At 45.1% G+C, this 57,178-nt stretch carries 60 protein-coding genes, 2 tRNA genes, 2 rRNA genes and 1 pseudogene; 3 read left to right on the top strand and 62 right to left on the bottom strand.

The features are described 5' to 3' along the window. The 48 genes and pseudogenes from ACINLD_RS21360 to metG all read right to left on the bottom strand — a co-directional run. Positions 1 to 80 (bottom strand): 16S ribosomal RNA (locus tag ACINLD_RS21360); the annotation flags it as partial. Positions 81 to 383: 303 nt separating this feature from the next. Further along, entirely contained in the window at positions 384 to 1,883 is a 1,500-nt protein-coding gene (lysS, locus tag ACINLD_RS21355; RefSeq protein WP_026589793.1) for a lysine--tRNA ligase, read from the bottom strand. An 82-nt stretch (positions 1,884 to 1,965) separates the two neighbouring features. Beyond that, entirely contained in the window at positions 1,966 to 2,967 is a 1,002-nt protein-coding gene (dusB, locus tag ACINLD_RS21350; RefSeq protein ID WP_026589794.1) for a tRNA dihydrouridine synthase DusB, read from the bottom strand. A gap of 16 nt (positions 2,968 to 2,983) precedes the next feature. Beyond that, positions 2,984 to 3,193 carry a helix-turn-helix domain-containing protein gene (locus tag ACINLD_RS21345; protein WP_035428856.1) on the bottom strand — a complete coding sequence of 70 codons (210 nt, stop codon included), beginning with the start codon at positions 3,191 to 3,193 and terminating at the stop codon, positions 2,984 to 2,986. Then, positions 3,145 to 3,645 carry a 2-amino-4-hydroxy-6-hydroxymethyldihydropteridine diphosphokinase gene (gene folK, locus ACINLD_RS21340; protein WP_026589795.1) on the bottom strand — a complete coding sequence of 167 codons (501 nt, stop codon included), beginning with the start codon at positions 3,643 to 3,645 and terminating at the stop codon, positions 3,145 to 3,147. Before folK ends, ACINLD_RS21345 begins: the two co-directional genes overlap by 49 nt. Beyond that, positions 3,642 to 4,004 carry a dihydroneopterin aldolase gene (gene folB, locus ACINLD_RS21335; RefSeq protein WP_026589796.1) on the bottom strand — a complete coding sequence of 121 codons (363 nt, stop codon included), beginning with the start codon at positions 4,002 to 4,004 and terminating at the stop codon, positions 3,642 to 3,644. Before folB ends, folK begins: the two co-directional genes overlap by 4 nt. Further along, a complete protein-coding gene (folP, locus tag ACINLD_RS21330) occupies positions 3,997 to 4,854 on the bottom strand; it encodes a dihydropteroate synthase (protein ID WP_026589797.1) in 858 nt (285 codons plus the stop codon). The genes folB and folP overlap by 8 nt, the downstream gene beginning before the upstream one ends. Positions 4,855 to 4,872: 18 nt before the next feature. Beyond that, a complete protein-coding gene (gene pabC, locus ACINLD_RS21325) occupies positions 4,873 to 5,727 on the bottom strand; it encodes an aminodeoxychorismate lyase (protein WP_410207175.1) in 855 nt (284 codons plus the stop codon). Continuing rightward, complete coding sequence (gene pabA / locus ACINLD_RS21320) at positions 5,724 to 6,308, bottom strand: aminodeoxychorismate/anthranilate synthase component II (RefSeq protein WP_026589799.1); 585 nt, start codon at positions 6,306 to 6,308, stop codon at positions 5,724 to 5,726. The genes pabC and pabA overlap by 4 nt, the downstream gene beginning before the upstream one ends. 4 nt (positions 6,309 to 6,312) lie before the next feature. Then, entirely contained in the window at positions 6,313 to 7,737 is a 1,425-nt protein-coding gene (locus ACINLD_RS21315; protein WP_410207174.1) for an anthranilate synthase component I family protein, read from the bottom strand. A 179-nt stretch (positions 7,738 to 7,916) separates the two neighbouring features. Further along, the gene (gene cysK, locus ACINLD_RS21310) at positions 7,917 to 8,840 is read right to left on the bottom strand and encodes a cysteine synthase A (RefSeq protein WP_026589801.1); all 924 of its coding nucleotides are present in this window, start codon (positions 8,838 to 8,840) and stop codon (positions 7,917 to 7,919) included. Between the two features lie 68 nt (positions 8,841 to 8,908). Further along, positions 8,909 to 9,805, bottom strand: coding sequence for a peptidyl-prolyl cis-trans isomerase (locus ACINLD_RS21305; protein ID WP_026589802.1), 897 nt, complete (start codon positions 9,803 to 9,805; stop codon positions 8,909 to 8,911). A gap of 54 nt (positions 9,806 to 9,859) precedes the next feature. Beyond that, a complete protein-coding gene (hslO, locus tag ACINLD_RS21300; RefSeq protein WP_026589803.1) occupies positions 9,860 to 10,729 on the bottom strand; it encodes an Hsp33 family molecular chaperone HslO in 870 nt (289 codons plus the stop codon). Positions 10,730 to 10,739: 10 nt separating this feature from the next. Next, a complete protein-coding gene (locus tag ACINLD_RS21295) occupies positions 10,740 to 11,516 on the bottom strand; it encodes a type III pantothenate kinase (protein ID WP_026589804.1) in 777 nt (258 codons plus the stop codon). A 209-nt stretch (positions 11,517 to 11,725) separates the two neighbouring features. After that, positions 11,726 to 13,648 carry an ATP-dependent zinc metalloprotease FtsH gene (ftsH, locus tag ACINLD_RS21290; protein ID WP_409445303.1) on the bottom strand — a complete coding sequence of 641 codons (1,923 nt, stop codon included), beginning with the start codon at positions 13,646 to 13,648 and terminating at the stop codon, positions 11,726 to 11,728. Between the two features lie 85 nt (positions 13,649 to 13,733). Beyond that, positions 13,734 to 14,273, bottom strand: coding sequence for a hypoxanthine phosphoribosyltransferase (hpt, locus tag ACINLD_RS21285; RefSeq protein ID WP_026589806.1), 540 nt, complete (start codon positions 14,271 to 14,273; stop codon positions 13,734 to 13,736). Then, complete coding sequence (gene tilS, locus ACINLD_RS21280) at positions 14,257 to 15,687, bottom strand: tRNA lysidine(34) synthetase TilS (RefSeq protein ID WP_077735246.1); 1,431 nt, start codon at positions 15,685 to 15,687, stop codon at positions 14,257 to 14,259. Before tilS ends, hpt begins: the two co-directional genes overlap by 17 nt. A 102-nt stretch (positions 15,688 to 15,789) precedes the next feature. Then, a complete protein-coding gene (locus ACINLD_RS21275) occupies positions 15,790 to 16,830 on the bottom strand; it encodes a serine/threonine protein kinase (RefSeq protein WP_409445304.1) in 1,041 nt (346 codons plus the stop codon). After that, positions 16,796 to 17,533 carry a VWA domain-containing protein gene (locus ACINLD_RS21270; RefSeq protein WP_026589808.1) on the bottom strand — a complete coding sequence of 246 codons (738 nt, stop codon included), beginning with the start codon at positions 17,531 to 17,533 and terminating at the stop codon, positions 16,796 to 16,798. The genes ACINLD_RS21275 and ACINLD_RS21270 overlap by 35 nt, the downstream gene beginning before the upstream one ends. A gap of 69 nt (positions 17,534 to 17,602) precedes the next feature. Beyond that, a complete protein-coding gene (spoIIE, locus tag ACINLD_RS21265; RefSeq protein ID WP_026589809.1) occupies positions 17,603 to 20,092 on the bottom strand; it encodes a stage II sporulation protein E in 2,490 nt (829 codons plus the stop codon). A 209-nt stretch (positions 20,093 to 20,301) separates the two neighbouring features. Further along, positions 20,302 to 20,373: transfer RNA gene (locus ACINLD_RS21260), tRNA-Glu, on the bottom strand. Between the two features lie 9 nt (positions 20,374 to 20,382). Then, a tRNA-Met gene (locus ACINLD_RS21255) sits at positions 20,383 to 20,456 on the bottom strand. A 154-nt stretch (positions 20,457 to 20,610) separates the two neighbouring features. Then, positions 20,611 to 20,997, bottom strand: a complete 387-nt coding sequence (locus tag ACINLD_RS21250) for a S1 domain-containing RNA-binding protein (protein ID WP_026589810.1) — start codon at positions 20,995 to 20,997, stop codon at positions 20,611 to 20,613. A gap of 79 nt (positions 20,998 to 21,076) precedes the next feature. Then, positions 21,077 to 21,454 carry an FtsB family cell division protein gene (locus ACINLD_RS21245; protein ID WP_026589811.1) on the bottom strand — a complete coding sequence of 126 codons (378 nt, stop codon included), beginning with the start codon at positions 21,452 to 21,454 and terminating at the stop codon, positions 21,077 to 21,079. Positions 21,455 to 21,471: 17 nt separating this feature from the next. Then, positions 21,472 to 22,098: a spore cortex biosynthesis protein YabQ gene (gene yabQ, locus ACINLD_RS21240; protein WP_410207173.1), complete on the bottom strand. Its 627-nt coding sequence runs from the start codon at positions 22,096 to 22,098 to the stop codon at positions 21,472 to 21,474. Further along, positions 22,095 to 22,403 (bottom strand): sporulation protein YabP, encoded by a 309-nt coding sequence (gene yabP / locus ACINLD_RS21235; protein WP_026589813.1) that lies wholly within the window; start codon positions 22,401 to 22,403, stop codon positions 22,095 to 22,097. Before yabP ends, yabQ begins: the two co-directional genes overlap by 4 nt. A 75-nt stretch (positions 22,404 to 22,478) precedes the next feature. Beyond that, a complete protein-coding gene (locus ACINLD_RS21230) occupies positions 22,479 to 22,742 on the bottom strand; it encodes an RNA-binding S4 domain-containing protein (RefSeq protein ID WP_077735247.1) in 264 nt (87 codons plus the stop codon). A 3-nt stretch (positions 22,743 to 22,745) separates the two neighbouring features. Further along, positions 22,746 to 24,218 (bottom strand): nucleoside triphosphate pyrophosphohydrolase, encoded by a 1,473-nt coding sequence (mazG, locus tag ACINLD_RS21225; protein WP_410207172.1) that lies wholly within the window; start codon positions 24,216 to 24,218, stop codon positions 22,746 to 22,748. Further along, complete coding sequence (locus ACINLD_RS21220; protein WP_410207171.1) at positions 24,208 to 25,806, bottom strand: oligosaccharide flippase family protein; 1,599 nt, start codon at positions 25,804 to 25,806, stop codon at positions 24,208 to 24,210. Before ACINLD_RS21220 ends, mazG begins: the two co-directional genes overlap by 11 nt. 204 nt (positions 25,807 to 26,010) lie before the next feature. Beyond that, positions 26,011 to 26,547: a stage V sporulation protein T gene (spoVT, locus tag ACINLD_RS21215; protein WP_026589817.1), complete on the bottom strand. Its 537-nt coding sequence runs from the start codon at positions 26,545 to 26,547 to the stop codon at positions 26,011 to 26,013. Between the two features lie 134 nt (positions 26,548 to 26,681). Beyond that, positions 26,682 to 30,215 carry a transcription-repair coupling factor gene (mfd, locus tag ACINLD_RS21210; RefSeq protein ID WP_077735250.1) on the bottom strand — a complete coding sequence of 1,178 codons (3,534 nt, stop codon included), beginning with the start codon at positions 30,213 to 30,215 and terminating at the stop codon, positions 26,682 to 26,684. 65 nt (positions 30,216 to 30,280) lie between these two features. Continuing rightward, the gene (locus tag ACINLD_RS21205) at positions 30,281 to 30,511 is read right to left on the bottom strand and encodes an anti-sigma-F factor Fin family protein (protein WP_026589819.1); all 231 of its coding nucleotides are present in this window, start codon (positions 30,509 to 30,511) and stop codon (positions 30,281 to 30,283) included. Positions 30,512 to 30,568: 57 nt separating this feature from the next. Beyond that, positions 30,569 to 31,135, bottom strand: coding sequence for an aminoacyl-tRNA hydrolase (gene pth / locus ACINLD_RS21200; RefSeq protein WP_026589820.1), 567 nt, complete (start codon positions 31,133 to 31,135; stop codon positions 30,569 to 30,571). Positions 31,136 to 31,251: 116 nt separating this feature from the next. Further along, positions 31,252 to 31,878, bottom strand: coding sequence for a 50S ribosomal protein L25/general stress protein Ctc (locus ACINLD_RS21195; RefSeq protein ID WP_077735251.1), 627 nt, complete (start codon positions 31,876 to 31,878; stop codon positions 31,252 to 31,254). Between the two features lie 80 nt (positions 31,879 to 31,958). Beyond that, positions 31,959 to 32,909: a ribose-phosphate diphosphokinase gene (locus ACINLD_RS21190; protein ID WP_026589822.1), complete on the bottom strand. Its 951-nt coding sequence runs from the start codon at positions 32,907 to 32,909 to the stop codon at positions 31,959 to 31,961. 20 nt (positions 32,910 to 32,929) lie between these two features. Then, positions 32,930 to 34,300, bottom strand: a complete 1,371-nt coding sequence (gene glmU / locus ACINLD_RS21185; protein WP_077735252.1) for a bifunctional UDP-N-acetylglucosamine diphosphorylase/glucosamine-1-phosphate N-acetyltransferase GlmU — start codon at positions 34,298 to 34,300, stop codon at positions 32,930 to 32,932. A 295-nt stretch (positions 34,301 to 34,595) separates the two neighbouring features. After that, positions 34,596 to 34,889 carry a septation regulator SpoVG gene (spoVG, locus tag ACINLD_RS21180; RefSeq protein ID WP_003178198.1) on the bottom strand — a complete coding sequence of 98 codons (294 nt, stop codon included), beginning with the start codon at positions 34,887 to 34,889 and terminating at the stop codon, positions 34,596 to 34,598. 180 nt (positions 34,890 to 35,069) lie between these two features. Continuing rightward, entirely contained in the window at positions 35,070 to 35,447 is a 378-nt protein-coding gene (gene ridA / locus ACINLD_RS21175; RefSeq protein WP_026589824.1) for a 2-iminobutanoate/2-iminopropanoate deaminase, read from the bottom strand. Then, a pseudogene (purR, locus tag ACINLD_RS21170) lies at positions 35,446 to 36,299 on the bottom strand (pur operon repressor); the annotation flags it as partial. The gene ridA and the pseudogene purR, both read right to left, overlap by 2 nt. A gap of 56 nt (positions 36,300 to 36,355) precedes the next feature. After that, on the bottom strand, positions 36,356 to 37,225 hold the full coding sequence (ispE, locus tag ACINLD_RS21165; RefSeq protein ID WP_026589826.1) for a 4-(cytidine 5'-diphospho)-2-C-methyl-D-erythritol kinase: 870 nt from the start codon (positions 37,223 to 37,225) through the stop codon (positions 36,356 to 36,358). A 186-nt stretch (positions 37,226 to 37,411) separates the two neighbouring features. Further along, complete coding sequence (locus ACINLD_RS21160) at positions 37,412 to 37,597, bottom strand: small, acid-soluble spore protein, alpha/beta type (RefSeq protein ID WP_026589827.1); 186 nt, start codon at positions 37,595 to 37,597, stop codon at positions 37,412 to 37,414. A 148-nt stretch (positions 37,598 to 37,745) separates the two neighbouring features. Continuing rightward, positions 37,746 to 38,006 (bottom strand): biofilm formation stimulator Veg, encoded by a 261-nt coding sequence (gene veg, locus ACINLD_RS21155; protein WP_003178187.1) that lies wholly within the window; start codon positions 38,004 to 38,006, stop codon positions 37,746 to 37,748. Between the two features lie 324 nt (positions 38,007 to 38,330). Further along, positions 38,331 to 39,206, bottom strand: coding sequence for a sporulation peptidase YabG (yabG, locus tag ACINLD_RS21150; protein ID WP_026589828.1), 876 nt, complete (start codon positions 39,204 to 39,206; stop codon positions 38,331 to 38,333). 150 nt (positions 39,207 to 39,356) lie between these two features. Then, positions 39,357 to 40,235, bottom strand: coding sequence for a 16S rRNA (adenine(1518)-N(6)/adenine(1519)-N(6))-dimethyltransferase RsmA (gene rsmA / locus ACINLD_RS21145; RefSeq protein ID WP_077735253.1), 879 nt, complete (start codon positions 40,233 to 40,235; stop codon positions 39,357 to 39,359). Next, positions 40,228 to 40,788, bottom strand: a complete 561-nt coding sequence (gene rnmV, locus ACINLD_RS21140) for a ribonuclease M5 (protein ID WP_077735254.1) — start codon at positions 40,786 to 40,788, stop codon at positions 40,228 to 40,230. The genes rsmA and rnmV overlap by 8 nt, the downstream gene beginning before the upstream one ends. Before the next feature lie 164 nt (positions 40,789 to 40,952). Then, complete coding sequence (locus ACINLD_RS21135) at positions 40,953 to 42,281, bottom strand: G5 and 3D domain-containing protein (protein WP_035428862.1); 1,329 nt, start codon at positions 42,279 to 42,281, stop codon at positions 40,953 to 40,955. A 120-nt stretch (positions 42,282 to 42,401) separates the two neighbouring features. Beyond that, entirely contained in the window at positions 42,402 to 43,169 is a 768-nt protein-coding gene (locus tag ACINLD_RS21130) for a TatD family hydrolase (RefSeq protein WP_077735255.1), read from the bottom strand. Between the two features lie 93 nt (positions 43,170 to 43,262). Further along, the gene (gene metG, locus ACINLD_RS21125) at positions 43,263 to 45,251 is read right to left on the bottom strand and encodes a methionine--tRNA ligase (protein WP_077735256.1); all 1,989 of its coding nucleotides are present in this window, start codon (positions 45,249 to 45,251) and stop codon (positions 43,263 to 43,265) included. Between the two features lie 506 nt (positions 45,252 to 45,757). Here metG and ACINLD_RS21120 point away from each other — a divergent pair. Continuing rightward, entirely contained in the window at positions 45,758 to 46,048 is a 291-nt protein-coding gene (locus ACINLD_RS21120; RefSeq protein WP_085959887.1) for an AbrB/MazE/SpoVT family DNA-binding domain-containing protein, read from the top strand. Positions 46,049 to 46,097: 49 nt separating this feature from the next. Here the strand turns inward: ACINLD_RS21120 and rsmI are convergent, their stop codons facing one another. From rsmI to ACINLD_RS21055, 13 genes are all read right to left on the bottom strand, one after another. Further along, positions 46,098 to 46,973 carry a 16S rRNA (cytidine(1402)-2'-O)-methyltransferase gene (gene rsmI / locus ACINLD_RS21115; RefSeq protein ID WP_026589834.1) on the bottom strand — a complete coding sequence of 292 codons (876 nt, stop codon included), beginning with the start codon at positions 46,971 to 46,973 and terminating at the stop codon, positions 46,098 to 46,100. After that, positions 46,897 to 47,247 carry a GIY-YIG nuclease family protein gene (locus ACINLD_RS21110; protein ID WP_051290501.1) on the bottom strand — a complete coding sequence of 117 codons (351 nt, stop codon included), beginning with the start codon at positions 47,245 to 47,247 and terminating at the stop codon, positions 46,897 to 46,899. The genes rsmI and ACINLD_RS21110 overlap by 77 nt, the downstream gene beginning before the upstream one ends. After that, positions 47,234 to 47,977 (bottom strand): tRNA1(Val) (adenine(37)-N6)-methyltransferase, encoded by a 744-nt coding sequence (locus tag ACINLD_RS21105; protein WP_026589835.1) that lies wholly within the window; start codon positions 47,975 to 47,977, stop codon positions 47,234 to 47,236. The genes ACINLD_RS21110 and ACINLD_RS21105 overlap by 14 nt, the downstream gene beginning before the upstream one ends. A 56-nt stretch (positions 47,978 to 48,033) precedes the next feature. Next, positions 48,034 to 48,396, bottom strand: coding sequence for a DNA replication initiation control protein YabA (gene yabA, locus ACINLD_RS21100; RefSeq protein ID WP_409445311.1), 363 nt, complete (start codon positions 48,394 to 48,396; stop codon positions 48,034 to 48,036). 14 nt (positions 48,397 to 48,410) lie between these two features. After that, on the bottom strand, positions 48,411 to 49,238 hold the full coding sequence (locus ACINLD_RS21095; protein ID WP_026589837.1) for a stage 0 sporulation family protein: 828 nt from the start codon (positions 49,236 to 49,238) through the stop codon (positions 48,411 to 48,413). Positions 49,239 to 49,240: 2 nt separating this feature from the next. Further along, on the bottom strand, positions 49,241 to 50,230 hold the full coding sequence (holB, locus tag ACINLD_RS21090) for a DNA polymerase III subunit delta' (RefSeq protein ID WP_077735258.1): 990 nt from the start codon (positions 50,228 to 50,230) through the stop codon (positions 49,241 to 49,243). 11 nt (positions 50,231 to 50,241) lie between these two features. Further along, positions 50,242 to 50,682, bottom strand: a complete 441-nt coding sequence (locus ACINLD_RS21085; protein WP_077735259.1) for a YaaR family protein — start codon at positions 50,680 to 50,682, stop codon at positions 50,242 to 50,244. An 11-nt stretch (positions 50,683 to 50,693) separates the two neighbouring features. After that, positions 50,694 to 51,023 carry a cyclic-di-AMP receptor gene (locus ACINLD_RS21080; protein ID WP_026589840.1) on the bottom strand — a complete coding sequence of 110 codons (330 nt, stop codon included), beginning with the start codon at positions 51,021 to 51,023 and terminating at the stop codon, positions 50,694 to 50,696. A gap of 74 nt (positions 51,024 to 51,097) precedes the next feature. Next, entirely contained in the window at positions 51,098 to 51,733 is a 636-nt protein-coding gene (tmk, locus tag ACINLD_RS21075; RefSeq protein ID WP_026589841.1) for a dTMP kinase, read from the bottom strand. A gap of 2 nt (positions 51,734 to 51,735) precedes the next feature. Further along, positions 51,736 to 53,172: an aminotransferase class I/II-fold pyridoxal phosphate-dependent enzyme gene (locus ACINLD_RS21070; protein WP_409445312.1), complete on the bottom strand. Its 1,437-nt coding sequence runs from the start codon at positions 53,170 to 53,172 to the stop codon at positions 51,736 to 51,738. A gap of 134 nt (positions 53,173 to 53,306) precedes the next feature. Next, positions 53,307 to 54,425, bottom strand: coding sequence for a toxic anion resistance protein (locus tag ACINLD_RS21065; protein WP_277692206.1), 1,119 nt, complete (start codon positions 54,423 to 54,425; stop codon positions 53,307 to 53,309). A 14-nt stretch (positions 54,426 to 54,439) separates the two neighbouring features. After that, complete coding sequence (locus ACINLD_RS21060; protein WP_409445313.1) at positions 54,440 to 55,057, bottom strand: 5-bromo-4-chloroindolyl phosphate hydrolysis family protein; 618 nt, start codon at positions 55,055 to 55,057, stop codon at positions 54,440 to 54,442. 181 nt (positions 55,058 to 55,238) lie between these two features. After that, on the bottom strand, positions 55,239 to 55,397 hold the full coding sequence (locus ACINLD_RS21055) for a sigma factor G inhibitor Gin (RefSeq protein WP_409446681.1): 159 nt from the start codon (positions 55,395 to 55,397) through the stop codon (positions 55,239 to 55,241). On the opposite strand from ACINLD_RS21055, the gene ACINLD_RS21050 reads away from it, so the two are divergent. Both ACINLD_RS21050 and ACINLD_RS21045 read left to right on the top strand, forming a co-directional pair. Further along, the gene (locus tag ACINLD_RS21050; RefSeq protein WP_372708716.1) at positions 55,365 to 55,469 is read left to right on the top strand and encodes a hypothetical protein; all 105 of its coding nucleotides are present in this window, start codon (positions 55,365 to 55,367) and stop codon (positions 55,467 to 55,469) included. The two genes, ACINLD_RS21055 and ACINLD_RS21050, sit on opposite strands and share 33 nt — an antisense overlap. 184 nt (positions 55,470 to 55,653) lie before the next feature. Continuing rightward, positions 55,654 to 57,039, top strand: a complete 1,386-nt coding sequence (locus ACINLD_RS21045) for an amino acid permease (protein WP_035428869.1) — start codon at positions 55,654 to 55,656, stop codon at positions 57,037 to 57,039. Between the two features lie 36 nt (positions 57,040 to 57,075). Here the strand turns inward: ACINLD_RS21045 and rrf are convergent. After that, positions 57,076 to 57,178: ribosomal RNA gene (gene rrf, locus ACINLD_RS21040) — 5S ribosomal RNA — on the bottom strand; the annotation flags it as partial.

Genomic DNA, 57,178 nt, shown 5'->3' with positions numbered 1-57,178 from the left:
CTCCCGTCGGTCCGCTCGACTTGCATGTATTAGGCACGCCGCCAGCGTTCGTCCTGAGCCAGGATCAAACTCTCCATGAAAAGTTTGATAATGACTACGCACACTCGCATGTGCGATTTATTTAAAAATGAATTAACAGGTACGTTTTGTCTTGTTTAGTTTTCAAAGATCATTATTAAAGCGACTTTTATATTATATCCAATTCTCAACATGAAGTCAAGAACTTTTTTAAAGTAGCTTTTTTTGTTTTTGCCACCGCTTTTTGCGGCAACGAATAATAATATACCACCGTATTTATGTTTGTGCAATACTTTTTTGAGAAAAAATAAAATTTGTTTTTAAATAAGGATCAGCCGTTTCATTTCCGGCTGATCCTTGAAGTTTTAACGATGTCTCATTTGCGGGAATAGTAAAACATCCCTGATTGACGGCGAATTCGTCAAAAGCATAATAAGCCGGTCAATACCAATTCCTAAACCGCCGGTAGGAGGCATCCCGTATTCTAATGCTTCAACAAAGTCCTCATCCATCATATGAGCTTCATCATTTCCTTCTTCACGTTCTTTTAATTGCGCCTCAAAGCGTTCTCTCTGATCAATAGGATCATTAAGTTCGGTGAAGGCATTCGCATGCTCTCGACCCACAATAAACAGCTCAAAACGGTCCGTAAAGCGGGGATCCTCAGGATTTTTCTTAGCAAGCGGCGAAATTTCTACCGGATGACCATAGATAAAGGTTGGCTGAATCAGGGTTTCTTCGATTTTTTGTTCGAAGAACTCGTTAATGATGTGCCCCACAGACATATTTTCAGTAATTTCAACACTATGATCTTTAGCAAAAGCTCTGGCCTCTTCCAGTGAGACCTCTTTCCAGAAATCCACTCCGGTCGCTTCTTTAACGGCATCTACCATATGAAGCCTTTTCCACTCAGGTTTGAGATCGACTTGATGATCACCATATTGAACAGTAGTAGTGCCAAGCACTTCTTCAGCGATGTGAGCGATGAGATTTTCCGTTAAGCTCATGATATCTTTGTAATCGGCATAAGCTTCATAAAGCTCGATCATTGTGAATTCGGGGTTGTGGCGGGTGGATACTCCTTCATTCCGGAATACACGTCCGATTTCATAAACTTTTTCAAGTCCGCCGACGATCAGCCTTTTCAAATGAAGTTCAATCGCGATTCTCATATAAAGCGGCATATCGAGCGCATTATGGTGTGTGATAAACGGACGGGCGGATGCACCTCCTGGAATGGCATGCATCGTAGGTGTTTCTACCTCCAGGTATCCGTGGTCATCTAAGTATCTTCTCATTGATTGAATGATCTTACTTCTTGTAATAAACGTATTTTTGCTGTCCGGATTGACAATCAAGTCCAAATAACGCTGGCGGTAGCGCTGTTCAATGTCTTTTAAGCCGTGATATTTATCAGGAAGCGGACGAAGAGCTTTTGTTAAAAGATCAAAAGATGTTGCTTTGACAGACAATTCACCCACATTGGTTTTAAACATAACACCAGTAACACCGATAATATCCCCGAGGTCAGAGCCTTTAAACAGCTCGTATTGTTCTTCTCCGACACTGTCTTTTCTAACGTAAATCTGGATTTGGCCTTTCAAATCCTGAATGTGGGCAAATCCAGCTTTCCCTTTGCCTCGTTTTGTCATCATCCGGCCTGCAATCGTTACTTCGATTGCTTTCTCTTCTAATTCTTCCTTAGAGTACTCATTGTACAAATCAATTAGTTCCGCTGATTGATGAGTGCGTTCAAAACGCTGACCGAAAGGGTCCTTTCCGCTTTCGCGCAATTGACTCATTTTATCGCGTCTGACTTGCAACTGATCGTTTAATTCTTCATGGTTATGCTCTTCATGACTCATCATATATCACTCCGTTATTTTTAGTCTTTCAGGAAAAGCAGAAAAACTGCCAGTTAAAACTGGCAGTGAGCAGAGGTCGGATTTATCCTACTTTAGCATCCTGAAGCTCTTTTGCCTCGGCTTCAATCGTAAACGCATCCAGCAGCTGCACGAGCTCATCTCTCGTTTCGCAATGGTTGATTTCATTCCGGACCTTTGCGTTTCCTCTTATACCTTTTAAATACCAGGCCGCGTGCTTTCTCATTTCACGAACTGCCACATTTTCACCTTTTAGTTTGATTAAACGGTCAAGATGAAGCTTGCAGACGGAAATTTTCTCACGCACTTTCGGCTCATCTTTTAATTCGCCTGTTTCCAGGTATTGAACCGTGCGGTAAATCATCCACGGATTACCCAAAGCAGCACGGCCGATCATGACGCCGTCCACTCCTGTTTCATCAAGCATGCGCTTCGCGTCTTGAGGTGTTTTGACGTCTCCGTTTCCGATAACAGGTATTGATACAGACTGCTTTACTTCTTTGATGATGTCCCAGTTCGCCGTTCCTTCATACATTTGCACGCGGGTCCGCCCGTGAAGAGCCACGGCTTTTCCGCCGGCCCGTTCAACAGCTCTTGCATTCTCAACAGCAAAAATGTGATCATCATCCCAGCCCATTCTCATTTTAACGGTAACCGGTTTATCAACCGCATCCACTACAGCAGAAACCATCTCATAAATTTTATTCGGATCAAGCAGCCATTTGGCCCCCGCATCACATTTTGTAATCTTTGGCACCGGACATCCCATGTTAATGTCAATAATATCAGCTGTTGTGTTTTGATCAACGAATTTCGCCGCTTCGACGAGCGTTTCTTTTTCACCGCCGAAAATTTGCAGGCTGAGCGGTTTTTCCCGTTCATCGATATAAAGCATTCCCATTGTTTTCGCATTGTTATAAAGGATCGCTTTATCGCTGACCATTTCTGCGCACACCAAACCCGCACCGAATTCTTTAACGGTCAGGCGGAAGGCGGAGTTGCATACCCCTGCCATCGGCGCAAGGACAACCCTGTTTTTCAATTCGATATCACCGATCTTAAACATTTTACGTCCTCCTTTCTTATTCTTCTGATGGAGACAATTCCTCCACTGATATATTTAAAGTATTGGCTACATCCCTGAGCATGCTCTCCGACGGCATTCGATTTCCCCGTTCTATTTCACCCAGTACAGAAACGGACATACCCAATGCTTTGGCAAAGCCCTCTTGAGTATAACCTTTCAACTTTCTGTACGCACGAATTCGTCTACCCCAGATTTCTGCTTCCATACCCTTACACCTTCTTGATTTTTCGCATGATTGACAGATTCCTCAAAGTCCGGATAAATCTCCAATAGCGGGACGAGTACAAACAAACGTTCATGCATTCTCGGATGAGGAACAATGAGTTGCTCTGTCTCAATATTTTCACGATTATACAGCAAAATGTCAAGGTCTGCCGTTCTCGGACCCCACCTGATGTCCCGCGTCCGGCCGAGTTCATTTTCAATGCGCTGCGTCAAATCAAGCAGTGCAAAAGGCGAAAGAGATGTTTTGACAGCCGCAACCATATTTAAAAATGGATCCTGATCTGTATATCCGACCGGATCTGTCTCATAAATTGAAGAGATGCTTGTAACCGTGACAGACGGATGCTGATGCAGGAGAGCAACGGCTTTTTTTAAATATTCTTCCCGCCGGCCGATATTCGAGCCCAACGCTATATATGCCGTATGTTTCATTTCCGCTTTCTCGTCATTTCTATGGCTACGGATTTGTAATGTCCGGGTATCGGCGGATCTGGTTTGATCACCTTGACAGTGCATTCCTGAACCGCTTCAAATTGACCGAGGACTTTCTCGGCTATCGTTTCTGCAAGGGTTTCGACAAGGTTGACCGGCTCTCCTTCCACAACCTCTTTACAGAGCTTGTACAGCTCTGCATAGTTAATGGTCGCATCAATATCATCGGTCTTTCCTGCTACGCTCAAGTCTAATCCTGCCGTCAAATCAACGCGGAAACGCTGGCCGAGTTTGTTCTCCTCTTGAAAAACCCCGTGGTATCCGTAAAATTCCATTCCCTCTATATATACTTTATCGATGATAAACGCCTCCCTTATCGATCATCGCATCCATCATTTTCGCCATTCTAGCAATCGGCTTGACGTCATGGACTCTGACAATGTCGCATCCTTTTTGAATGCCGAGGCATACTGTCGCGCCTGTCCCTTCCGCCCGTTCCTCAGGCGGCAAATCCAGGACGCGTCCGATAAACCTTTTGCGCGAGGTGCCCAGTAAAAGCGGGTAGCCCAGACTCTTGAATCTCTCCAGCTCATTCATGACCATAAGATTGTCATGATATGTTTTGGCAAAACCGATACCGGGATCAAGGATGATGTGATGGTCTTGCACTCCGGCGGACTTCGCAATGTCTACACATTCCATCAGATCGGACATCATGTCTGGTATTAAATCTGTATAATTTCGTTCATGTCGATTGTGCATCAAGATAACCGGCACATCATGCCGAGAGGCGACAGCAGCCATTTCGGGATCGGCTTTGGCGCCCCATACATCATTGATAATCGAAGCTCCGGCTTTTAGCGCTTCATCGGCTACCCCAGCCTTATATGTGTCAACCGATATCGGTGCATCGATTTCCTGTACAAGCTTTTCAATTACAGGAATGACTCTTGCAAGCTCCTCATCAAGGGAAACCTTCTCGGCTCCGGGCCTTGTCGATTCTCCCCCGATATCAAGGATATGGGCGCCGTCTTCTATCATCTGTTTCGCATGGACCACTGCGCGGTCTATACTGTTGTATTTCCCTCCGTCGGAAAACGAGTCAGGCGTGACATTTAAAATGCCCATAATTAATGTTTTATCTTCATATGACAACGTGTATTGTTTTGCTTTCAGCCGCTTTGAACGGACTGTTGTTTGCAGCGCCATATCCCTCACCCTTTAGATTCAATTATCGTCTTTTGCTGTTCTATCGTTAGTGTACACCTTTTGCAGTTTCTTTGTCAGACTTCCACCCTTTCCCGGGAATGCAGTGGCGCCGATTTGGCGGAACGGCACAATCTCCTGAACGGAATTGGTCATCCATGCTTCCTCAGCAGCGAGAAGATGATCCAACGGATATTCCCCCTGTCTGACCTTCATTCCCATACTGTCGAGCCGCTCCAGCACATATCGCCGCGTCACACCGTCTAAAATTCCGGTCTTCAGTGAAGGTGTATACACACATCCGTCTTTTTGCCAAAAAAGGTTGGAAACAATGCCCTCGGCTACATCTCCGCTCGCGGTAAGAAAAATCCCTTCTTTTCCCGGATCACTTCCGAGTTCTCTTTTTCCATACAGGTTGTTTAAAAAGTGGTGGGATTTCAGCCGGAAAGGCCCCTCAGGCGTGTTTCGGCGAACCTGCAAAATGATTCCTTCCTTTTCCTCCGGTACGGATGCCGGATCAAAAGGGTTCATCATCACCATGATGCAGGGATTTTTGTATGAATCGGGAAAAAGCCCTGATCCCCCGGGACCGGCTGATATATTGAGCCTGATCCTCGCATTGCCATTTGGCGGCTGATTCAATTCGAGCAGCTTGTCCAGCACACTGAGGACATCGCTCTCTGTCAGCGCCGTCTCTATTTTCAGTTCATTCAATGCTGTCTGAAGCCTTTCCATGTGCCATTCCAAAAGAAACGGCTTCCCTTTATAGAGGCGAAATGTTTCAAAAACGCCGATTCCATATAAAAAACCATGGTCAAAAGGAGAAAGTCTCGCTTCCTCCTCTTTCACATAATGACCGTTCATGTAAATGATCATGCGTTCACTTTCTTTCGGTAAGTCTCAATAAAATTATTGAGCATCTCTTTTCCGCAGGAGGTCATAATAGACTCCGGATGAAACTGCACACCTTCGATCGGCAGCTCTTTATGCCTGATGGCCATAATCTCTCCTTCATCAGTCCAAGCGGATGTGGTAAAGCAGCTCGGCAAGGTTTCAGGTTTAACGATCAGCGAATGATACCGGGTAGCCGTCAGCGGACTTTCCAAGCCTTTAAAAACGGTTAAACCATCGTGGGAAATCTCTGATGTCTTCCCATGCATCAACCGTTCCGCTCTGACGACATCGCCGCCGAAAACCTGGGCGATGGATTGATGTCCGAGGCAGACTCCGAAAATGGGAATCTTCCCTGCAAAATGACGGATCGCTTCAAGGCTGATTCCGGCCTCATCAGGGCTGCACGGCCCCGGCGAAATCATCAGAAAATCCGGGGACAATTCTTCAATGCCCGCCAGTGTCACTTCATCATTGCGCTTGACGATCAATTCTTCGCCGAGCTCTCCTAAATATTGCACCAAATTGTACGTAAACGAGTCATAATTGTCGATCATCAAAATCATTTTCTCAGCTCTCCTCTGCTCTTTTTTTCTCTTCTTCACTCAACTGCAGCGCCTTTTTCATCGCAATGGCCTTTTTAAATGATTCCTTATATTCATGCTTAGGGTTTGAATCAATGACGATTCCCGCTCCCGACTGCATGAACGCATGGCCTGCTTTGACATAAATCGTTCGGATGACGATATTAAAGTGCATATCTTGATTATATCCGAACCATCCTATAGAACCAGTATAAAGCCCTCGCCTTGTCGGCTCAAGCTCTTCAATGATTTCCATTGTTCTTACCTTCGGAGCCCCTGTAATCGTTCCGCCGGGAAACACCGCGTGGATGACATCAACCGCATCGCATTCTTCTTTGATTTCACCGCACACATTTGAAACAATGTGCATGACATGGGAATATTTTTCAATCACCATGAATTCATCGACGCGAACGGAGCCGTATTTTGACACCCTGCCAAGGTCATTCCGCTCTAAATCCACAAGCATCACGTGCTCGGCCCGCTCTTTTTCATTCATGATCAGTTCATTCGCGAGCGCTTCATCCTCCGCTTCATCCGCCCCGCGGGATCTTGTCCCTGCAATCGGCCTTGTTTCCAGCAGGGTTCCTTTCTTTTTAATCAGCAGTTCAGGCGATCCGCAAATCACCTGGAAATCCGGGGTTTCCAAGTATGCCATGTAAGGAGAGGGATTCACTTTTCTCAGCATTTTATAAACGTCAAACGGCGCCGCCGACAGCCGCTCTGACTGCCGCAGGGAAAGATTCACCTGGAACACGTCACCGCTTGCGATGTATTGCTTTATTTTTTCAACCGCCTGTGAAAAGCCCTCTTCGGTAAATGAAGGTGCAAACGAAGCCCCTTTATTGTCCGCCGGTTCTTCAGCTGCTGCGGGTTCCGCATCGCGTGACATCCACATCTGTTCAAGCTGATTCAGTTGATCTTCCGTAGAGGAAAGCTCTTCTCCGTTTTTGTGCGTGATCAGCCAAAGCTCTTCCTTTGCATGGTCATAGACGGCCAGATCATCAAACACGAGAAAGAATAAGTCAGGCGTTTGCAGATCATCGATAGACAGATGTTTAAATTTTTCAATATAGCGGGCATAGTCATAGCTTAAAAAGCCGACAGCCCCTCCCTGAAAATCAGGAAAATCTGCAACCGTCTCCGTTTTCAATTCCTGAAACCATCGGGTAAACTGTAAAAACGGATCTCCTTCTTTAAATATCGTTTCCCCTTTATATTGAATGGTCGTGATCCCGACTTTCCCTTTCGCGATGGCGACAGGATCAAGACCGGCTATACTGTAGTCGCCGCCTCTGGCGCTTTCCAGGAGCACATGGTGTTTTTTTCCTTTCGAAAGACATTCATACCTTTTAAAAAAACGTTCCTGGGAATATGGGTATATTCTGGCTACAGGCCTTCGTTGTGTCATCGTATCATTCCTAACCGTTATTCTATTGTCCTTATTGTAATGCAAATCTTTTTTTAAAGAAAAGAGAATTTCATTTCCAATACATAAAAAGCCCTTGAGCATTTTACTCAAGGACACCGACCTCCTTTTATAAAGCAAAAGGCCGCCGACATCGTCGACAGCCCAACACTTTTTTAAACCTATTCAAATTGATAAAGAGGTGTGCTTAAGTATCTCTCACCATTACTTGGGAGTACGGCAAGCACTTTTTTGCCTTTTCCGAGCTTTTTAGCAACTTGAATGGCAGCGAAGATCGCCGCTCCTGAAGAAATTCCGCCCAGGATTCCTTCTTCTCTTGCAGCTTTACGGGCAAATTCAAAGGCTTCTTCATTTTTCACCGTAATAATTTCATCGTAAACATCAGTATTCAAAATTTGAGGTACGAACCCGGCTCCGATTCCTTGAATTTTATGCGGCCCTGGTTTTCCTCCTGAAAGAACCGGAGAATCTGTCGGTTCCACAGCAAAAATTTTGATCGACGGATTTTTTTCTTTCAGAACCTCGCCGGCTCCTGTAATGGTTCCGCCGGTTCCGATACCGGCGACGAACGCATCAAGTCCATCTCCAAATTGTTCAGCGATTTCCTGGCCTGTCGTGCGGCGATGCACTTCCGCATTTGCAGGGTTGTTAAATTGCTGAGGCATAAAATAGCCGTTTTCTTTAGCCAGTTCTTCCGCTTTTTTAATCGCACCTTTCATTCCTTCAGCGCCCGGTGTCAGCACAAGCTCCGCTCCATAAGCGCGAAGAAGGTTGCGGCGCTCGGAACTCATTGTATCAGGCATCACAAGGATGGCTTTGATGCCTTTTGCAGCAGCGACCATGGCAAGGCCGATTCCTGTATTTCCGCTTGTCGGCTCAATCAGTGTATCTCCTTCTTTCAGAAGGCCTTTTTCTTCGGCGTCTTCGATCATCGCAAGCGCAATCCGGTCTTTAACACTGCTGCCGGGATTCATATACTCAAGCTTTACATATACATCAGCACTGTCTTCATCAACAAGACGATTTAATTTAACAACAGGTGTGTTTCCGATTAAGTCATAAACAGAGTTTGCAACGCGAACCATATGAACACCTCAATTTCCGAGTAATTTTATTGGGATTATAACTAATTTATCAATATCAAAAAATTTTGTCAATCTTTATTTTTATCACCATAAAACCACGATACGTTTGCATCTTTCCAGAGGGTTTTAACTGAGGCTTTGTCGCCAATCTGATCCATTGCGATCTGTCTGCGGATTTGATTCTTGACTTCGCTGTAAGTGAAAGACCGGCCGTTCAGCTTTTCTTTCAGCTGAATAACGGAATAGCCCTGGCTCGTTTGAATCGGTTCATCGACCCACTCGTTTTCTTTTAAATGTTTGGCTGCTTGCAAATATTCTGCCGGGATGTTTTCATTCTGCTCATTGACAAAGCCGAGGTCTCCGCCATAAGGCGCCGTATATCGGTCTGTCGAGTGTTCGGCAGCGGCCGCTTCAAAGCTTGATCCGCCCTTCAGTTCCTTTAACACTTGTTCAGCTTCATCTTTATCTTTTACAACGATATGCTTCAAGCGGTAAGAATCATCGAATTTATACAGGTCTTTATTTTTCTGATAGAAAGACTTTAATTCGCTTTCCGGGATCACAATGTCTTTGGTGAGGAGCTCTTCAAGAAGTATATTGTGCTTGATCTGTTCTCTCCACTCTTTTTCCGTCGTATGTTCGTCTTCATAGAAAGAATTATAAACGGCTTTGATCAAAAGAAACTCCCTGTCGATTTCATCATCAGAGATTTTGATGTTATTTTTTTCAGCCAGCTGGTTGACGACACGCTCATTGATCATATCTTCCAAAGTAGCCTTTCCGAAGCGGTCCTCCATCTCACTCAGCCATTCCTCCCGGGTAATGCCGCTCTTTCCAATGTTGGCAATCACCTCCTGGGCTGATGAAGTGGAAGCGGTCTGCGACTTTGTGAGAACATATGCAATCACAATACAGTTGACAAAAATTGCGCCAATGATAATCGGCCACAGCGTTCTTGATTTCAATATCGTTTCTCCCCTTTTCCCATTGTAAAAGACCCGCTACATGAATAGCGGGCATTAAATTTCATCTCGAAGCGCTTCAAGCTCTTCTTTTGTAAACAGATACGTTTCATTGCAAAAATGGCATTGCGCCTCGGCTTTTCCATCTTCATCAATCATGGCTTGAATCTCTTGTTTGCCAAGACCGATAATTCCTCTTGCGAAACGCTCTTTTGAACAATTGCAGGTAAAGCGGACTGGAACGGTTTCCAGCACTTCCGCTTCTTCCCCCAGAACCGTTCTCAATACTTCCTCAGGGGTCAGCCCTTTTTGAATCAGCTTGGAAATCGGTTCCACCTGGGATAAGTTAGTCTCCAGCTTTGTGATGGTTTCATCATCAGTCCCGGGCAGCAGCTGTATGATGAAGCCGCCGGCTGCCAAAATCGTATTGTCCGGATTGACGAGCACACCAACGCCCACCGAGGAAGGGACTTGTTCAGAAGAGACAAGATAATATGTAAAATCATCGCCGATTTCTCCGGAAACGATTTCGACTTGACCGGTAAACAAGTCGCGCAAACCAAGATCCTTTACAACGCTGAGCGTTCCCGACGTTCCCACAGCTCTTCTGACATCAAGCTTTCCATGCTCATTTAAATCAAAATGGACATGAGGGTTGGACACATAGCCCCGAACGTCTCCCTTTGCATTTCCATCGGCGACAATAGCCCCGATCGGTCCGCCGCCTTCAATTTTAACGGTCAGCTTGTCTTCGCCTTTCAGCATAGCGCCCAGCATCACGGCCGCCGTCATCGTTCTTCCTAAAGCGGCGGAAGCGGTCGGCCAGGTATTGTGGCGTCTTTGTGCTTCATGAATCGTTTCTGTCGTTCTTGCTGCATATGCCCTGACTTTGCCGTCATATGCAATCGCTTTTACTAAATAGTCCATCGTCATCCTCCTATACACTTTCAACGCGATTCCGCTCGTATATCAGCTCAAGTCCCTTTAATGTGAGAAACGGATCGACAACATCTATACAATCGGACTCATCCGCAATCAAAGAAGCCAGACCGCCTGTCGCAATGACTTTCGGATTTTGTTTCGACTGCCATTTCATCCGTTTGACAATGCCTTCAACTTGTCCGACATACCCGTAAAGAATGCCGGATTGCATGGCGCTGACCGTGCTTTTACCGACAATGTTGTCCGGCCTTGCGATTTCAATTCTAGGAAGCTTTGCAGCTCTTGAGTAAAGGGCTTCTGTCGAGATCGTGATGCCCGGCGCGATCGCTCCGCCCATGTATTCTTTGCGTTCGTTGATATAACAGTATGTTGTAGCGGTTCCAAAATCAACGACAATCAGCGGACTTCCATAAAGATGAATCGCCGCCACTGCATTAACGATACGGTCAGCTCCGACTTCTTTCGGATTATCGTATTTAATATTCAATCCTGTCTTCATACCGGGCCCGACGATCTGCGGCTCGATCTGAAAGTATTTTGTACACATTCTTTCAAGGGAAAACATGATCGGCGGTACAACTGATGAAATGATAATTCCTTCGATCTGGTCAAACATCAGTCCAACATAATCAAATAAAGACCTGAGGAGCATGCCGAATTCATCTTCTGTTTTGTGGCGGCTTGTTTCAATCCGCCAGTGATATTCTAACTCCCCGTCGTGATATATGCCTAGAACGGTGTTTGTATTTCCCACATCTATAACGAGTAACATTCTGATCACCACTTTTGACTAGTTTCTCTTACTTGGTCATAAAACATTCTACCATCATACAATACACGATGCCGATTCTTTTTGTAAACGAATCAAACCGGCGGAAAGAGATTTCGCCAAAGCGGCTCTAAAAAGGCAAAAAAATAAGAAAACTGCCGAATAGCATACGCTTGGCAGTTTTCTTAAAACGAAGGGAAAAGGGATGGGAATTACGCTTTGTCATCCTCTTTTCTCTCTCCATCATCTCTTTTGTTGATGTTTACTTTGACATCGTCTTTTTTCTCCTGAACATCATCTGCATAGGTCCGGTCAGGAAGTTTTCCGTGCTCAGTCAAATGCTTGATTTGCTCAGCGTCGAGCGTTTCGACTTCCAGCAATGTCTGAGCGATCAGTTCAAGCTTATCGCGGTTTTCGGTAAGGATCGTTTTCGCACGTTCATAACATTCTTTGATGAAGCGCTGGATTTCCTTATCAATTTCATACGCGATCGCGTCACTGTAGTTTTGATCATTGTTGAAGTCACGACCCAAGAAGACCTGGCCGCCCTGAGACTGTCCGAACTGAAGTGGACCGAGTTTTTCAGACATTCCAAACTCCGTAACCATCCGTCTAGCGATGCCGGTGGCACGCTGGAAGTCATTATGGGCTCCCGTGCTGACTTCGCCGAATATAATCTCCTCGGCTACACGGCCTCCAAGCAGACCGACGATTTTATCGAGAAGTTCCGGTTTTGTTTGGAAATAACGGTCTTCCTTAGGAAGCATAACGGCATATCCGCCGGCTTGGCCGCGGGGTACGATTGTTACTTTGTGCACCATATCCGCTTCGTCCAAAACAAGTCCGATGACGGTGTGCCCCGCTTCATGATAAGCAACGATATTGCGTTCTTTTTTCGAAATCACCCTGCTTTTCTTAGCAGGACCGGCGATGACGCGGTCTGTCGCTTCATCGATGTCGCGCATATCGATTTTCTTTTTATCATGGCGGGCTGCTACGAGAGCCGCTTCATTCAAAAGATTCTCAAGATCCGCACCGGAGAATCCAGGCGTTCTCATCGCGATTGATTTCAAGTTGACAGATTCGTCAAGCGGTTTGTTTCTCGCATGGACGCGAAGCACTTCTTCACGGCCTTTTACATCAGGACGGTCAACTGTAATTTGACGGTCAAAGCGTCCCGGACGAAGCAATGCAGGGTCTAAAATGTCTGCGCGGTTAGTCGCGGCAATAATGATAATCCCTTCATTGGCGCTAAAGCCGTCCATTTCAACAAGAAGCTGGTTCAGCGTCTGCTCCCGTTCGTCATGGCCGCCGCCTAGACCCGCACCACGCTGACGTCCGACTGCATCGATCTCATCGATGAAAATCAGACACGGCGCATTCTTCTTCGCATTTTCAAACAGGTCGCGTACACGTGAAGCACCGACCCCGACGAACATTTCCACGAAGTCTGATCCGCTGATGCTGAAGAAAGGCACGCCAGCTTCACCGGCACAAGCTTTCGCAAGCAACGTTTTACCTGTACCCGGAGGTCCGACCAAAAGCACACCTTTCGGAATCCTTGCTCCGAGTTCAGCAAATTTGCGGGGATCCTTCAGAAACTCGACGACTTCGACAAGCTCTTGTTTTTCCTCATCCGCTCCTGCCACATCTTTGAATTTGACGCGTTTCTTTTCTTCTGTATATAGCTTAGCCTTGCTTTTACCGAAGTTCATGACACGGCTTCCGCCGCCTTGAGCCTGATTAAGCAGGAAGAAGAAAAGAATGAAGATAATTACAAAAGGGATGATGGTGGTAAAGAAGGTCATCCATCCGCTTGTTTCCTGTGCAGGTTCAACTTGTATCTTCATCTTTTTGACTTGATCAATAATCTGGTCTGCCCCTTTTCCTTCAGGAACATGGGTCAGGAAATATTGGTCTTTTTCATAATTATTCAGCTGCCCGCGGACTTCGTAAACACCTCTGACAGGCTGGATGGAAACATTCTCAACCTTCCCGTTTTCAAGGTTTGAAACAAAGTCACTGTACGTCATATTTTCTGTTTTCGGATTTGCGGTTTGGAAGTAGCTCACAACTCCGATTACAACTAATAAAATAAGTAAATAAAAAATGGTATTACGGAAGACCCGATTCATTCCTTACCTCCTCCCACAGTAAGCACAACTATGTTCAATAGTATCATAGAAAATCGTTCCAATACAACAGATATCCCTTTCGTAATCAGCTTTCATAAACCGCCGGCTTGAGAACTCCGATGTACGGAAGATTGCGGTAGCGCTCCGCATAATCAAGACCGTATCCCACAACGAATGCGTCCGGCACTTCAAAGCCGACATAGTCCGCTTTGATATCCGCCTTGCGTCCGCTCGGTTTATCAAGAAGGGTTACAATCTTAATCGACTTTGCTTTGCGGTACCGGAAAAGCTCCACAAGATAACTTAAAGTCAGCCCACTGTCGATGATGTCTTCAATAATTAAGATGTCACGGCCCTCGACTGATGTATCCAAATCTTTAATGATTTTGACTTCGCCGGAAGAAACCGTGGAATTGCCATAGCTTGATACATCCATGAAATCCATTTCCAAATATGTATCAATATGCTTTAAAAGATCGGCCATAAACGGCATGGCTCCCTTTAACACGCCGATGGCCAACGGGAACTTGCCGCTGTATTCATCTGTTAATGCGGTGCCGAGCTCCTTGACCTTTTTTTGGATCTCCTCCTCAGAGATCAGGATATTTTCAATATCTTGTTTCATTCTTTGCTAGCCCCCTACACTTTTCATGCTGTCTATATTGTAATACAATGCGATCATTGTTTGTAACATCAAGTTCCTCAAAAATGGTTTTTTTCAGACCGGGTATCCAAACAATCCTTCCGTCCGCGTCTGTCACAATGGGCCAGCTGTCTCTTTTCGCAAGAGGTACTTTTTCATCAATAAATATATCTTTAACCTTTTTTGAGCCGTTCATCCCTTTAAGTTGGATTCTGTCTCCTTTTTGCCTTGTCCGTACATAAAGGGGGAAATGAACATGCTTGGAACTTGCTGCAAAAACATCATTTCCTTTCGGCACGTGGGCTGCACCTTGTCTGCTCACATGAAGGGAATATCCGTTAGGAAGCATCAGGTCTTCGTCTTCCGCACCGCTGATTTCATAGTGATAGGAAATTTTTTCACATTGCAAACGCTGAAATGTAAACAAACATGTATGATAAGATTTAACCACTTTAAGCCCGTTTGGAAAATCAAGAGAACCGGATGGACCCGTTTTTGAAATCCATTCCAGAAACAACTTAATATGATGGGCTGAAAACGCCGATGGAACGTTTTCATAAAGATAGTTTAATATTAGTTGAACTCCCCTTCTTTGTAAAGGCATAGGGAGATCGAGAAGGTGCGGGACGCTGATTTCTACAACGGTACTTGACTTGCTTGTGATAACTGTATTCATTTTATCTTTCGTTAATGCCTGTAAGTATAATTCGTCCTCAGCCAGAGATTCACTGACCGATTGAAATCGTTTATGGACATCTTCCGACTCTTTCTTTAAGAAAGGGAGAACATAATGCCTGAATCGGTTTCGTGTATAGCCGTCCTCAGCATTGCTCGGATCTGTCCTGAACGGGACACGGTTCACCTTGCAGTAAGCCAGAAGGTCTTCTTTGGCAAGCTCGAGAAACGGCCTGATCAGCCATCCGCTCTCAAAGCGGCGCTTCGGCTGCATACCGGCAAGGCCTAAACCGACCGTGCCCTTCGCCAATTTCATCAGCATCGTCTCCACCTGGTCATCTCCATGATGTGCCAATGCCAAAAATCCCGCCTGATGCTGATTCATTTGCTCCTTAAAGAAGCGGAATCTGCACTCTCTTGCGGCCGCCTGTTTGTTCAGGCTGTTTTCAGAAGCATACTTGCCGACATCGATTTGCCGGGCTTCACAGTATATCCCTTCCGCTCTGCAATATTGCTCAACAAAACGCATGTCTTCCTCAGACTCCCGGCCCCTGAACATATGATCGACATGTACGGCAATAAGTGTCGCCGTTTCGGGAATCGAATGATGCAAGGCGTGAAGCAGGGCCATGGAATCAGGTCCGCCGGAGACGCCAACGATGATCGTTGTTCCATCAAAAGACAGATCGTTTTTTTTCATGAAATCTTCTATCGTTTTCACAATGTCCTCCCACTTAGAGCAGGGTGATTTTCAAAAGATATAAATAATCCTAACACTTTCAATCAGTCCCTGCAAAGAAGAGCTATCAGCCTTGTATGTTCTTCACATAAAGAACAGAACGATATAGGCAAAATAAAGGGCAAGGACACTGACGACGATCAACAGCGTTTCAAAGATACCGCCGGATTTCTGCCGGGCTTTCCTCACCCTGCGGCCGCTTCGCGAACGCTGCTGAGGCGCCGCATGCGCCCGTTGACCCGGGCCTCGCGCTGAGGCCGGCGCCTGCGAACGGCGGGCGGTTCTCGGCTGATGCCTGCTGCTTTGTCCCTTAACCGGACGGCTCACCTCGAGCAGGTCGGTCTTCATTTCATCCGCTGTTTTATACTTTCCTTTTAAAGCTGAAACCAAAACCGCTTTATATTTTGATAAAAACGGCTGACTGTCAATGACTGTCAAAAGCTGATCCGTCGGCTTGGCCGACTTCTTGAATTCTTTTTTAGTCACACAGTTCACCATAATCATGGCCACGGAAAACAAATCATATGATGGTTCAGCCTTGCGGGTTCCACATTCCCAATATCCCCTGTCAAAAAACTCCGTGTACTCCTTGATCGCCCGGCCTTCTTTTGTCGTTCCCCCGACATCAATACAGCGAATTCTTGCCGGAGGCCCCGTCACGATCAAATTTTCCGGTTTTAAATCTCCAAAAACCCATCCTTCGCGATGGATGATCGCTAAGCTTGATAGAAGCTGACTGATCAATACCGGAATCCATTCCTCCCCCTTTTCGCTGACATAACGTAAAAGAAGGGGCCCCTCGATATATTCCATGACATAAAATGAGAGTTTTTTGCCGGTATTGGACAACAGCATGTCATCCACATCAAAAAAAGAAGGCCCCATCGCTTTAGCCTGGGCCTTTGAAAAAGATTTCAGAACATTCACTTCCGACGTAATGGACAGACTGTCATCGCTCACTTTAAGCGCCACACGTCCTTTAGTTGAATCAGCTAGGTACACAACGCCATTAGCCCCTTTTCCCAGCTGTCTGATGATCTTATAGGAATGATTGTTCCACTTTCCAACAACCTTTAAACCCGGCTTTAAACTACCCGCTATACTCGTCGAAGCGTCTTTCATCATCTTCTAACATGCCCCTTCTCGAGCTGATTTTATTAAAATGCTGAATCGCCTCTCTGATTGCCGGTCCTGTCGGGGTAATGCCTCCCGCCGCCAGTTTGGAAAATATTGAGGATAGAGATTCAAACTTTGGCGTCCAATCCAGCACAAGCTCAACCTCTTGTTTTTTCCCGGGAAATATAAACATCGCAAATTCGTTGTCACCGATTCTTGAGTTTAGGCTGATCGACAGATCGATCAATGCTTCTTTGACTGTCGGGAGCTTTGGATTCATGCTTGCGCTTGTGTCGACAAGAACCAAAACGTGTAGATGAACGGTTTCCCCGAGCTCATCAACGACTTCCATGACTTCCCCGCGCTTATCAGGGGGCAGTTCATCGATTTCTGTAGACTTTCCGAGAATCTGTTTCAGCTCATTGTTGACCACACCTTGAAGCGTTTGTGTCATTGCTTTTTTCGTCACCATCTGAACCGTTTGCGACAGCTGGGAAGCATAGACCACCTGATGAACACCGCCTCCTGCAAGAGCGATTCCTTCAACTTCATTCATCGCTTCTTGATCCATCGCATTTTCTTCCATAATCCCAATAACATTTACGGTGATCCCCTGCTCTTTTGCAAAGGCCGCCATCGCCTGCGGGTCTTCACCGCGGTTTGAACATCCGTCTGTAATGAGCAGGATTTGATTCAAGTGCCCCTTTTTCATGATTTTTATTCCTCCTGGAGTCTTGATTTAGTTTCATCATCGCCAGAAGAAATTTGATTTATACGAATGCTATGAAATCTCTTGGTTCTTTTGCAAAAAAGCCGGCGCCGGAATGGAAGCCCATTTTGGTGTATTATGGTCGATCTTGATGACAAGCACTGTCATATCATCCTCAATCAGGCCTGATCTTGTCCGAATAACCTCTTCCATGATCAAGTCGGCGATTTCCTGAGGATCCTCTGTTTTCAGTGATTTCAGCTTCCGTTTCATCCAAAGGTCGTAATTTTCCACATGTCTCGGCCCTTCAAAAATTCCGTCGCTCATCATAATCAGGAGATCTCCCGCTTTTAATTGCTCGCTGACAACATCGACGTCAAATTCGGTGATGATGCCGATCGGCAAATTGCTGGCCTGGACTTTGATGATTTGATCTGACCTCTTAATAAAGCTTGGGGTCGAACCGATTTTTAAAAATTTGCAGCTCGCATCCTGTAAATCAATGATGGACAGATCAAGCGTTGAGTAAATCTCATCTGTTGTTCTTAATGAAAGGATGCTGTTGATCGTTTTGATCGCAACCTTTTCATCAATGCCTGACTGGAGAATTTTTTCAAGCAGTTTGATCGTTTCATTGCTTTCAAAATGAGCCCTGGCCCCGTTGCCCATGCCGTCGCTGATGGCGGCGGCGTATTTGCCTGCGCCAAGCTCCATCATATTATAGCTGTCGCCGGAGACGAGGCCGCCGCCTTTGGCTGCATGGGCCGCCCCCGTCGACACACGGTAGGATTTCGCCGATCCGAAAGCGACGTGGCAGTAGCCGTTCGGGTGTCCGGCACATTGCTCAGCCTTAACGATGATCTGCTCCTCCAAAATATCAGACAACATCGGGGCAATGATTTTTTCACACTCCCCATGCCCGTTGCAATATGGGATGCTCATTTCGATATCGATATTTCCTTGATCAAGACTGTAGATTTCAACCTGCTGAATTTCGATGCCGAAATGCTGCAGCGCTTCGCGAATTTGCTCTTCCTGGATAAAGTGCTGCTCCCTCTCCCTTTTTATTTCCCGAGAAAAGTCGGCCATGACCTGGGATACGCCGAGGAGCTGCTCCGCTACGAGACGTCTGCTGTCATGGACCTTTTGCTTTAACGTCTGATCTGCTCTGAAGTGTGTAAGCTCGTCCTCGATCAGCGCTTCAACCTGTTTCGATTTAGAACAGTGCTGATTGAATTCTTTTTTCAGCTTGCGGTTTTGATAGTATTGCTTTTCTTCTGTTTCCTGCATAACCCGCGTCATCAAATCATATGTTTTATCAAAGTTCTGTACCCAGCACTTGTTTTTCTTATAACAAGATTGACAGGAGTGTTCAGTCACCTTGCTTAAAAACAGATCGATTTCTTTTTCCTTCCCTTCTTCGTCAGGAACGGAATGATAAAATGTGGCAAAGCTTTCTGACAAAGCATGAAACACATTTGAAAATTGATCAACTTTTTGGGCGGTGACATCCCGGATTTTTCTTGCATATTGCTGCTGCTCCTGGGCATGTTCGACCGTTCCGGGGATATATTTGGCCACTTTTTTCGTGATGGACTGCGGTGTTAACAGAAACAAACCGATCGCTATTAAGGATTCATACAATGTCGGCACAAGTTCAGCCGAACCTTCTCCATAAAGAGAAATCAGCAATGATCCGATCAGCAGGCCGACCGCGGCGCCTACTTTTTTTCCTTCTTTTAACAGACCGCCGAGAAGGCCTGAAAAAGCCAGCAGGCTCATCTGATATAGATTGCCGATATTGGAGAGGCTGAGAATCAATCCAGTCACAACCCCGACCGTACAGCCGATGCTGGCGCCGCCGATAAACGCGAAGGCCAGCACGACATACCGGGCCAATATCAGTTCAGCCTGCATGCCTTGGAATGAAACACCCGTTAATCCGGTGAGAACGGATGCAATTAATATCATAAAGCAGATGATTTCCTCAATTTTCAAAGATTGTTTGGCCCGCTTTGATGTCACGATCGGCAGGCTTTGCAAAAAAATCAAGGTCAAAATAAAGGACAGCCCTGCTTCGACAAAAGCCATAATGTAGTGATAGTTTGACACCGTTCCGTGCTGAGCATAAACAAACCCGCATCTCGCCAGCGCCATTGCCAAAAAAACGACGACAGGCAGCGTCCTGACCGGGTCTTTTATAATAAATGAAGTCATTTTTGAACATATGGCAAACGTAACGAGTGCGGCAAGGATAAACAGTGCATGCTGCGGTGAAATGCTCAAAGCTCCCGCAAGCAGCGCCAGACAGGCCAAGAAGGCTTTATCTTTTTTAATCAACAGCATCGCTCCGAAAAATGGAAGGGCAAATGGAATTACCTCCGACAAAATGAAGGCTCGTCCCAATAAAAAACCGATGATCATATAAATGAACCCTTTATAGAAAAAGAGCGAATACAAATGCTGCATCATCAGCTTCGCCATGCTGGCATACCATGAATGGATCTTCTGTACAAATGGTCCTGCAATTGGGCTGTTCACTCTTCTTTCCGCTTTTTCCATGATCTCATCCCCCACTGGTTTATTCGTTGCTTGCCATTATAACGAAAGATGAAACAGGATTTTGTCAAAAGAAGGTAACGATTCCAAAGAACTCTTCGACGCTTTTTGTAGAAAGCTTCAATCGCTCATGATAAGTCGAGTCTTTTCTCGCAATTTTGCAGTTTTGGGCAAAACAAAAAACCGGCTTCATAAGAAACCGGTTTTGCGGATGACCCGTACGGGATTCGAACCCGTGTTACCGCCGTGAAAGGGCGGTGTCTTAACCACTTGACCAACGGGCCATATCAAAGTAGCGGCGGAGGGGATCGAACCCCCGACCTCACGGGTATGAACCGTACGCTCTAGCCAGCTGAGCTACACCGCCATGTTTATCATTTCGCGTTCTTTTAACGCACAAGTTCTATAATACAAAGGATTGTTCAGTCCGTCAATAGATTTTTAAATAAAATTTTCGAGAAAATAAAAAGGCATCCGTTGGGATAAGACGAATGCCTTTCGTATATATAGAAAGCAGCAAGTTAACCTCTTCTTGCTCCGCGCCCTCCACGTTTTGATTCCGTGTTGCGTTTAAGAGATGATAAACGGTCTTCACTATCTTTTAAGAACTTAGACATTTTCTGTTCAAACGTTTCTTTAGAGCGGAAATCATTTCTGGGTCTTGATTGAGGACGGTCTACAGCCTTTTTGATGGACAAGCCGATTTTTCCATCTTTTTCAACATTGATGACCTTGACTTGGACTTGATCACCGACTTTCAGATGATCATTAATATCCTTCACATAATTATCGGCTACTTCACTAATATGAACGAGACCTGTTGATCCTCCAGGCAATTCAACAAACGCTCCGAAATTTGTAATACCTGTTACTTTCCCTTGCAACTTGCTGCCAACTTCAATCGACATAAAAAAAGTGCTCCTCCTTAGACTTAAAAAAGATCATTTCTTTAATTATACATAAAGAAAAAAATAAGTGTCAACAAGGCTACTTGCTCTTCTTGTCAAACTTGAAGATGATTTCCCCGTCCTTTGACAGGTAATAATCCTTTCTGGCAAGCTCGGCAACGTAATCCTTGTCCTTCAATTTGACGATCTCATCTTGCAAATCCGATTTTTTTGCTTCCAGCTTATCCAGCTTTTTCAAGAGTTCTTCTTTCTTCTCTTCTTTTGCGCTTATGTCAGAGGATTGCGTCCACATTGAGCTGACCAGCACAATCGCCGTAAGCAGCACGACGGCCCCAAATACCGTCAACCGTCTGTAAAGACCGCGTCTCTTTCTTTTGAGATGCTGCTGTTTCCGTTCCATCTGCTCTTTATATTCATTTTGAATCTGAGAAATATTGCGTTTTCTAGAATCGTTCAATTCCAGACGGCCTCCCTTCACTTTTTCAATAATTTCGTTTTAATTGTTATGAATAGTTTCTTTCCCTTTTTGAAAAATCCTGCTCCGGATTGAAAAAAGCGTTTCAGCAGCCTCTGAATACGGGCGGGTAGCAGCTTGTAGCATTGGTATATTAAGAAGTAAAACGGGTAGCCTGCAAATTTTAAGATCTTATATAAACATAACTCAAAAAATCGAAAAAGAACATAGATATTTTTCAATGTAAACAAAATGATAGCCAAAATGGCCTGAAGTGCCCACACGACAGGGCGGAATATCATCATCCGCATCATTTTTGCCGCGGTTCGGCAAATGAAAACGAAAAAAGAGATCATCCATTCCAGCATTTGATTGTAGATATGTTTAAAAAGGCTTTGGTAAGCGGCAAATCCCAGCAAGACCGCCAAAAAGATATAGATTCTAAACTCTCCTTCATTTACGCTGAGCAAGACGTAGAAAAAAAGGAGACCTTGTACCATCCAAAACAATAGATCATGGATAAATAAGAGCAGTCTGGCGGTTTTTGCGCGAAGCACAAATCGTTTGTAGGTATCAAGGGAAGCACCCAGCCATGCCCCCATTCCGGCCATGGCCAGCATCGTATAAAACTGGGTGGTCAGCGTCATTTAAACAACTTGCTAAAAAAACCTTTAGCTTTCTCCCCCTGCTGCTCATCCAAATAGACGAGATCAAGCACTCTTCCTTTAATGGAGACAACGCCTTTTTCCACATCCAGATTTTTCATCTGCAGATTTTCGCCTCTGACCGCCAGCATACCCATGACGGTTTCCAGCAAAAATTCCTCATTGTCAAAGCTCTCGACTTGTTTGACGCCGGAAATGTCCAACAGCTTGCGGCCCTTCATCATCACATTATGTTCAGGACCAGATGACCCGCCGGAAGGGTTGTGCTGATCATAATATAAGCTCATCTATTCATCCCCCATATCCTCATACTAAGATTCGTTACTGCATTGTATGAGTCGGGAGATTTTTTTAGAACAAGCCTATTCTCCTCCGAGTTTCTCTTCTTTCAGCACGGTGTACATATTGGCCGCCTCTTCTTTTTTTGTCGTGTCCTTCAATTCGTTAACTTTGACCGTGACAAGCTTTTGGCCGAAACGCACTTCAAGCTCGTCTCCCGCTTTGACGACAGAGCTTGCTTTTGCCTGCTGTCCGTTGATCGAGATCCTTCCCTGATCCGCTACCTCCTTGGCCAGTGTTCTTCTTTTAATCAATCTTGATACTTTTAGAAATTTATCAAGTCTCATCGTTCAGTTTCCCCTTTCCAATTCTTTCGCTTCATTCCAAAGTTCATCCATTTCCTCAAGCGTCATGCTTTCAAGGTCTTTCCCGGCGCGCTTCGCTTCTTGTTCAATATACGTGAACCGCCTGTAAAATTTGGCATTCGTCATCGTCAGTGCCTCTTCTGGTTCAATTTTGTAGTAACGGCCGATATTGACAAGAGCAAATAAAAGATCACCGAATTCTTCCTTTATTTTTTTACTGTTCGGTTCAGCTTCGGAGATTTCAAGCGAAAACTCTTTTATTTCTTCTTGAACCTTATCCCACATATCCTCAACGTCTGACCAGTCAAATCCGGTTTTGGCAGCTTTTTTTTGAAGCTTGTTCGCCTTTGCCAGAGCAGGCAGCGGCTTCGGAATGTCATCAAGGAGCGATGTCTCACCGGTCTGTTTTTCCCGCTTCTTGATCTCTTCCCAGTTTGCTATGACGTCCGCCTCATCGCGAACGGCAACGTCTCCAAAGACATGCGGATGCCTTCTGATCATCTTCTCGGTGACTCCGCGTATCACGTCATCAATTGCAAAAAAGCCTTCGTCCTCGCCGATCTGCGCATGCAGAAGGATTTGCAGCAGGACATCGCCAAGCTCTTCAACAAGATGATCCGGATCGTCTTCATCGATGGCTTCCAGCACTTCATAGCACTCTTCTATCAAGTATTTCTTCAGTGATTGATGGGTTTGTTTCTGATCCCAAGGGCAGCCGTTCGGCCCGCGCAGCTCCCTGATAACACGGCGGAACATCGAAAACTCCTGATAAAGTATCGCGTCATCTTTAACAGGCGGGACGTAGACGCTTGTCAAGTTATTGATGCCAAGGCTCCTGTCCAGCTCATAAAGAGGCACTTTCCTGACCTCTTCCATGCTGCTGCCCGCTGCTGTTACGATCACGACCTCATAGTCGTCAGGCAGCTTTTCCATCAATGTCAGCTTCACTTCTGAAGCGGTTATCTGATCATAGACCTGACAAATAATGAGATGATGGCGAAGTTCGACTTCGTCTGCGGAGAACTGGACGGCATCTACAAATTGAAAGCCTTCAATCGGATCGATCTCCAAGGCGTTAAATGTCGCGTCAAGAAAGCTGTGGCCTCCCTCCACCTCTACTTCTGTATAGTGCATATGCTGTCTTTCAAGCAACAGCTGCACCGTTTTTTCCGCTACGAACGGGTGGCCCGGCACGGCGTAAAGCACATCCCGCTCCTCTGCCTCGCGAAAAAGCCTTGCAACGATTTCATCGTAAACCTCATCAAATTGATCATGCTTTTCATAGACCTCATCAAAAAAATGAATGATCGGAATTTCTTTTCTCAGCTCTTCTATTAATGGATGGTCCTTCGTCCGGACATATAAAACCTCAGCCTGTGTAAGACGCTTGTAGACGCCGAGGGTTAATTGGGTCATATCGCCTGCCCCGAGACCGACAACTGTTATTTTACGAGCCATTCCTGCCGCCCCTTTCTCGTTTGAATGTAAGGAGCTTGCTTCCAAAAGGCACAAGCTCGAGTTCTTTCTCTGAAAACACGCGTAATTTGAATATACAGTATAAATAGACCGCACCGCCGATCAAAACGGCACTGAGGCTTTCGGCAGCCGACAGCCACCTGCTTGTCTGGGTGATCACCGCTTCAAACACATAAAGCCAGACCGCTAAGACCGCCGACATGATAAAGGCTGAAAGCAGAATGCCGGTGATTCTGTATTGAGACAGTTTAATCCAGCCCTTTCTTCGCAGCTGGATCAGATTGAGCCCGGCGACAGCCGCAAATGAGACCACCGTGGCCAACGCTGCTCCGGATATACCGAAAGGAGGGATCAGGGCGCAGTTCATAACAGCTTTCAGCAAAAATCCGCTGCAAACGGAGACAGCCGGAAAAAACGTGTCCCCGAGGCCTTGCAAAACAGCGGTCATCGTCATAGCAACCGATGCAAAAAAAATCGAAATACTGAAAATTTGCAGGACAGCCGTCCCTTCACTGTTTTTGAACAACATGACATTAACCGGCTCCAAAATGCACATGAGGCCTGTCGCCGCACCAGCACCGATCATAAAGCTGATTTTAATTGAAGACTGCACCTTTTCCCGGGCAGCCTCGCTTTCTCGCTGTTTTTTCGCTTTCGTAAGGGACGGGACGAGAGCCGTCGCAATACTGGCAGCAAAGACAGTTCCCAATTGCAGCAGCGGCTGTCCTCTGTCATATACACCTTTTATATGTTTCGCCTGGAGTTCATCCATTCCCTGCCCGGTTAAAAGCGAATATAAATTCAGCGCGTCGACAAGCTGGATCAGAATCAGCATGAGGCTGGCAGCGCAGATCGTTGCCGTGTAAAGACAAAGCTGTTTCACAATGGTTTTCGTCTCAACACCAGCCTTAGCCGTGACAACGACTCCGGTCCTCTCTCTTTTTGTCCAACATATCGCCAGGATCAAAAACGCCGCAAGGCCGCCGATCAATGAGCCAAAAGCCGCTCCTGCGCCGGCTTCATATAGCGAGTGTCCGTTCTTTACCAGCCACCATGTCAGGATAAGGATGGCCGCAACGCGAAGCAGCTGCTCCCCGATTTGCGAAAATGCCGTCGGCAGCATCAGCTCGCTCCCTTGAAAATAGCCTCTGAAAAATGAGACGAAGGGCAGCAGCAAATAAGAAAACGAAACGGCGCGAATAACCGGACCAAGTTCCGCATCCCCCATCAGGCCTGCGATCGACTCCGCTCCGACAAACAGCAGCAGAAAAAAGACAAGGCCGACACCAGACACAAACAGCATGGACACCCGGAGGATTTTCCCGCGGCCTTCCGGTCCATAGTCATTCAAAAGCTTTGAAATGATGACCGGAAAGCCTGATGTCGCTAGCAGTACAGAGATCCCAATCATCGGATACACCTGCTGAAAAATATAAAAACCGACATCTCCCACAATATTTTGAAAAGGCACTCTATATACAGCGCTTAATATTTTTGATAAAATCCCCGCCAATGACAGCACAAAGGCACCTTGCCAAAGCAGCCGTCCTCGGCTGTTGAAAAAGCCCATTTTGCAAGCTCCTTTCAATGCGCTCACCTTATAAAAAAGCGCACGAAACGTGCTTATTATACCATATAGAGAGCCGGTTCCCGCGCTTTAAACTCCTCAACTAAAAAAAGAACAGCCCAAAAAGGGTGCTGTTCCATCATCGCAAGCGGGTTCGACATTCCTGCTTTAGAGGGAGCAGGAATGTCAAAATAAAAGGAATGAGACCTATTGTTCCATTTGACGAGCCAGAAAACCGGCCGCCGTTTCGACTGCTTTATGTTCGACTTCACCAATCGACTGGTCTTTCGAAAAAATTACGACGGCTCCGATCGGATCGCCGTTTGCAACAATCGGTCCAACCGTATAAGAAGCGACTTCTTCGTCAATGCCGTCAATCAGCTGGATGGTCTTCGCATCCCCGTCCAATACAGAGTTGCGCTGATCCATCGCTTTTTCTACCAGATCGCTGATCGATTTATTTAAGTAGTCTTTTTTAGAGCTTCCGGAAACCGCGATATACACATCCCGGTCGCAAATCAGCACGGAATGCCCTAAACTGTCATAAAGCGCGTCCGCATATTCCTTGGCGAAATCACCAAGCTCGCTGATGGGAGAATATTTTTTTAAAATAACCTCCCCGTCCCGATCCACAAATATTTCCAATGGGTCCCCCTCACGAATGCGCAAGGTTCTTCGGATTTCCTTCGGGATTACGACCCGGCCTAAATCATCAATCCGACGTACGATACCAGTTGCTTTCATCTCTGCTGCCTCTCTTTCATTTGATGATATATCTGGTGGATGTAACAGAGCTGTGTCCTTGAAACACTCTCCACTCTTGATTGATTTTAGTATCCTTCACATCAAATGTAATATACGTGAGAAACAGTAAAATTTTACGATGAAGCGATTGTTTGTTTTTTGACGTCTTGCAAGCCTTTCAAAATCTCAAGAAGCGTCTCCAGCCATTCTTCCGGCGTCCGGTTTTTAATTTGAATCGAGATTTTTAGTTTTTTCCCTTCCATTCCGAGGCCGATCTGTCTGCCATATTTGCTGCCGAGCTCAAACAGCTTTTGTCCATCGATGGCAGTGCTTGCCTGTTCATCAATCGTCAACATGACGGCGCCCTTATCCTGCTTGATCAGCTCTACTCGCTCTCTGATCGCATATACCTTCATTTCTGCGATGGCAAATAAGTACTCGACTTCTTTCGGGTATTCGCCGAAGCGATCGATCATCTCATCCTGAAGCTCGCTCTTTTCTTCAATTGTCGCGACGGACCTGAACCGTTTATACATATCTATTTTTTGTTTCCCGTCGGTGACATAGGTTTGCGGAATATACGCGTCAATCTCCAAATCGATTTCCGGCTCAAATTTTTCAACCTGCGGCACATCACCCTTGCGCGCTTCAATCGCTTCCTTGAGCATTTGCGAATATAAATCAAAACCGACGGAATCGATAAACCCGTGCTGCTGTGCACCCAGAAGGTTTCCGGCGCCGCGAATCGTCAAGTCGCGCATCGCGATTTTAAACCCTGACCCCAGTTCTGTGAACTCTTTAATAGCCTGAAGCCTTTTTTCCGCCACTTCCGTGAGGACTTTGTCTTTGCGGTACGTAAAATAGGCGTACGCCACCCGATTGGAGCGTCCGACGCGGCCCCTCAGCTGATACAGCTGGGAAAGTCCCATTTTGTCGGCATCAAACACGATCAACGTATTGACGTTTGGAATATCAACGCCCGTCTCAATAATCGTCGTACTGACAAGAACATCCGATTCTCCTTCTAAAAAGTTCAACATGACGGATTCAAGCTCGTTTTCCGTCATTTTCCCATGAGCATACGTCACCTTGGCATCAGGCACAAGCATTGAAATTTCTTCGGCTTTTCTTTCAATGTCCTCTACCCGGTTGTATAGGAAGTACACCTGGCCGCCTCTGGCCAGCTCCCGTTCAATCGCTTCTCTCACCAGTGCTCCGTTGTATTCGACAACATACGTCTGCACAGGAAAGCGATTTTCCGGCGGAGTTTCAATGACTGACAAATCCCTGACACCGAGCATGGACATATGAAGGGTTCGCGGTATCGGAGTCGCCGTCAACGTCAAGACGTCGACATTCGCTTTAATGCGTTTAATCTTTTCCTTGTGTGTCACACCGAACCTTTGTTCTTCATCGATAATAAGCAAGCCCAGATCTTTGTATACAACATCCTTTGACAAAAGCCGATGGGTTCCGATGACAATATCAATCGTGCCGTTTTTCAAGCCTTTAATCGTTTCATTCGCTTCCTTTCTCGTGCGGAAGCGGCTGAGCAGACCGATGTTAATCGGGTAGTCCTGGAAGCGCTCCTGTATCGTCTCATAATGCTGCTGAGCCAAAATCGTCGTCGGAACAAGGAGCGCGACCTGTTTTCCGTCAGCAATCGCTTTAAATGCAGCTCGTATCGCCACCTCTGTCTTGCCGTATCCGACATCGCCGCAAAGCAGACGATCCATTGGACGCGGTTTCTCCATATCTTTTTTAATTTCATGAATCGATCTCAGCTGATCCTCTGTTTCCTGGTATGGAAAAGCAGCTTCAAATTCGCGCTGCATTTCATGATCGGGAGAAAATGCATACCCTTTGCTTGCTTCTCTTTCGGCATAGAGCTTAATCAAGTCATCGGCGATATCCTGAACAGAGGTTTCAACCTTTTTCTTGACCCGCTTCCATTCGCTTCCTCCCAGTTTATACAGCTTCGGTTCTTTTCCTTCTGAACCGACATATTTTTGGACCTGGTCAATCTGGTCAACGGGCACGTACAGCTTATCGCTTCCCTGGTAATGAATATTGAGGTAATCCTTGTGGATGCCGTTGATTTCCAGTGTTTCGATGCCTAAGTATTTTCCGATTCCATGATTGACGTGGACGACATAATCACCGACCTGCAATTCTGAGTAGCTTTTGATTCTTTCTGCATTGGTCAGTTTTTGCTTGCGCGCCTGCTTTTTTACGCGCTTTTTAAACAGCTCTTCTTCGGTGATGACGGCCAGCTTCATCAGCGGGAGCTCGAAGCCCGATTGAAGGCTGCCCTCCATAACGTAAATTTGGCCTTGGGCAAGGCCTGTATTACGGTCGGCTTGGGCAGCTTCTATTTCATAATCCGATAGAACAGAAGCAAGCTTGTCAACGCGTTCCTGGCTGTCCCCGAGAAAAACCGTCGTATACTTGGATTTCCTGAACCGTTCAATTTCATTTTTGAGCACATTCATCTGTCCGTGAAAGTTCTGCATTTGTTTGCTTGATACATTCACGATGTTTTGCGGACTTGTATGCTGAACATGCCTTAAAAACAGCGAATAGTATAAAATCGGGCGAGACTGTTTCGAAATGAGTTGATGAAAAGGGAATGACATCGATATATCATGAAGAATATTGCCCTCTTCGAGAAGACTCGTCATCCATTCAGCTTCTTCTTTTTGCAGCTGATCTTCCATTTCATGAATACGGCTGATTTCATCCAATATCAGCAAAGTATGGTTTGGAAAATAATCTAGCAAACTAGCAGGCTTCTCATAGAAATAAGAAAGGTATTTGACCATTTCCTGGCCAATGTTTCCTTCCGCCAGCCTCTCTTTATCCTCTTCTATATTTTGATGGAGGATTTCTTTCTGTTTATCAAGCTTCAGTTTCTTGAGGCTGTCGGCAAGACCTTTTTCTATTTGTTCAAGCGCTCTTTTCCGGTCTTCATCCCGGACGATCAGCTCCTTGGCCGGACCGATCTTCACTTGCTCGCGCGTCTCAAGAGACCGTTGATCATCCGTATTAAAAATGCGAATCGAATCGATCTCGGTGTCAAACAGTTCAATGCGGATCGGGTTTTCCTCAGTCAATGAGTAGACATCGATAATGCCCCCGCGAATACTGAACTCGCCTGGAGCCGCGACCATATCCGTACGCTCATATCCGATTTGAACCAGCGTCTGAATCAGCTTTTCCGGGTCGATTTCCCTTCCGGTTTCAAGGTGAACCTGACTATTTCTCCATACTTCCACAGGGGGCAGCATTCTTCTCACGGCTGCAGCGGGAGCAACTATGATCGGAGATTCTCCGCTTGCCAGCCTATTTAAAACATCGAGCCTTTGCGAGCGCAGCTCAGGGCTTGCAACCGCTATCTCGGACGAAATCAACTCATTTACAGGATACAAAAGGACAGGCTGATCTTTTATCAGCCCTGTTAAATCATCTGTAATTTTTTGAGCCTGATAAAGGTTATGTGTAATTAAAAACAACGGCCGTCCAGATTCTTTTGAAAGAGCGGCTGTAAACAGCGACCGGGCTGATCCGGAGAGCCCCGCAAGCAGCTGCTCCTTCAGCCCTTCGTTTAAACCGTTGACGATGGATTTAAAATCATCGCTTTCTGTAATGTATGATTGAATATTGTTCAAATGAGCCCCTCCTCTCTTCCTCAAATAGAAAAATGCTTTGGTCTAGTCTCTACACCAAAGCTTTTTTATTGAATAAATGACTGATATTGATGATAATCCGGATTTCGTTCCAGCGCTTCCTGGCAATCTTCACATATCGTCCTAATGTGTAAATCCCCATTATCCTTATAAGAAATCATATCGTTTCTTTCCTCATTTGTTAAGTGGTCAAAGCCCAATTGCGCGCTATTGACATAAGAATGATCAAGACTTCCTACTTTTACGCCGCAATGGCGGCAGTAATAATGCAAAGCCATAAAGGAACCTCCCATAGCCAGTCTTTTTACGACTAGTATGTTCTGATCCCGTGCCGCTTATACCTTTGCATTAAATTCATTCATGACTTCTAAAAAAGGTTTTTCCAAAGAAGCTTCACAGGCCTTGGCCGATTGTTTGACGGCCTCTTGTATCGCCGGCTCTTCTTCATCTGTAAAAGCGCCAAGCACATAGTCGACGATTTTCATGCCGTTGACCGGACGGCCGATTCCGATTCTGATCCGGTTAAACTCCGCTGTTCCCAGATGCTGAATCATCGATTTGATGCCGTTATGGCCTCCTGCGCTTCCTTTTGTCCTCAGACGGATTTTTCCGGTCGGAAGATCCAAATCATCATAGATCACCTTCATGTTCTCAACAGGGATTTCGTAATAATCCAGAAGCGGCCTCAAGCATTCTCCCGATAAGTTCATATATGTAAGCGGCTTAACAAGTAGAACCTTTTTGCCGGAAACAAATCCAATTCCGTATTGACCGTTGAACTTTGTTTTATCAAGCGGAATGCTCCACTCTTTTGAGAGCTCGTCGATCGTCATAAAACCTACATTGTGTCTCGTATTTTCATATGTTTTACCCGGATTGCCCAATCCTGCAAACACAAGCATTATTCTATATCCTCCCTTAAGCAAAACCCTGCCTCAGCATACCGAGGGGGAGCATCCTAATTTCCCCTCATTCTAGCACAAAAGACGTAACCGCGGGAGGATTACGTCTTACGTATTTATTCTTCTTTTTCCTCTTCAGTGCCTTTTTCTGGTTCCTCAACGTCTTGTGCGGCTGATTCGGCTTCCGTTTCTTCCTGCTTTTGAGGAGGAAGAATGGATGCAACAACTTCACCAGGCTCATGGTTGTATGAATAATCACCTTTGGACGGAATATCGCCGACGGTTAGAACATCGTTGACTTCGAGACTGGAAATATCGACGTCGATCGTTTGCGGAATGTTCTTCGGCTTTGCTGTGACAGACAGCTCGTAAAGCGGCTGCTGAAGAACACCGCCCTGTTTGATGCCCTCTGCTTCACCCGTAAGGTTTACAGGGACCGTCGCCTCAATTTCCGCTTCCATATCAACCACTTTAAAATCGGCATGGACGATTGAATCTTTTAACGGATCCGTCTGCAGCTCAGTCACCATAACAGAGTGCTGATCACCGTTTATATCCAAGTTGATAATCGTATTTTTGCCCTCAGCGCGCAAGATTTTTAAAAGCTCGATACTGTCTAACGCTACGGATTTGTTCTCCAGATTTCTTCCGTAAATGACACCCGGCACATACCCGGATTGCCGAATTCTTCTTAAAGAAGACCGTCTGGAATCCGTTCTTTCTTCCGCTTTTAAAATTGCCATATTCAGCACCATCCTATCGTTAGATTGGTCTTTCTAAAACCATACCCATAACGACAAAACTTTAAACCAGAATCAGCAAATTAATCGAACAGGAAGCTGACAGATTGTTTTTCATGCACACGAATAATCGCTTCCGCCAACAGCGGCGCGACAGAAAGCTGTTTAAACTTCGCAATTTTCTTTTCTTCAGGAAGCTCAATGCTGTTGGTCACAACGAGCTCTTTAATTTTGGAATTGTCGATTCTTTCGATCGCCGGACCGGAAAGAACCGGATGTGTACAGCATGCATACACTTCCTCTGCGCCGCTTTCGACGAGCGCATTGGCCGCAAGCGTAATCGTTCCTGCAGTATCGATAATATCATCGATTAAAATGGCTGTTTTTCCTTCAATATGTCCGATGATATTCATAACCTCGGCCACATTCGGCTTTGGACGACGTTTGTCGATAATCGCAATCGGCGCTTTCAAACGGTCCGCCAGCTTGCGGGCACGTGTCACACCACCGTGGTCAGGAGACACGATCACGACATCCTTGAAATTTTTCTCTTCAAAATAATTTCCTAAAATCGGAACACCCATTAAATGGTCGATCGGGATATCGAAGAAACCTTGAATTTGCGGAGCGTGCAGGTCAAGAGCGATCACCCGGGTAGCGCCGGCTGTTTCAAGCAGGTTGGCCACGAGTTTTGCGGTAATCGGCTCGCGGGAACGGGCTTTACGGTCCTGACGGGCATAGCCGTAATAAGGCATCACGATATTAATCGTTTTCGCCGACGCACGTTTCAGCGCATCCACCATGATCAAAAGCTCCATGATGTGCTCGTTCACCGGCGCGCTTGTCGATTGGATGACATAGCAGTCGCAGCCGCGGATGCTTTCTTCGATATTGATTTGAACCTCACCGTCGCTAAAGCGTTTAACAGAACTCTTTCCAAGCTCAACTCCGACGCTATCCGCGATTTCCTTCGCAAGACCCGGATTTGAGTTTAAAGAAAAAATCTTCAAATTGTCGTCTTCATATTTAGACATGGTAAACCTCCGATTTAGGATTATTTTTTGTGTATGTTCTCAACGTAGTCTTCTTTGTTGACTTGTCTTGCCCTTGCAATAGACAAAGCCCGGCCGGGTACATCATCGGTAATTGTTGAACCCGCCGCTACGTAAGCGCCCTCGCCGATTGTTACAGGAGCAACCAAGTTGGAGTTGCAGCCAACAAAAGCTCCGTCCTCAATTTTCGTTTTAAACTTATTTTTCCCGTCATAATTAACGGTAATCGAACCGCAGCCGAGATTGACATCCGATCCAATTTCCGCGTCCCCTATGTAACTTAAATGAGATGCTTTGCTGCGATCTCCGAATTGCGACTTTTTCACTTCTACGAAATTGCCGATTCTTACTTCATTGCCGATTTTAGAGTCAGGTCTGATATGAGCAAACGGCCCGATCGTCACATCGTCGCCGACTTCGCTGTCCACGACAACGGACTGTTTAATAACGGTCCGGCTCCCGATCGTACAGTTTTCCAGCTCGCTGTTTTGTCCGATCATCGTGTCTTCACCGATGACAACTCTGCCCTTGATCACCGTTCCAGGATAAATCACGGTATCCCGGCCGATGACGGCTTCCGGTGAAATGTATGTGTTGGCTGGATCGATTAAGCTGACGCCATTTTGCATATGGCGTTTGTTGATGCGCTGCTTCATATAAGCTTCAGCTTGAGACAGAGCTACCCTGTCATTGACTCCGAGCGTTTCTTGGAAGTTATCAGTCTGATAAGCGGCAACAGTCTCCCCTTGATTTTTCAAGATTTCAATCACATCAGGAAGATAATATTCCCCTTGGACATTATCATTGGACACCTGCTCGATCGTCTGGAAAAGAGCTTCATTATCAAAGCAGTAGGTTCCTGTGTTGATTTCTTTGACAAGGCGTTCCTCAGCTGTTGCGTCTTTATGTTCGACAATTTTTGCAACATCGCCGCTTTCGTTGCGTATGATGCGTCCATAGCCTGTCGGATCTTCCGCAAGTGCTGTTAAAATCGTAACCTTGGCTGCTTTCTCCTGATGCTCACGGAGCATGGCTTCCATTGTTTCCGCTGTTAAAAGCGGAGTATCTCCGCAAATGACGATCGTCGTTCCTTTTTCGCCTGCAAGAATCGATTTAGCTTGCTTGACAGCATGTGCCGTACCGAGCTGTTCAGCTTGAAGAGCATATTCACTCTTTTCCCCGAGCTGTTTTTTGACATCTTCTGCACCATGTCCGACAATTGTAACCAACTTTTCCAATGACAGCTTGCGGGCTTCATCGACAACATGTTCGACCATCGGCTTTCCGCAAACAGGATGAAGCACTTTATATAACTTTGATTTCATTCTCGTTCCTTGACCAGCTGCTAATACAACTGCAAACCGCTTATCCATGTATTGGCCTCCATTATCCCTATTATCCATAGAAAAATATATCCTAAATATGAGCTGATTTCAAGCAAGCCAAAAAAGGAAATCAGCAAATCAAGACGACAAATTTTAGACTTTCTGGGATATTTATGGGATCATATCTTTCGGCTAAGTCTCTGTTCTTTTAGTGAACTAAGCTGCCCGGGCTTCATTTTCACCCATTTACTGATATATGCACGGATAAACCATATATTGTCATTTTATTATCATATCATCATTTTTTGCAAAACAAAAAGGGCTTTCTATAAGCCCTTCTTTTTTAAGAAGCTCCCGCTTCTTCATATTCTATTTCCTCAACGTCACCCAAACGATGATATTCATTTAACACCGCGTCCTGAATTTTTCCGCGGGTGCTTGAGTTGATTGGATGAGCGATATCACGAAACTCTCCATCAGGTGTACGCTTACTTGGCATCGCAACGAAAAGACCATTGTTTCCATCAATTACACGAATGTCATGCACTACAAATTCGTGATCCAGCGTGATGGATGCAATCGCTCTCATGCGACCATCGGTATTCACGCGGCGTAATCTTACGTCGGTAACTTCCACAGTAGTTCACCACCTTTTCCCAATATAAAAACATTAGTGTAATTATTCAACGGTTTTTTTTGTTTTCCTGCATAACCCTAAAATATTTTTGTAATATTGGGATAAAAACACACTGAATTGTCAAAAATTCCAACAAAAAAAGATGGTTTTGTCAGCCAAAACCACCTTTTAACGATTCATCTATTTCACGAGTGCGATGACTTCAATTTCAACCAATGCATCTTTCGGGAGACGCGCAACCTCCACACATGATCTCGCCGGTTTATGTTCAGCGAAATACTGGCCGTAGACCTCATTAACCTCGGCAAATTGATTCATGTCAGCCAAAAACACGGTCGCTTTCACGACGGTTTCAAGCGAAGCGCCCGCTTCTTTCAGAACGGCTTTTAAATTGCGGAACACCTGATGCGTCTGTTCCGTGATGTCTCCATCGACCATTTCACCCGCCGGGGTCAGAGGAATTTGCCCTGAACTGTAAAACATATTATTGACGATAATCCCCTGTGAATATGGTCCGATTGCTTCCGGAGCTTCCTTTGTCTGAACAACCTTTGCCATTCTCAATCTCCCCATTCTTTATTGATTTTCTTCAAAAAATCGCGGAAAATTTCCGTTTTGTATTTCTACGTTTTTTTCCTTTATATCGATTTCTGAAAGGGTAAGAAGCGACATATACTCATCAACAAGCCGCTCCTGCACCCCCTGGGCTTCAACAAGAACGCCGATGCCTGCAACATGAGCGTTGAATTCATCCAGCAGATTGATCATGCCATTGATCGTACCGCCCGCTTTCATAAAATCATCGATGATCAACACGTGCGAACCCGTTTTCAAGCTGCGTTTTGCAAGCGACATCGTCTGAATGCGGTTGGATGAACCTGAAACATAATTGATGCTGACCGTTGACCCTTCCGTAACCTTGTTGTCCTTCCTGACGATGACCGTCGGCACATCCAAATAACTCGCTACGGCATATGCCAGCGGAATGCCTTTCGTGGCGACCGTCATCACGACATCGATTTCCCTGTCCGAAAAAGCTGAAGCAAAAATCTTCCCGGCCTTTGTTAACACTGATGGCTTTCCGAGGACGTCCGTCATATATAGATAACCGCCGGGCAAAATCCGTTCTGAATCGACCAACGACTCCCCGAGTGTTTTGACAAAGTCTGCTGCCTCATCAAGCTTAACCTTTGGAATGTATTTAACACCGCCCGCTGCTCCCGGCACTGTCTGAAGCGTTCCGATTCCCTGCTGCTCGAAGGTCTGCTTAATGATGGTTAAATCTTCACTAATTGATGATTTAGCAGATTGATACCGTTCTGAAAAGAAGGTTAATGGCACTAAGACATGCGGATGGGTCAACAAATAATTTGTCAGATCCACCAATCTGCCGCTTCGACGAAACTTCATGCACTTACCTCCAAAATCCGAATATTTTTAAAAATAATATAACTTAACATACGGATTTAATCAAGGTCATTTTGTTCTCCGATCATTCGGACAGCATATACCTGATCGCAAAACCCTCTTAACCCGTTGTAAATTCTCTGTACTTTTGATTCATACTGCACCAGTCCGAACACCGTCGGTCCGCTTCCGCTCATCAGTACCGCATCTGCGCCAAATCGTTTCATTTGATTTTTTATCATCGCCACTTCAGGGTGCATGTTCAATGTGACTGTTTCGAGAACATTCCCAAGTTTTTCACACATTTTATGAAAATTTTTCTCTTCAATCGCAGAAATCATACCTTGAACATCCGGATGTTCGATTTTGTCGAGCTTCAGCTGCTTGTACACTTCCGCGGTTGATACGCCGATCGTCGGCTTCGCCAATACAACCCAGCAGTGCGGCGGCGTCCCGATGTGGCGGATTTTTTCCCCCCGCCCTGTTGCCAGAGCCGTTCCCCCGTGAACGCAAAATGAGACATCCGATCCGATTTCCGCACCGAGCTCGGCCAGTTCATTCACAGAAAGCTTCAAATCCCACAGGCGGTTCAAACCTCTGAGGACAGCGGCTGCATCGCTGCTCCCTCCGGCGAGCCCTGCCGCCACAGGAATGACCTTTGTGATGAAAATGGAAACACCTTTTGTAATGGCGTAACGCTTTTTTATGAGCATCGCAGCCTGATAAGCAAGGTTTCGCTGATCGTCCGGTACAAAACGGTTATGTGAAGATACTGTCACTTTATCTTCTGCCAGCTCTGTTAATTCAATTCGATCCGCCAAATCGATCGTTGTCATCACCATTTCAACTTCGTGATACCCGTCAGAACGTTTACGGCGAACGTCGAGCGACAAATTAATTTTAGCCGGCGCCTTCTCTAAAATACGCAATCCAGTCACCTACTTCTCCATCTAAACATAAGTATCCACATTGTAACATATTTTGAAGTACAGGCGTACAAATGCATGCACAGCAGCAGGGCGCCGCTTTTTTAGCTCTGCTGGCAGAGGCATGGCCGCCTCGTAAAAGGCCCTGATAAAAAACGGAGGACAAATTGTCCTCCGGTTGTCACTGTTTTATTGATTTTGTCTGTTTTGAGCCATTTGCTGTTCGGCTAATTCGATGGCCCTCTTCACCATGTTTCCGGCGTCTCTGGCCCGAATTCCGCCCCAGCCCTCAGTTTTTACCGTATCGTAAAATCCAAGATCTTTAGCCAATTCATTTTTGAATTCCTCTGACATGATGCTTCGACGTCTGCCCATGCGAAACAGCCCCTTTCAAGTATCATACCATTCGTCTGACTCATCATAAAACGAGTGACATTCATTAGCTTTGCTTGATCTTTAGCAGAACTTGCCCGAAAAATATTGGATAAAACAAAAAAGCAGTAAACATGACGTTTACTGCTTATTAAAGGGCTACTGAGCTCGTTTTATCGTCAGAAAATCTTAACTCAACCGTCTCAGTAAGAATATCGGCATAACTGTATGAAACTCTTTCAAACGAGTTCTCGTCTTGATCTAGTTGTATCACAAAAACAGAAGGGTACGTCTCAGCTAAAATGCCCGAACGCTCAATCGTTTTTCGGCGGCCTCCGTTTGCTTTTAACGTCAGCCTTTTTCCCAAATGTCCATCAAGCGATCTTTTAATATCGGACAACGTTTTCGCCATTGCATCCACCTCACTATATTCAGTATACACCAGAAGCCCATTTTTGTCAAATAAAATTTAAATTATATCAACGTTCATAAGCCTCTGTCAATAAAATATTTGTGACAAATTCTACATCAACTTTCCCTTATTTTCCTCATTTTTCGCTTATTTATGTATGCTTTTTAAAAAAAGGGAAAATTTATTCAAAAGCGAAGCAAAAAACCCGCACTTGCGGCGGGTTTTTATCTTATTGAGAAACGCTTATTTCTCCGCTGTTCACAGACCGCTTGAGGGACCCGCATGTCCTCCCGGGCCAAGGTGGATGATCATCCTGACAACCCTTTAATCGTTTGCTTTATATGGCATCCCGATTCTTAAAACACCGCGTGTTTCAATGCCGCCGAGCCCTTTCTCCCGCGTCAGGGTATTCCTGAGCACCTCCCAGACGTTGATGCGGTCCATAAACGGAGTGAAGCTGATTTTTGCCACAATATAAACCGGATCAAGCGCATGGATGTTGACTCTTGAGGGTGAGCTTGCAAAATTAGCCCCGGCTCTGATCAATGATTCAAAATGGGACTGGCACGCCCCGGCAAAAATGACAAGCTGATCGAGATGGGGGATTTTTTTCCTCGCTTTTTGCACAGTTTCGATGAAATCTTTGGTGTGCCTGTAAGCGTCCAAATTGTCGATATCGCCCTTTTGCTTTGAATAGGCATCATGTCCGGTGATGACAAGGAGATCCGGACGGTATTCATCGATCAGCTCCTCAATAACGGAAGACATTTTCTTTTCATGACAATGAATCCCGTACACTGGAACGCCGATCTTTTCATACAATGTCAGGCACTTTTTTAAATAAGCTGAATCGCCATCTAAATGCAAAACCCTTCCAGGCAGATGGAAATATTGCTGTTGGGTGCTGTATTGATTTGTGGCGCGGTATTCGTGTTTGTCGCGAAGAAGCTTATAATCCTGGCGAAGCAGATCGAGGGATTCCTTCATTTTTGATTCTTCCTCCCTCTTTCTCATCTGCCGCTCAGCCTCGCGCACAATCTCCAGGTCAGACAAATTCGCATCAGCGATCAATCTGACTTCATCTCCGTGCAATACGGCGACAGGATCACCGTTTGCCGATTGATCAATTCGTATAATTCGAAATAATATATCCCTTCGATAGGATTTTCTGACAACCATATCGCCTATTTTAAATTGCATGCTTTTCACTCCACACATAGACTAAGCCCCATCATGATGAACGAAAAAACAATAATAAAGGTGCTTCTTTAGCCTATGTACCTGCCGTTCAAGTGGTGAACAGCTGGCAAGCCTCATCAGTGCGCCGCGCTTCATAAAAAAAGCCCTCCATCAAAGAAGGGCTTTCGATAAATGCTCGCTCAGAACGGCGAACTCTTCAATGCTGAGCGATTCTCCGCGCCTTTTGCCGTCAATCTGCGAGTCTTGGAGCGCTTTTTCAATATCCGCTTTATGCTCTTTGCCATTCGCCAAATTATTGACGAGATTGTTTAAAAGCGTTTTGCGGCGCTGAGCAAAACTTGCCTTCACGACCTGAAAGAAAAACGCTTCATTCTGAACTTGAACGGCAGGTTCTTTCCTCAACGTCAGCCTGATGACGGCAGAATCAACATTTGGCTGAGGTACGAAAACGGTTTTCGGAACGTTCATGACCGTTTTTGCTTCAGTGTAAAACTGAACGGCGATGGAGAGGGATCCGTATTCCTTTGAAGAAGGCTTAGCTGCCATCCGGTCTGCGACCTCTTTTTGCAGCATGACGACAATGCCTTTCAAAGGCAGATTCTCCTCTAAAAGCTTCATAATAATAGGTGTGGTCACATAATACGGCAGATTAGCGACGACCATGACCTCTTCACAGTCTTGAAACTGTTCATCCATCACCGCCTTGATGTCCGCTTTCAGAACATCCTGATGGAGGACCGTTACATTGTCGTACGGAGAAAGGGTGTCCTTTAAAATCGGCAATAGCCTTTGGTCGATTTCAAACGCCGCCACTTTCTTCGCGCGTTTTGCCAGCTGTTCGGTCAATGCCCCGATCCCCGGGCCGATTTCAATCACGCCCGTTGTCCCGGTCACTTCGGCGTGGTCAACGATTCTGTCCAATATATTCGTGTCGATCAGGAAGTTCTGTCCCAAGCTTTTCTTAAATGAAAAACCGTACCGCTTGAGAATTTCCTTTGTTCTTATTGGGGTGGCGATGTCCTTATTCATTCTCTTCCTCCCGCAGCACTGCATCCAGCGCGCTTAAATAGTCACTCTTTTTAATTTGAAACATCTGCAGCCGTTTTTGAAGCTGCTTTCCGTTTGTGTATCCGATATTCAATATGTCGCCGAGCCGCTCGCGTCTTTGTTTCGCAAGCGGGCCTCCAATCAGGCCGGCTTCGATTAAATCCTCGGTCTTGATTTCCGGTTCCACCGCATCCATTTCTTCTTGAACGGTTCTCAAACAGTCGCGGATGCTTTCAAGCGAGGCATGCTCAACACCAATTCCCCGGTTGTTTTTAGGCTTTGCCAAATGCTTTGGCAAAAATGCATGCTTACAGCCCGGTACTTTTTCGGCAATCGTTTTTCTGATTTTCTCCCCCGGGAAATCGGGGTCAGTAAATATAATGACGCCGCGCGTTTTCTGAGCGAGCCGAATCCGCCTGATGACATCCTCTCCTATAGCAGATCCGTTTGTTTCTATTGTATCTGCATCAACAGCCGATTTGATTTTGGCTGTGTCATCACGTCCTTCAACCACAATAATTTCTTTAATTTTCATTTTTTCCTCCGAATGTCGAAAAACCTTATATTACATTTTAAAAAAAACTGAAACCTTTTTGTAACAAAACCGTCTAATTAGATGAGAAACAAGATGGATCTATTATAACCAAAAAAACAGAGGGCGCAAAATCCCTCTGCTTGCTAAAAATAATATAAGTATATTTAGTTCAAAACCTTGATTTTAACTCGTTTGTTCCCCCACCGGTAAGCGGCGGACTTGTTCGGAAAGAATACATCAATTTTGCGGCCTTTAATGGCTGAGCCCGTATCGGCTGCGATCGCATAACCGTATCCTTCTACATGCACTTTGGAGCCCAATGGAATGACGCTTGGATCTACAGCAATCACCTTGGAGCCCGGATTGCTTTTCAAATTCACGCCGGTCGCAGTATGGCCTGAGCATCCGTTACAGCTTGCAGTATACGCTGTGGATGATACATAAAATTCTTTTCCTGAGGATTGATTGCCGCGCGATACATTCGCGCTGACTTGCGCCACTGCTTTTCGTTTTGTTCCGACGGCGATCACTTTGGCTTTGCTTTCTGCTGTCGTTTCCTCTTTAATCAATTCCCTGGAAACTTCTTTGCCGTTTTTCATCACGACGGCATAATGCTTTTTAAGCTTGCCTTCTTTGCCGTGCTGAACGACCTTCTGTTCGCCCTTCTCCAGAGATGAATCTTCTTTCTTCTGGACGTCAAAAGGGATCTTTTCTTCCACTACATCGGTGACTTTTTTGATACGGGTGATGTAAACGTCAGCCTGATCTTTCGTCAGCTTCTTGTCTAGTGCAGGCTTGACTTCATCCTTATCGCTTATGCTGATCTTATGTTGTTTTAAAAAGTCAGCGACCGTAGTCGAAGTTGTCCATATATCTTTATGTTTACCGGCATCCTTTACGGTTACTTTAAAAGCCCTTTGCAAAGTCAGCTTCATATCTTTTTTTATTTCTTTATCAACTGAGGGGTTAATTTGATCGTGTTCCGCCAACTCAAGATTTAAATCTTTCAGAAGCTTTCCGACTGTACCCGCTGTTGTCCATATTTTCTTTTCCTTCCCGTTTATCGTCAACTGAACGGGCTTGGCAGCAACATACTCAATGTTCATGTTGCCCGTGATTTTTGTATTTTCAGCGGGAGAAATAAGATCTTCTTTCCTCGTTTCAATATCCAAACTTTTCAGCAGCTCGCCTACGGTTTTAGCATGCGTGCGAACATCCTGCTTTTTCCCGTTAATAGATATTGAGACTTGCTGTTTAGCGAGCTCATGTACTCCGTAAGCAGTTCCGCTTCCTGCCACTAGCAGTCCAGCAGCAACCAGTATCCATCTGCTTTTGCTAAGCTTTACGGAAAACAGCTTTTTCATTTTTTGTATGATGAAAAACGCCTCCTTCTCCTCGGGGAGATTATATAGAGTATCTACAAGCCTGTCAACCCTCCTCTCTATTTTCTCCGCAAGCCCGCCATCTCTTTTATTATGGGAAAACACCCTCATAAAAGAAAGAAAGAAAGACTTGTCGACACAGATATCCTATGAGTGTAAACAGACATGTAGAACTTTTGAGAACCTTCTCCCGAAAAGACAAGCTTGCCCACAGGTCGATATCAAATGCTGTCAGTTAATGCCGAAAAGTTTTTTTGCATTCTCTGTAGTAAAAGTTGCCACTTCCTCATAAGTCAGCCCTTTCAGTTCAGCAATCTGCTCAGCGACAAGCTTGACATAGCTCGGTTCATTACGCTTTCCTCTAAAAGGATGAGGCGCCAAAAACGGGCAATCCGTCTCGATCAAAATTCGATCGTTCGGCACTTGTTTGACAACTTCTTTCGGTTTTTTGGCATTTTTAAATGTGACCGGCCCGCCAAAAGATAGGTAAAAATTCATATCGATGCATTCTTTGGCGATTTCGGCACTCCCGGTGAAGCAATGCATAATGCCGCCGACTTTTTCCGCCCCTTCTTCGCGCAATATGGATACAACGTCTTCAGTTGCCTCGCGGTTATGGATGACGATCGGCAGGTTGACCTCTTTTGCCAATGCGATTTGTTTTCTGAACACTTCTTTTTGAACGTCCTTCGGCGATTTATCCCAATGATAGTCCAGTCCCATTTCTCCAATCGCCACAACCTTTTCATGGGCCGAGAGCTTCTTGATCCATGCTAAGTCCTCATCCGTCATATCAATCGCATCAACAGGGTGCCAGCCGATTGCCGCATAAATGAAATCATAAGCATCAATCAATTCCATTGCGCGCGTAATCGTCGGCCGGTCAAAACCGACCACTACGATGTGTTCCACTTCTTCTTTCTTTGCCCGGGCAATCACGTCTTCCAAATCGTCGTTGAACTGCTCGGCATTTAAATGTGCATGTGTGTCAAATAACATGTAAACGCCACCTTTTTCATAAATGTTGTCGATAAAAACAAAAGGTGTTCGACGAAATGTTACACGTGAAACACCTTTTGCTATTGGTCTGATTTATTTAATACGTGTCCCGTTCGCCAGTGAACTGTCTACGGATGCCAGTGAAAGAAGACCTTGATCCTCTCCAGCTAAAATCATGCCTTGAGACAACTCGCCTCTTAGCTTGACCGGTTTTAAATTGGTTACGCAAATCACTTTTCGGCCGATGAGCTCCTCAGGTTTGTAGTGTTTCGCAATTCCCGAAACGACCTGGCGCTTTTCAAAGCCTAAATCGAGCTGAAGCTTCAACAGCCGGTCCGCTTTGTTAACAGGTTCCGCACGAATGACTTCAGCAACCCGCAGCTCCGTGCTCATAAAATCATCAATTGTGATCTCCGAGAGCCGTTCAGGCGCTTCCGCTTCTTTTTTCGCTTCTTCTTTTGGAGCCGCTCCCTGCATTTTTGCTTTAATATATGCGACTTCTTCCTCAGCATCGAGCCGCGGAAACAACGGTTCTCCTTTTTGAACCTGCACCGACTTTAATTGTCCGAAGCTGTCAATGCTATCCCATCCTTTTAATGAAGGATCGGAAATGCCCAGCTGTGAAAAAATCTTTTCAGGCGTCTGCGTTAAAAACGGCTGAAGCAGCACAGCGGTGATTCTCAGCGATTCAGCTAAATGGTACATCACAGATTGAAGCTCTTTTTCTTTTTCTTTATCTTTCGCAAGAATCCATGGTGCTGTTTCATCAATATATTTATTGGTTCTGCTGACAAACTGCCAGAGGGACGAAAGTGCAACAGAAAACTCCATGTTTTCGATCGCCCGCTCATACGCTTGAATCGTCTCTTTTGCAAATGAAGACAGCGATTCATCGTAAGCCGTTACAGGGCCTTCATAAGCTTGGATCTGTCCGTCGAAATATTTGTTGATCATGGCGACCGTTCTGTTTAAAAGGTTGCCCAAGTCATTCGCCAAGTCATAATTTATCCGCTCAACAAATCCTTCCGGTGTGAATACACCATCAGATCCAAACGGAACTTCGCGAAGCAGATAGTAGCGAAGTGCATCAAGGCCGTATTTGTCGATCAGTGTCACAGGGTCGACTACATTCCCTTTTGATTTAGACATCTTTCCATCTTTCATTAACAGCCAGCCGTGGGCAAAAACCTTTTTAGGCAATGGAAGGTCTAATGCCATCAGCATGATCGGCCAATAGATGGTATGGAAGCGGACGATTTCCTTGCCGACCAGGTGAACATCAGCCGGCCAATACTTCTGATAATTTTCATCATTTGCCGTATTAAAGCCCAGAGCCGTGATGTAGTTAAACAGCGCATCGATCCATACATAGATGACATGCTTTGGATTTCCCGGCACTTTGATGCCCCAGTCAAATGTCGTTCTGGAGACAGCTAAATCTTCAAGACCCGGTTTAATAAAATTGTTGATCATTTCGTTTTTGCGGGATTCAGGCTGAATGAATTCAGGATTCTCTTCATAGAAAGCGAGAAGGCGGTCAGCGTATTTCCCCATACGGAAGAAATAGGATTCTTCCTTGATCAGTTCAACGGGGTGCCCGCTGTCAGGACTTTTTCCGCCGATCACCTCGCCTTTTTCATTGCGTTCAACATCGACAAGCTGTGTTTCGGTGTAGAATGTTTCATCAGGGATGCTGTACCAGCCCTCATATTGATCAAGATAAATATCGCCGTTGTCGAGCAGCTTTTGGAAAACCTTTTCGATCACACTTTTATGCCGTTCTTGTGTGGTTCGAATGAAATCATCGTTGGATATATCTAGCTTTTTCCAGAGCTCTTGAATGTCTTCTGCCGCACGATCGACCAATTCCTGCGGAGTGATATTCTCCTTCTCCGCTGTTTGTTGGATTTTCTGTCCGTGCTCATCTGTTCCTGTTAAGTATCTTACATCAAAGCCCCGCAGTCTTTTGTACCGGGCCATCGCATCACCGGCAACGGTTGTGTAGGCGTGACCAATATGTAGCTTTCCACTTGGATAGTAGATCGGTGTTGTAATGTAAAACGTATTCTTTTCTTGCGGCATCATGGAACCTCCCAATTAAAATGTCAAAAAACTCCCGCCCAAAGGACGAGAGCGGCATGTGCATTCATTCACTATATACTCAATATATAATCCCTCTATATATGATACCATCTTAGCCTTTAAGTTCAAGAAAATATACATTGTCGACAAACAATGAATGCAGTCGATTACAATTTTTGATTTGAAAAGAAAAATTATACTTCGACAAAAAAATGCTTTCATTGTCGAATAATGTCGTATATAATCGATATGAAGAAAAACCTTAGTTCGAAAGTCTTGATTTAAGGGCATTTTTCAAGACTATAACTTGGTTTTATCATCTTCAAATCCCTTGTTTAATCAGTTCTCACAAGGTCTTTTGACTATATGATGTAATTTTTACAATCAATAGAAAAGAAAATGATTGACGTTTATTGGAAACCTTGTTATGCTAGGACTGTAAGGATTTTGTCGAATAATGACGAAGATAATAACACCTATTAAAATAAGAATCTTTCGGGAGGAGAATGAATATGAAATCTACAGGTATCGTACGTAAAGTTGATGAGCTAGGACGCGTGGTGATTCCGATTGAACTTCGCCGTACACTTGGAATCGCAGAAAAAGACGCTCTTGAAATCTATGTTGACGACGAAAAAATCATCTTGAAAAAATATAAACCAAACATGACTTGCCAAGTAACAGGTGAAGTTTCTGATGACAACCTTAAACTTGCCGGCGGTAAATTGGTTCTTAGCCCAGAAGGCGCTGAGCAAATCATCAACGAGATTCAAGCACAACTTCAATCTCAAAAATAATTATTTTGATTATACAAAAACCGTTCTTGCGGAAGCAAGAGCGGTTTTTTTAGTTTTGTATATGGTAGGCTTCATAAATTTTTCGTTTGGGAACGCTTCGGTCGGCAGCGGTTTTTTTGATCGCTTCTTTCGAATGGAGTCCTTTGCCGATATAATATTCAACATGTTCTTTTTCTGATAGATTCTCCCACCAAAGCGCTTCTTCGACAACCTCTTCGCCGGCCCCTTCAATCACAAGGCAAAATTCTCCGCGCACTTGCTCCTGCTCGGTCCATGCCAGCACTTCTTCGATCGTCCCTCTTATAAATTCTTCAAATTTCTTTGTCAGCTCTCTTGTCACGGCAATGTTGCGGTTGCCAAACACATCGTAAATCGCCGTCAGCGTTTCCTTGAGCCGATGGGGAGATTCGTAAAAAATCATCGTTTCCCGCCTGTTTTTCAACGCCTCAAGCTGCTTTTTTCTTTCGCGTTTATTCCGGTCCAAAAAGCCGAAAAAGAAGAATGGCTGGGGAGCGATGCCCGAAGCGATCAGCGCGGTCATAGCCGCATTCGCCCCCGGCAGAGGCACAACGTACCCGCCGATCGCGATAAAATCGCGGACGATTTCGGCGCCTGGATCAGAGATTGTCGGCATGCCTGCATCGCTGACCAAAGCGACATTTTTCCCATCCTTCAGCCATTCCAAAATTTTATGTCCGCTGCTTTCTTTGTTATGTTCATGATAGCTGACCAGCTGTGTTTCAATTTGATAGACATGGCACAGTTTCTTTGTCTGCCGTGTGTCCTCCGCGGCGATGACGTCAGCCTCTTTCAATGTATCAATGGCCCGAAATGTCATATCCTCCAAATTACCGATTGGCGTCGGCACGAGGTATAGAATGCCCATCTCTGATTGTTGAGCAAAGCTCTTTTGTCGATTGATGATCAACAGCCTCCCTTCGTTTTTGCTTTTCTTCTATATAATGTTCTTTGTTTTTTCTCGATAATTTTTTGAAATAATACTCAGCTTGCATCGCCTCCCGTTTTGTTGGAAAGCGCTCCGCATAATGGAGCGTGACCGGCAGCCTCGCTCTTGTATATTTGGCGCCCTTTCCGTCATTGTGGGTTTTCAGTCGTTTTTCGAGATTGTTCGTATAGCCCGCATATAAGCTGCCGTCTGCGCATGACAGCACATAAAAGTAATGATCATTTGTCTCCATATAAAATCTTCCTTATCTCGTTTGTATATTGGTCATTCTCGTCATATACAAACAGAGGAGACAAAATTTTAAGGTCGGGCCTGCCGTCTTTAATGCCTTCCACCAGAATGGTATTAGCTTCTTTGCTCTGTTTCGGATAAACGAATTGCACACGTTTCGGTTCAATCTGATATGCCTTCATTAATTCAAAGATTTCGAGCAATCTGCCCGGCCTGTGAACGAGAGCCAGCTTTCCGCCTTGTTTTAAAAGCTTGCTGCTGACTCGAATCACATCTTCCAGCGTGCAGTAAATTTCATGTCTGGCTATAGCCAGGTGTTCATTCAGGTTTTGCTCCGTTTTTTGCGGAGTTTTAAAATAAGGGGGATTGCAAGTGACAACATCAGCTTTGTTATAGCCAAGCACCTGCGGCATATTGTTCAAATCATCCCTGATGAGATCAATCTGCTGTTCCAGATTGTTGTAGGCCACACTGCGAAGCGCCATATCATAAAGCCTTTCCTGGATTTCAACCCCGGTGATGTCCGCTTTTGAACGGGTGCTGAGAAGCAGGGGAACAATCCCGTTGCCTGTGCATAAATCAATGATTTTCCCTTTTTGGATGGGAACATAGGCGAACTTTGACAGCAGCACCGCATCTAAAGAAAACGCAAAAACCGTCGGACTTTGCACGATTTTCATATCTTCTGCCAGCAAATAATCGAGTCGTTCATCATCTTTTAATTGAATCATGTTTTTTCCCTTTCTGTCCTGTGAAAAGGGCTTCCGTCTGCCGGAAGCCCTTGCTTTTATTTTTTATTTAAAAACGACAGGCAGAACAGACAGTCTCCTTCTTTGCGGACGCTTCCGTAATGGATATTGCAGATGTGGAAGCCCTCCTGATACAGGCGCGCCAAATTATCGTGGCCCTCTCCAATATCAGCATGCCCTGTCTTTTCCGCTTTTATCTCTTTCTCATCCGCTTTTGCCACATTCAGCCTTTGATCTGTCTCTTCCAACCGCTTCCGCAGATGTTCGTTTTCCAGCTGCAAATGATTATTTTCTTCGATCATTTCCCCGATGTGCTGCTTAAGGTCTCCAAGCTGCCGGTACAGGGATCCGATTTGTTCTTCTAAACTTATGACTGTATCAAACAATTCTTTTTTATCCAAGGTTTCACACCTCGTCAATCTGTGGTTTGTGCAGATACGACACCTTCTTGCAACAGCTCATCCCACGTGTATTCAACGACTTTTTCGCAATCTGTCAATTCGACTTGCAGGATGCGTTCGAGAATATTCAGTCCGACGACCTTTGCCGGTCCGTTGGACGTGGCGATCACTTCTCCGATATCCGGAAGCTGTTCTTTGGCTGTTTCGTATTCATCGTTTTCGTATTTCAGACAGCACATCAGCCGTCCGCATAGACCGGAAATCTTCGTTGGATTAAGGGACAGATTTTGGTCTTTTGCCATTTTGATAGAAACCGGTTCAAAATCGCCAAGAAACGTCGAACAGCACAGCATTCTTCCGCAAGGCCCGATGCCGCCCAGCATCTTGGCTTCATCTCTTACACCGATCTGTCTCAGTTCGATTCTCGTTTTAAAGATGGATGCCAAATCCTTAACAAGCTCTCTGAAGTCCACTCTTCCGTCGGCCGTAAAATAAAAAATAACCTTGTTTCGGTCAAAGGTAAACTCGACATCGACCAATTTCATTTCCAAGCCGTGTTCATTGACCTTTTTCTGGCATACGTCAAAGGCGGAAAGTGCAGCTTCCTGATTTTCTTCCACAATCAGCCGGTCGCGTTCATCCGCCACCCTGATCACTTTTTTCAACGGCAGCACAACGTCGTTTTCGTCCACCTTCTTATTCGCGATGACAACCTGCCCGTATTCAACGCCGCGAACCGTTTCAACGATGACGCAGCTGTCTTTATCTATCTGAAATCCGTTTGGATCAAAATAATAAATTTTGCCCGCTTTTTTAAAGCGAACACCTATGACGTTATACAAGCTTATCCCTCCTGCAGCATTAAAACCAAGTGCTCCATTAAACCTTGGGCATTCACATTGGAATAAAGCCGTTTTTTTGCTTCTAAAACAGCAAGAATCTGGTTTGTCACTCTTTGTTGTGTTGATTGCAGCGCGTGCTGTTTTAATGATTGGAATAAGTCCTGAAATAATATTTTATCTTCATGTCCGATCTGAATAGACAACACATCACGATATATAAATAAAAGCATATCAAGACCCATTTCTTGATGGTCTTTCTCCTTAAAAAAGGGCATCCACTGATCTTGAATATAGAAAAAAGCATGTCCTTTTCGCTGGTGTAAGACTTCATACAATTTTATCACTTTCGCTCTCGTCTCTGCAAACTGATCATTTCGACTTAATTCGAGCGCTTCCGATAAATTGTTGGTCATATTCGACAAAATCGCAGCAAGTTGCTGTGTGACGCCTTGCTTGATCAGCTCCTTTTCAATCGATTCGGGCAAAAGCGATTGAAAAGACAGAACCTGACACCGCGATATAATCGTATCAAGCAGCTTGTGCTGCTGTTCCGTTAAAAGAATGGCTATCGTATCGCTGTTCGGCTCTTCCAAAAATTTCAGCAGACTGTTGGCCGCATTTGCCGTCATCTGGTCTGCATGGGAGATAATGTACAGCTTTTTATGCGATTCCAAGCCCGTTTTTGAAAATTCCTCTTGAAGAGCCTGAATCTGTCCTTTTTTGATGGATAAGCCATCAGGATGAACGACGTGTACGTCAGGATGGTTGCCGGAAGAAATCCGCTGACAGTTTCGGCAGGATTCACAAGGTTCCGCACCGTTTTCCAGACAAAAAAAACTTTTCGCCAGCAATATGGCCGCATCCAGCTTGCCTGTTCCTTTACGGCCTTCAAACAAATAAGCGTGTGCAAGACGATTTCTTTCTATACTGTTTTGCAAAAGCTTCATGACACGCGGCTGAAGCTTTTGCATGTCTGTCCAGGTTGTAGCCATACCATCACTCTCTATGTGTAAAGGTTTATCAATAAACCCTTTATTTCCCCAATTCGTTCCAACAATTCGATAGAGGGCTTTTCTTGATCCATTAATTCCTCTGTCAACTGTACAAGCTTTTCGTCAAGCTCCTTGACGATGCTTAGCGTTCTGCTGTTTCCGTATAAATCGAAACTCCTTGAATTCTCAAGCGTTAAACCGTTTTCCACGGCTTCTTTCACAAAACGTTTGATCAAGCCTTTAAATCTTGCCAAGTCCTTGAAGTTTCTTGATTTCGTCAGTCTTTTGCCAAACGTTTCGATATCGGTCAAAAGCATCGTCAGCTGTTCAAACCTGAGCTTACCGCTTTGTATATTCATCTTTTCCTTAAAAGAAGCAGCAGCATTTTCTCCTCTGATTGCAGGAGCCTGCTGTTTTTCTATCATCGTCCGCAGTTCTTGACTTATTTTCATATCCTCAACCCTTAAAATTGATGGAATTGCTCAATTGGCAGTACAAAAACGGTTGCTCCGCCTACTTCAACTTCAACCGGATAAGGAACATAAGAATCCGCATTTCCTCCCATCGGAGAGACAGGCGCAATCAGCTGATCCCGTTTGCTTCCGTTTTCTTTTATCAGACTTAACGCTTTATCCACTCGAATATCATCAACGCCCATCATGAAGGTGGTGTTTCCCGATTTCAGAAAACCGCCGGTTGACGCCAGCTTGGTCACGCGGAAATTATGATCGGTCAAAGCCTTTAAAAGCCGATTGCTGTCTTGATCCTGAACAACAGCTATAATTAACTTCATATGAAAAGCCTCCTTTTGATTGGAAACGCCTAAGGATATTCTTGTTTCCATTATAACAACGATTGGTAATCAGGTCACAGCCGATTTTTTAACGCTTCATTAATAATTTGATTTACCCTTTTTAATACATCTTCAAATGTCTGGCTGGCGTCAACCGTTTGAAAACGGTCGGGAAACCGTTTGATCGCCTCTTGGTAGCCTTCCTGAACCCGCTTGTGAAAGTGAATTTGTTCAAGATCGAGACGGTTCTTTTCCCGGTCTTCATTTGCATTGATCCGTTTGAGGCCTTCCTCGGGTTCAATCGCAAAGAAAATGGTCACATCCGGCATCATACCGCCGATCGCAAACTGGTTGATAGAAAGAACTTCGTCCATTCCAAGTCCCCTTGCATATCCTTGATAAGCCAAGGAGCTGTCGATGAACCGGTCGCACAAGACGATTTGCCCCTTATCAAGGGCGGGTTTGACTTTTTCAACAAGGTGCTGCCTCCTTGCCGCTGCATATAAAAGCGCCTCTGTTTTAGGGTCCATATCCGTATTTTTCGGATTAAGAATGACTTCGCGAATCTGTTCGGATATGTCAATGCCTCCCGGTTCTCTTGTTGCAAGAACGGAATGGCCGTTTTTCATCAATATTTGGGCTGCGGCCTCAAGGACGGTTGTTTTTCCTGCACCTTCAGGACCTTCAAAAGTAATAAATAAACCGCTCATGATTACTCCTCTTCTATATAGACAGTTATTTGTTTATCCTCCAAGTGAACGCCTCCCTGAATGTGAACATTCAGGTCGATAAGCCGTGACAACTGGCTGATGCTCTCTTCGGTTATTCTTTCCCCCGCCATGATCAAAGGAATGCCGGGCGGATATGGAATCACCTGCTCGGCGCTGATTCTGCCGGCAGCCCTGCTCAATGGCACCGCCTCTTTTTTCAAAGAGGAAAGGACGCTTTTTTCAAAAGGCAAGGTGGTGATTTTTTCTATAGGCAGCTCGATCCGGGATCGGCTTTGCTTGGCGGCCGGCCAGTGATCGATTCCCTTTTCAATCTTCCTGATGAGCTCCGGTGTGAGTCTGCTTTTCCCCTCCAGTGGAAGGATGAACAGCACCTGCTTTTCATCTGCTAACTCGGGATGGACCCCGTTCGCCTCAAAGATGCTTTTCAATTCATAGCCGGAGTGGCCATGAAGCGACCTGACACAAAGCTTCAAAGGGTCCTGCCGAACGCCGGGATCAGCCGGTTCTACGATTTCCAGTCCTTTGATTTTGAAGAAATGCTCTTTTATTTCATTGATCCCTTTTTCAATCTTTGTTATTCTATGCGATTTTATGATCTCCTCGGCATAGGCCCTGGCTAAATCCAAAGAAGCCATAATCGGATAGGAAGGGCTGCTGCTCTGAAGTACGGTCACATAATGCTTCAGCCTGTCCCTGTTGATTCTCCCGCTGTTGAGGTGAAGGTAGGAGCCCATTGTCATCGCCGGCAGCGTTTTATGTGCTGACTGTACGACGGCATCCGCACCCGCTTCTAATGCCGGCTGGGGAAATGGACGGCCCAATATAAAATGGGCGCCATGGGCTTCATCGACTAAGACAGGTATGTCATGCTTATGGGCTTCAGAGATAACGGGTTGAAGGTTGACGGCATGTCCGTAGTAATTAGGATATGTCAGCATCAGCCCTTTTGCCGACGGATGCTTTAAAATCGCATCTTGGACGGTCTTTTGCAGAACATGGGTTGGAACATCAAGCGCATCATCCACTTCAGGCGTCAAAAACACCGGCTGGGCGCCCGACAGTTCAACCGCATGAAATACCGACTTGTGGCAATTTCGCTGAACGAGCAGGACATCACCCGGTCCGCAGACTGAAAGAATCATGGCCAGATTGCCGACCGTTGATCCGTTAACGAGAAAAAAACTTTCTTTTGCACCAAAAAGCTCTGAGGTTAAATCCTGTGCTTCCTTTATAACACCTGACGGCTCATGTAAATCATCAAGACCCGTCAATTCGGTGACATCGATTTTCAGGATGGATTCAAACAGGGTTCTCGCTTCATCAAAAAAGACATCTCCATTGTGATGTCCCGGAACGTGAAAAGATTGATGATTTCCTTCTGCATGGTGAACCAATGCTGTATATAAAGGTGTTTTCATGTATACCGATCCTTTTATGTAAGCCCGGAAATCCTTCCCGGCATCTCTCTTTATTCAAACATCTCTCATCAAGTGGATGCTGACCTTATTATACCTTTGAAAATGCCTGACTTAAAGGAAGACCTTTTGGAAATTTACCGATCGTCTTTCATATTCATAAGCTTCATTTTAAAATCTCCCTCAAGCTGCCTTATTTTTTCTTCAGCCTTCAGCCGTTTTGCCTGTCCCTCTTCTTGAATGTTGAGGGTCTCTTCAATTATGCCGATTAAATTGTCCTGCACTTTTTTCAAGGTTTCAATGTCGACGAAGCCGCGTTCTTTCTCTTTGGCGATTTCAACTGAATTGGCTTTCAGCATCTCTGCATTTTTGATGAGAAGCTCATTTGTCGTGTCGGAGACTTGCTTTTGCGTTTCTGCAGCGCGGTGCTGCCTCAGCAGGGCAAGCGCAATAGCCACCTGGTTTTTCCACAGAGGAATGGCTGTTATAATTGAAGACTGGATCTTTTCGGCCAATACTTGGTTTGTATGCTGAATGAGCTGGATTTGCGCCGCGCTTTGCAGCGTAATCTGCCTGCTCACTGTTAAATCGTAGAGACGTTTTTCCAGCCGGTCGGCAAACTGAATCATATCGTTTATGTCGTGGGCGGCCATATGATGCCGCTCCGTTTTTAGTTCTTCCTTCAGCTTGGGAATAATTTTTGTGTGCAATTCCTCCAGTTTCAGCCTCCCGGCGGCAATATAAATATTTAACGCCTCGTAATATTCCCGATTCTTTTCATAAAGCTGATCAAGCATTTTGCGATCACCGATCAATGCTGTTCTGGAATATTCAAGCCTTACACTGATTCTGTCAATTTGGACGGCAGTTTTTTGGTACCGTGATAAAACCTCTTGGACGGAATGGGAACCCCCTCCGAAAAAGCGGGAAAAGAAGCTCCGTTTTTTCGGCTGCAACTCATCAGGGCTGACCTGCTTAAGCTTTTTCACCAGCTCTCCTAAAACGTTTCCGGTCTCGCCTGCATCGTTCTTTTGAACATGCTCCAAAAAGGCATGAGAAAAATCAGCCAGTTTTGATTGAGTTTGAGCTCCAAATTGTGTGATGCTCTGGTGATTTTTCGGATCAATCTGTTCAGCCAGCTGCAATGCCCGCCTCCGGTTTTTTTCAGACAATACATCTGCTCCTTGTCCATAAGGATCGACAAGAAGATCACGTCCCGCCGCGCCCTTTCGCTGTGAAGGATTGGATTCAGTCATTCATCTCTCCTCCTTCAGCTTTTCTTCAACGAATTTTTGGCGACATCCAGCTCAAATTCCAGGTGTTCGATATCCGATTTCAGCAGACAGTAAAGGTCTTCTTCCAATTGTTTTGCAAGCTTGTCAATTGTCATTCGCGTTTCGCTCAACGACACTTCCAGCTTCGCATTCCGCTTTGGCTGTGAGGCTAACAAAGCATATTTTTCTGTCAATTCAACAATTGAATCAAGGTGTTGATAATAAAAGCGTTCCACTTGATAAAAACGCTTCGGCTCTTTCTTTGTGATCGTGTAAATTCTTCTGACGATGCGCAAAATTTCAAAATTCTGTTTTATCGTTTGGATATTTCTCACTGCAAACAGCGCTTTTCTTAAACGGGCTATTTTCTCTTTTGCTTCCCGCAAATTTTGTTTAATATAGGCATATTCGCGTCTTGTAAGCTGATTGTCTCTTAAAAATAAATAGGTTCCATACCACTTTCCCCCGGCATAAATGACAGTCCAAGCTCCTGCCGCATAAAGAGAGGACAGGAGAAATGTCTGGTCAAAGGCAAAGAAACTGGTAAACCAAAGGAATACGGACATTGTACTTGCGATTACAGTACGAAGTAAAAAATGACAAATCGGTTTCATCACATCATCTCCTCCTCATCCATTCTTTCATAAGCTAAAAAGCCGCTGTCATATATCAAAAAAGACATCTCAATCCGATGTCCCGAAACAATCCGCATGTTTCCCATCTTTATTATACCGTGCTCTGATAGGATCTGAAAGACTCCCGATCGATAGGCAAAAAAAAAGACCTTGAAACGGTCTAAGAATACAATGGCGGTGTGCGGAGACTTTTTAATTTTTTTACATAATCAGAGTATTGAGGGTCGGACGTTGATGTCGATATAATCTTTTTTTCGCAATCTTCACATAAAAATTTAGTATAAAGGTGAATTCCTTCGCTTTTTGTTTGTTCACAAATGATACACGTTTCCCCATGATCAGACTTACTCATCCATTCCACCTCCATGGTATAAGTATTTCCAACCTTTAATATTTGTATACAAAATTAAGAAAGTTTTTGAAGGTTAGATCAGTATATGTAGGCGCTGGGCATTAGGTGTCTGTATCAACGTCATCTATGTGCGGATTTTCCGGCAAATGAGCTTGACCTGCTCATGATAGAATTCGGGAAAATGGAAATAATACCTTTATCGATTTTAAAAGGACTGAGTCTGATGAAAGATCCTCATCTCATCAAGCAAACCGTAAAACATCAGCAGGCAAAACAAGCAGCGCAGGGAAAGGGGCCAGAACTGAAATGGTGGCAGCTCTCTCTGATTGGCATCGGCTCCATTATTGGCGCAGGCTTTTTTTTAGGGACGGGACTATCGATAAAAACCGCTGGTCCTTCTGTTTTACTTGGCTATATGATAGCCGGTCTGACAACTTTTTTTGTATTCAGCGCACTCGCGGAAATGACCGTCAATGATCCCCAGGCGGGCTCATTTCGAACCTACGCCAGAAAAGCATACGGTCACCCGATAAGCTTTATGTCTGGCTGGATGTATTGGCTGGCGGGCATCTTTATCATGTCCAGTGAAGTCGTTGCACTTGCCACATTCACACAATTTTGGTTTCCCTATATTCCATTATGGGTTTTTTCAATCATGTATTCCGGGTTGGGAATTGGCATCAATCTTTTGGGAGTCAAAAACTTTGGAAAAATCGAATCTATATTTGCTATCATCAAACTTTCAACTTTAATTGCGTTTGTATGTTTTGGCCTTTTGTTTGTTTTTGGTGTGGTCAACCCGAAGGATGCTGCAGGGACTGCATCGGTGGCTTTCGGAGCGCTGTTTCCAAATGGCGTTATCGGTTTATGGTCAGCGCTTATTTTTGTCTTTTTTTCTTTTGGCGGTATTGCTGTTATCGGTGTCGTATCATCAGAGCTTGAAAATAAAAATGAAATTCCCAAGGCGGGGTTTGGATTGACGATTCCGCTCGTCTCCATCTACTTGGCAGCCTTGCTGCTGATATTTCTTATGGTGGACTGGACAACCGTTAACGAGTCGGAAAGTCCATTTGTAACCGCACTGGCAGCTTTTCAAATCCCTTATATCGATTCAATATTTAACGCCATCATCATTAGTGCAGCATTTTCAACAATGGTCGGTGCATTGTTTTCAGTAAGCCATGTCATGATTTCTTTAGCTCAAGATGGCGATGCTCCTAAAGGCTTACAAGAAAAAAACAGCCGCGGCATTGCTTTTAAATCACTCTCGCTTACGGCTTTAGGATTATGTATTTCGATTTTTTTCTCGTATCTGTTACCAAGCAATATGTATGAGTATATCACCACTTCCGCCGGAGTTATGCTGATTTTAAATTGGATCATTATCCTGGCTTCTCATATTAAACTCCATCCAACATATCAAAATAAAACATCATTTAAAGCATTCGGATATCCTTTCACTTCATACTTAGGCATCGGTTTTATTTTGCTGGCACTCTCCGGCGCTATGATTCATACGAGCGAACGAATCGGCTTATTCATAAGCGTTGGCCTGTTATTCGTCATTTTTCTTTGCTATAAAATCATTTTCCAGGTGAGAAAACAATAAAAAAGACCAGCTTATTTAAAGCTGGTCTTTTACATTGCTTGGCGGCGTCCTACTCTCACAGGGGGAAGCCCCCAACTACCATCGGCGCTGAAGAGCTTAACTTCCGTGTTCGGCATGGGAACGGGTGTGACCTCTTCGC

Origin of the sequence: Bacillus sp. z60-11, assembly GCF_046464135.1 — a bacterium.
GTDB classification, from domain to species: domain Bacteria; phylum Bacillota; class Bacilli; order Bacillales; family Bacillaceae; genus Bacillus; species Bacillus sonorensis_A.
The sequence above is the reverse complement of the archived record's forward strand: the minus strand, read 5'-3'. Positions and strand labels throughout refer to the sequence as shown.

Coding starts and splice junctions, on each gene's coding strand:
- ACINLD_RS21295 (WP_026589804.1), bottom strand. CDS start 11,516: ATGTTACTCGTTATAGATGTGGGAAATACAAACACCGTTCTAGGCATA.
- glmU (WP_077735252.1), bottom strand. CDS start 34,300: ATGGATAAGCGGTTTGCAGTTGTATTAGCAGCTGGTCAAGGAACGAGA.
- pabC (WP_410207175.1), bottom strand. CDS start 5,727: ATGATCATTTACATGAACGGTCATTATGTGAAAGAGGAGGAAGCGAGA.
- ACINLD_RS21135 (WP_035428862.1), bottom strand. CDS start 42,281: ATGAGGGTGTTTTCCCATAATAAAAGAGATGGCGGGCTTGCGGAGAAA.
- ACINLD_RS21270 (WP_026589808.1), bottom strand. CDS start 17,533: ATGAAAAAGGGGCACTTGAATCAAATCCTGCTCATTACAGACGGATGT.
- ACINLD_RS21250 (WP_026589810.1), bottom strand. CDS start 20,997: ATGTCGATTGAAGTTGGCAGCAAGTTGCAAGGGAAAGTAACAGGTATT.
- hpt (WP_026589806.1), bottom strand. CDS start 14,273: ATGAAACAAGATATTGAAAATATCCTGATCTCTGAGGAGGAGATCCAA.
- yabG (WP_026589828.1), bottom strand. CDS start 39,206: ATGCAATTTAAAATAGGCGATATGGTTGTCAGAAAATCCTATCGAAGG.
- ACINLD_RS21190 (WP_026589822.1), bottom strand. CDS start 32,909: ATGTCTAAATATGAAGACGACAATTTGAAGATTTTTTCTTTAAACTCA.
- mazG (WP_410207172.1), bottom strand. CDS start 24,218: ATGGCTCGTAAAATAACAGTTGTCGGTCTCGGGGCAGGCGATATGACC.
- pabA (WP_026589799.1), bottom strand. CDS start 6,308: ATGATTTTGATGATCGACAATTATGACTCGTTTACGTACAATTTGGTG.
- pth (WP_026589820.1), bottom strand. CDS start 31,135: ATGCTTGTGTTTGCAGGATTGGGCAATCCGGGTAAAACATATGAAAAT.
- veg (WP_003178187.1), bottom strand. CDS start 38,006: ATGGCGAAAACGTTGTCCGATATTAAAAGATCGCTTGATGGACATTTG.
- yabQ (WP_410207173.1), bottom strand. CDS start 22,098: ATGACGCTGACCACCCAGTTTTATACGATGCTGGCCATGGCCGGAATG.
- ACINLD_RS21275 (WP_409445304.1), bottom strand. CDS start 16,830: ATGATGAAAGACGCTTCGACGAGTATAGCGGGTAGTTTAAAGCCGGGT.
- ACINLD_RS21070 (WP_409445312.1), bottom strand. CDS start 53,172: ATGAAAACACCTTTATATACAGCATTGGTTCACCATGCAGAAGGAAAT.
- ACINLD_RS21130 (WP_077735255.1), bottom strand. CDS start 43,169: ATGTTATTTGACACACATGCACATTTAAATGCCGAGCAGTTCAACGAC.
- ACINLD_RS21065 (WP_277692206.1), bottom strand. CDS start 54,425: ATGACTGAATCCAATCCTTCACAGCGAAAGGGCGCGGCGGGACGTGAT.
- ACINLD_RS21120 (WP_085959887.1), top strand. CDS start 45,758: ATGAATATGAAATCTACAGGTATCGTACGTAAAGTTGATGAGCTAGGA.
- yabP (WP_026589813.1), bottom strand. CDS start 22,403: ATGAGCTTATATTATGATCAGCACAACCCTTCCGGCGGGTCATCTGGT.
- ACINLD_RS21345 (WP_035428856.1), bottom strand. CDS start 3,193: ATGGAAGCAGAAATCTGGGGTAGACGAATTCGTGCGTACAGAAAGTTG.
- spoVT (WP_026589817.1), bottom strand. CDS start 26,547: ATGAAAGCAACTGGTATCGTACGTCGGATTGATGATTTAGGCCGGGTC.
- spoIIE (WP_026589809.1), bottom strand. CDS start 20,092: ATGGAAAAAGCGGAAAGAAGAGTGAACAGCCCAATTGCAGGACCATTT.
- ACINLD_RS21195 (WP_077735251.1), bottom strand. CDS start 31,878: ATGGCAATTTTAAAAGCGGAAGAAAGAACGGATTCCAGACGGTCTTCT.
- ridA (WP_026589824.1), bottom strand. CDS start 35,447: ATGGCAAAGGTTGTTCAGACAAAGGAAGCTCCGGAAGCAATCGGACCA.
- ACINLD_RS21315 (WP_410207174.1), bottom strand. CDS start 7,737: ATGACACAACGAAGGCCTGTAGCCAGAATATACCCATATTCCCAGGAA.
- ACINLD_RS21220 (WP_410207171.1), bottom strand. CDS start 25,806: ATGGGCTTTTTCAACAGCCGAGGACGGCTGCTTTGGCAAGGTGCCTTT.
- ACINLD_RS21080 (WP_026589840.1), bottom strand. CDS start 51,023: ATGAAGTTAATTATAGCTGTTGTTCAGGATCAAGACAGCAATCGGCTT.
- holB (WP_077735258.1), bottom strand. CDS start 50,230: ATGGCTACAACCTGGACAGACATGCAAAAGCTTCAGCCGCGTGTCATG.
- dusB (WP_026589794.1), bottom strand. CDS start 2,967: ATGTTTAAGATCGGTGATATCGAATTGAAAAACAGGGTTGTCCTTGCG.
- ACINLD_RS21205 (WP_026589819.1), bottom strand. CDS start 30,511: ATGGCTTTGCATTATTACTGCCGCCATTGCGGCGTAAAAGTAGGAAGT.
- hslO (WP_026589803.1), bottom strand. CDS start 10,729: ATGGACTATTTAGTAAAAGCGATTGCATATGACGGCAAAGTCAGGGCA.
- ACINLD_RS21105 (WP_026589835.1), bottom strand. CDS start 47,977: ATGATTCAATTAAAAGATGATGAACGACTCGATTATTTGCTGGCAGAA.
- ACINLD_RS21160 (WP_026589827.1), bottom strand. CDS start 37,597: ATGGGCAGACGTCGAAGCATCATGTCAGAGGAATTCAAAAATGAATTG.
- ACINLD_RS21045 (WP_035428869.1), top strand. CDS start 55,654: ATGAAAGATCCTCATCTCATCAAGCAAACCGTAAAACATCAGCAGGCA.
- rsmA (WP_077735253.1), bottom strand. CDS start 40,235: ATGAATAAGGACATCGCCACCCCAATAAGAACAAAGGAAATTCTCAAG.
- ACINLD_RS21060 (WP_409445313.1), bottom strand. CDS start 55,057: ATGAAACCGATTTGTCATTTTTTACTTCGTACTGTAATCGCAAGTACA.
- tmk (WP_026589841.1), bottom strand. CDS start 51,733: ATGAGCGGTTTATTTATTACTTTTGAAGGTCCTGAAGGTGCAGGAAAA.
- lysS (WP_026589793.1), bottom strand. CDS start 1,883: ATGAGTCATGAAGAGCATAACCATGAAGAATTAAACGATCAGTTGCAA.
- folP (WP_026589797.1), bottom strand. CDS start 4,854: ATGGCGCTGCAAACAACAGTCCGTTCAAAGCGGCTGAAAGCAAAACAA.
- ACINLD_RS21085 (WP_077735259.1), bottom strand. CDS start 50,682: ATGAAAATAAGTCAAGAACTGCGGACGATGATAGAAAAACAGCAGGCT.
- folK (WP_026589795.1), bottom strand. CDS start 3,645: ATGAAACATACGGCATATATAGCGTTGGGCTCGAATATCGGCCGGCGG.
- ftsH (WP_409445303.1), bottom strand. CDS start 13,648: ATGAATCGGGTCTTCCGTAATACCATTTTTTATTTACTTATTTTATTA.
- ACINLD_RS21230 (WP_077735247.1), bottom strand. CDS start 22,742: ATGAGACTTGATAAATTTCTAAAAGTATCAAGATTGATTAAAAGAAGA.
- rnmV (WP_077735254.1), bottom strand. CDS start 40,788: ATGAAAATTAAAGAAATTATTGTGGTTGAAGGACGTGATGACACAGCC.
- metG (WP_077735256.1), bottom strand. CDS start 45,251: ATGCCGCAAGAAAAGAATACGTTTTACATTACAACACCGATCTACTAT.
- cysK (WP_026589801.1), bottom strand. CDS start 8,840: ATGGTTCGCGTTGCAAACTCTGTTTATGACTTAATCGGAAACACACCT.
- ACINLD_RS21110 (WP_051290501.1), bottom strand. CDS start 47,247: ATGGAGACAAATGATCATTACTTTTATGTGCTGTCATGCGCAGACGGC.